The sequence below is a fragment of the Klebsiella sp. 4_1_44FAA genome, assembly GCF_000238715.1.
GTDB lineage: Bacteria > Pseudomonadota > Gammaproteobacteria > Enterobacterales > Enterobacteriaceae > Klebsiella > Klebsiella pneumoniae.
In genome coordinates, this window is the sequence record NZ_JH414801.1 from 223,204 (window position 1) to 280,874 (window position 57,671).

Annotated in this window: 47 protein-coding genes, 1 tRNA gene, 1 other RNA gene and 3 pseudogenes; 18 read left to right on the forward strand and 34 right to left on the reverse strand. The window is 58.1% G+C overall.

What is annotated here, in order from left to right:
* Window positions 1-173: 173 nt before the first annotated feature.
* The 15 genes and pseudogenes from bcsA to HMPREF1024_RS11640 all read right to left on the reverse strand — a co-directional run bounded on the left by bcsA (window position 174) and on the right by HMPREF1024_RS11640 (window position 16,459).
* Window positions 174-2,285, reverse strand: coding sequence for a UDP-forming cellulose synthase catalytic subunit (gene bcsA, locus HMPREF1024_RS11700; protein WP_004186066.1), 2,112 nt, complete (start codon window positions 2,283-2,285; stop codon window positions 174-176).
* 19 nt (window positions 2,286-2,304) lie between these two features.
* Window positions 2,305-3,097 (reverse strand): annotated as a pseudogene (locus tag HMPREF1024_RS11695) (cellulose synthase operon protein YhjQ/BcsQ).
* 1 nt (window position 3,098) lies between these two features.
* Entirely contained in the window at window positions 3,099-3,656 is a 558-nt protein-coding gene (locus tag HMPREF1024_RS11690; RefSeq protein WP_009308765.1) for a cellulose biosynthesis protein BcsO, read from the reverse strand.
* A gap of 316 nt (window positions 3,657-3,972) precedes the next feature.
* Window positions 3,973-4,152 carry a hypothetical protein gene (locus tag HMPREF1024_RS0126630; RefSeq protein ID WP_004145206.1) on the reverse strand — a complete coding sequence of 60 codons (180 nt, stop codon included), beginning with the start codon at window positions 4,150-4,152 and terminating at the stop codon, window positions 3,973-3,975.
* A gap of 18 nt (window positions 4,153-4,170) precedes the next feature.
* Window positions 4,171-5,184: a dipeptide ABC transporter ATP-binding subunit DppF gene (dppF, locus tag HMPREF1024_RS11685; protein ID WP_002921784.1), complete on the reverse strand. Its 1,014-nt coding sequence runs from the start codon at window positions 5,182-5,184 to the stop codon at window positions 4,171-4,173.
* Window positions 5,181-6,164: a dipeptide ABC transporter ATP-binding protein gene (gene dppD, locus HMPREF1024_RS11680; protein ID WP_002921785.1), complete on the reverse strand. Its 984-nt coding sequence runs from the start codon at window positions 6,162-6,164 to the stop codon at window positions 5,181-5,183. The genes dppF and dppD overlap by 4 nt, the downstream gene beginning before the upstream one ends.
* Window positions 6,165-6,174: 10 nt before the next feature.
* Window positions 6,175-7,077, reverse strand: coding sequence for a dipeptide ABC transporter permease DppC (gene dppC / locus HMPREF1024_RS11675; RefSeq protein WP_004145207.1), 903 nt, complete (start codon window positions 7,075-7,077; stop codon window positions 6,175-6,177).
* A gap of 9 nt (window positions 7,078-7,086) precedes the next feature.
* Window positions 7,087-8,106: a dipeptide ABC transporter permease DppB gene (gene dppB, locus HMPREF1024_RS11670; protein ID WP_002921786.1), complete on the reverse strand. Its 1,020-nt coding sequence runs from the start codon at window positions 8,104-8,106 to the stop codon at window positions 7,087-7,089.
* A gap of 134 nt (window positions 8,107-8,240) precedes the next feature.
* Window positions 8,241-9,848, reverse strand: a complete 1,608-nt coding sequence (dppA, locus tag HMPREF1024_RS11665; protein ID WP_002921789.1) for a dipeptide ABC transporter periplasmic-binding protein DppA — start codon at window positions 9,846-9,848, stop codon at window positions 8,241-8,243.
* 717 nt (window positions 9,849-10,565) lie between these two features.
* A non-coding RNA gene (locus HMPREF1024_RS28875) (RtT sRNA) lies at window positions 10,566-10,699 on the reverse strand.
* Between the two features lie 33 nt (window positions 10,700-10,732).
* Window positions 10,733-10,809 (reverse strand) — tRNA-Pro (locus HMPREF1024_RS11660).
* Between the two features lie 119 nt (window positions 10,810-10,928).
* Window positions 10,929-12,323, reverse strand: coding sequence for an ankyrin repeat domain-containing protein (locus HMPREF1024_RS11655; RefSeq protein ID WP_009308766.1), 1,395 nt, complete (start codon window positions 12,321-12,323; stop codon window positions 10,929-10,931).
* A gap of 191 nt (window positions 12,324-12,514) precedes the next feature.
* Window positions 12,515-14,188, reverse strand: a complete 1,674-nt coding sequence (gene eptB / locus HMPREF1024_RS11650) for a kdo(2)-lipid A phosphoethanolamine 7''-transferase (RefSeq protein WP_009308767.1) — start codon at window positions 14,186-14,188, stop codon at window positions 12,515-12,517.
* 242 nt (window positions 14,189-14,430) lie between these two features.
* Complete coding sequence (locus HMPREF1024_RS11645; RefSeq protein WP_002921907.1) at window positions 14,431-15,636, reverse strand: MFS transporter; 1,206 nt, start codon at window positions 15,634-15,636, stop codon at window positions 14,431-14,433.
* 241 nt (window positions 15,637-15,877) lie between these two features.
* Window positions 15,878-16,459, reverse strand: coding sequence for a hypothetical protein (locus HMPREF1024_RS11640; protein WP_020803959.1), 582 nt, complete (start codon window positions 16,457-16,459; stop codon window positions 15,878-15,880).
* Window positions 16,460-16,664: 205 nt separating this feature from the next.
* On the opposite strand from HMPREF1024_RS11640, the gene tag reads away from it, so the two are divergent.
* Together tag and HMPREF1024_RS11630 are read left to right on the forward strand one after the other, a co-directional pair.
* A complete protein-coding gene (gene tag / locus HMPREF1024_RS11635; RefSeq protein ID WP_002921914.1) occupies window positions 16,665-17,246 on the forward strand; it encodes a DNA-3-methyladenine glycosylase I in 582 nt (193 codons plus the stop codon).
* Window positions 17,224-17,664, forward strand: a complete 441-nt coding sequence (locus HMPREF1024_RS11630) for an N-acetyltransferase (RefSeq protein WP_004173935.1) — start codon at window positions 17,224-17,226, stop codon at window positions 17,662-17,664. Before tag ends, HMPREF1024_RS11630 begins: the two co-directional genes overlap by 23 nt.
* On the opposite strand, the gene HMPREF1024_RS11625 is transcribed toward HMPREF1024_RS11630, so the two are convergent.
* A complete protein-coding gene (locus HMPREF1024_RS11625) occupies window positions 17,633-19,963 on the reverse strand; it encodes a molybdopterin guanine dinucleotide-containing S/N-oxide reductase (RefSeq protein ID WP_009308768.1) in 2,331 nt (776 codons plus the stop codon). The two genes, HMPREF1024_RS11630 and HMPREF1024_RS11625, sit on opposite strands and share 32 nt — an antisense overlap.
* Window positions 19,964-20,130: 167 nt before the next feature.
* On the opposite strand from HMPREF1024_RS11625, the gene HMPREF1024_RS11620 reads away from it, so the two are divergent.
* The 6 genes from HMPREF1024_RS11620 (at window position 20,131) to ghrB (ending at window position 26,094) form a co-directional block, all read left to right on the forward strand.
* The gene (locus tag HMPREF1024_RS11620; RefSeq protein WP_002921917.1) at window positions 20,131-20,793 is read left to right on the forward strand and encodes an OmpA family lipoprotein; all 663 of its coding nucleotides are present in this window, start codon (window positions 20,131-20,133) and stop codon (window positions 20,791-20,793) included.
* Window positions 20,794-20,896: 103 nt separating this feature from the next.
* Window positions 20,897-21,913, forward strand: coding sequence for a LacI family DNA-binding transcriptional regulator (locus HMPREF1024_RS11615; protein ID WP_002921918.1), 1,017 nt, complete (start codon window positions 20,897-20,899; stop codon window positions 21,911-21,913).
* 111 nt (window positions 21,914-22,024) lie between these two features.
* Window positions 22,025-22,774: a sugar phosphate isomerase/epimerase gene (locus HMPREF1024_RS11610; RefSeq protein WP_002921919.1), complete on the forward strand. Its 750-nt coding sequence runs from the start codon at window positions 22,025-22,027 to the stop codon at window positions 22,772-22,774.
* 3 nt (window positions 22,775-22,777) lie between these two features.
* Entirely contained in the window at window positions 22,778-23,713 is a 936-nt protein-coding gene (locus HMPREF1024_RS11605; protein WP_002921921.1) for a sugar kinase, read from the forward strand.
* A gap of 104 nt (window positions 23,714-23,817) precedes the next feature.
* A complete protein-coding gene (locus HMPREF1024_RS11600; RefSeq protein WP_002921927.1) occupies window positions 23,818-25,098 on the forward strand; it encodes an MFS transporter in 1,281 nt (426 codons plus the stop codon).
* Between the two features lie 24 nt (window positions 25,099-25,122).
* Window positions 25,123-26,094, forward strand: a complete 972-nt coding sequence (gene ghrB / locus HMPREF1024_RS11595; RefSeq protein ID WP_004145219.1) for a glyoxylate/hydroxypyruvate reductase GhrB — start codon at window positions 25,123-25,125, stop codon at window positions 26,092-26,094.
* Between the two features lie 108 nt (window positions 26,095-26,202).
* On the opposite strand, the gene HMPREF1024_RS11590 is transcribed toward ghrB, so the two are convergent.
* Window positions 26,203-26,913 (reverse strand): DUF3053 domain-containing protein, encoded by a 711-nt coding sequence (locus tag HMPREF1024_RS11590; RefSeq protein ID WP_002921929.1) that lies wholly within the window; start codon window positions 26,911-26,913, stop codon window positions 26,203-26,205.
* A 440-nt stretch (window positions 26,914-27,353) separates the two neighbouring features.
* Between HMPREF1024_RS11590 and HMPREF1024_RS11585 the strand changes: the two genes are divergently transcribed.
* From HMPREF1024_RS11585 to cspA, 3 genes are all read left to right on the forward strand, one after another.
* A complete protein-coding gene (locus HMPREF1024_RS11585) occupies window positions 27,354-28,709 on the forward strand; it encodes an aromatic acid/H+ symport family MFS transporter (protein ID WP_004901270.1) in 1,356 nt (451 codons plus the stop codon).
* Between the two features lie 245 nt (window positions 28,710-28,954).
* Window positions 28,955-29,245: an HTH-type transcriptional regulator gene (locus HMPREF1024_RS11580; RefSeq protein WP_002921931.1), complete on the forward strand. Its 291-nt coding sequence runs from the start codon at window positions 28,955-28,957 to the stop codon at window positions 29,243-29,245.
* Between the two features lie 252 nt (window positions 29,246-29,497).
* Window positions 29,498-29,710, forward strand: coding sequence for an RNA chaperone/antiterminator CspA (gene cspA / locus HMPREF1024_RS11575; protein ID WP_000014594.1), 213 nt, complete (start codon window positions 29,498-29,500; stop codon window positions 29,708-29,710).
* Window positions 29,711-29,808: 98 nt separating this feature from the next.
* Here the strand turns inward: cspA and HMPREF1024_RS11570 are convergent, their stop codons facing one another.
* From HMPREF1024_RS11570 to HMPREF1024_RS11555, 5 genes are all read right to left on the reverse strand, one after another.
* The gene (locus HMPREF1024_RS11570) at window positions 29,809-31,428 is read right to left on the reverse strand and encodes an ATP-binding cassette domain-containing protein (RefSeq protein WP_009308769.1); all 1,620 of its coding nucleotides are present in this window, start codon (window positions 31,426-31,428) and stop codon (window positions 29,809-29,811) included.
* A 300-nt stretch (window positions 31,429-31,728) separates the two neighbouring features.
* Entirely contained in the window at window positions 31,729-31,881 is a 153-nt protein-coding gene (gene hokA, locus HMPREF1024_RS0126645) for a type I toxin-antitoxin system toxin HokA (protein WP_002922102.1), read from the reverse strand.
* A gap of 325 nt (window positions 31,882-32,206) precedes the next feature.
* A complete protein-coding gene (gene glyS, locus HMPREF1024_RS11565; protein ID WP_002922127.1) occupies window positions 32,207-34,276 on the reverse strand; it encodes a glycine--tRNA ligase subunit beta in 2,070 nt (689 codons plus the stop codon).
* Between the two features lie 9 nt (window positions 34,277-34,285).
* Entirely contained in the window at window positions 34,286-35,197 is a 912-nt protein-coding gene (glyQ, locus tag HMPREF1024_RS11560) for a glycine--tRNA ligase subunit alpha (RefSeq protein WP_002922128.1), read from the reverse strand.
* A gap of 127 nt (window positions 35,198-35,324) precedes the next feature.
* Window positions 35,325-35,624: a YsaB family lipoprotein gene (locus HMPREF1024_RS11555; RefSeq protein ID WP_002922129.1), complete on the reverse strand. Its 300-nt coding sequence runs from the start codon at window positions 35,622-35,624 to the stop codon at window positions 35,325-35,327.
* Between the two features lie 179 nt (window positions 35,625-35,803).
* Between HMPREF1024_RS11555 and HMPREF1024_RS11550 the strand changes: the two genes are divergently transcribed.
* Window positions 35,804-36,799 carry an acyltransferase gene (locus tag HMPREF1024_RS11550; protein WP_004145225.1) on the forward strand — a complete coding sequence of 332 codons (996 nt, stop codon included), beginning with the start codon at window positions 35,804-35,806 and terminating at the stop codon, window positions 36,797-36,799.
* Window positions 36,800-36,825: 26 nt separating this feature from the next.
* Here HMPREF1024_RS11550 and yiaA read toward each other — a convergent pair whose 3' ends face one another.
* The 4 genes from yiaA to xylA all read right to left on the reverse strand — a co-directional run bounded on the left by yiaA (window position 36,826) and on the right by xylA (window position 40,713).
* Window positions 36,826-37,272 carry an inner membrane protein YiaA gene (gene yiaA / locus HMPREF1024_RS11545; RefSeq protein ID WP_004188180.1) on the reverse strand — a complete coding sequence of 149 codons (447 nt, stop codon included), beginning with the start codon at window positions 37,270-37,272 and terminating at the stop codon, window positions 36,826-36,828.
* Window positions 37,273-37,303: 31 nt separating this feature from the next.
* Complete coding sequence (gene yiaB / locus HMPREF1024_RS11540; protein ID WP_002922133.1) at window positions 37,304-37,675, reverse strand: inner membrane protein YiaB; 372 nt, start codon at window positions 37,673-37,675, stop codon at window positions 37,304-37,306.
* Between the two features lie 168 nt (window positions 37,676-37,843).
* Window positions 37,844-39,298 carry a xylulokinase gene (gene xylB, locus HMPREF1024_RS11535; protein ID WP_004150156.1) on the reverse strand — a complete coding sequence of 485 codons (1,455 nt, stop codon included), beginning with the start codon at window positions 39,296-39,298 and terminating at the stop codon, window positions 37,844-37,846.
* A gap of 92 nt (window positions 39,299-39,390) precedes the next feature.
* A complete protein-coding gene (gene xylA / locus HMPREF1024_RS11530; RefSeq protein WP_009308770.1) occupies window positions 39,391-40,713 on the reverse strand; it encodes a xylose isomerase in 1,323 nt (440 codons plus the stop codon).
* A gap of 494 nt (window positions 40,714-41,207) precedes the next feature.
* On the opposite strand from xylA, the gene xylF reads away from it, so the two are divergent.
* The 4 genes from xylF (at window position 41,208) to xylR (ending at window position 46,379) form a co-directional block, all read left to right on the forward strand.
* On the forward strand, window positions 41,208-42,203 hold the full coding sequence (gene xylF / locus HMPREF1024_RS11525; protein ID WP_004152040.1) for a D-xylose ABC transporter substrate-binding protein: 996 nt from the start codon (window positions 41,208-41,210) through the stop codon (window positions 42,201-42,203).
* Window positions 42,204-42,267: 64 nt separating this feature from the next.
* A complete protein-coding gene (locus HMPREF1024_RS11520; RefSeq protein WP_002922346.1) occupies window positions 42,268-43,809 on the forward strand; it encodes a xylose ABC transporter ATP-binding protein in 1,542 nt (513 codons plus the stop codon).
* Window positions 43,787-44,968 (forward strand): xylose ABC transporter permease XylH, encoded by a 1,182-nt coding sequence (xylH, locus tag HMPREF1024_RS11515; protein WP_009308771.1) that lies wholly within the window; start codon window positions 43,787-43,789, stop codon window positions 44,966-44,968. The genes HMPREF1024_RS11520 and xylH overlap by 23 nt, the downstream gene beginning before the upstream one ends.
* Before the next feature lie 232 nt (window positions 44,969-45,200).
* Window positions 45,201-46,379: a D-xylose utilization transcriptional activator XylR gene (xylR, locus tag HMPREF1024_RS11510; RefSeq protein ID WP_002922351.1), complete on the forward strand. Its 1,179-nt coding sequence runs from the start codon at window positions 45,201-45,203 to the stop codon at window positions 46,377-46,379.
* Window positions 46,380-46,418: 39 nt separating this feature from the next.
* Here xylR and HMPREF1024_RS11505 read toward each other — a convergent pair whose 3' ends face one another.
* The gene (locus HMPREF1024_RS11505) at window positions 46,419-47,237 is read right to left on the reverse strand and encodes a protein bax (RefSeq protein ID WP_004188166.1); all 819 of its coding nucleotides are present in this window, start codon (window positions 47,235-47,237) and stop codon (window positions 46,419-46,421) included.
* A 315-nt stretch (window positions 47,238-47,552) separates the two neighbouring features.
* Between HMPREF1024_RS11505 and HMPREF1024_RS11500 the strand changes: the two genes are divergently transcribed.
* Both HMPREF1024_RS11500 and avtA read left to right on the forward strand, forming a co-directional pair.
* A complete protein-coding gene (locus tag HMPREF1024_RS11500) occupies window positions 47,553-49,586 on the forward strand; it encodes an alpha-amylase (protein WP_009308772.1) in 2,034 nt (677 codons plus the stop codon).
* Between the two features lie 168 nt (window positions 49,587-49,754).
* On the forward strand, window positions 49,755-51,011 hold the full coding sequence (gene avtA, locus HMPREF1024_RS11495) for a valine--pyruvate transaminase (RefSeq protein WP_002922359.1): 1,257 nt from the start codon (window positions 49,755-49,757) through the stop codon (window positions 51,009-51,011).
* Window positions 51,012-51,053: 42 nt separating this feature from the next.
* Here the strand turns inward: avtA and HMPREF1024_RS11490 are convergent, their stop codons facing one another.
* The 7 genes and pseudogenes from HMPREF1024_RS11490 to HMPREF1024_RS11470 form a co-directional block, all read right to left on the reverse strand.
* Window positions 51,054-51,539 (reverse strand): 4Fe-4S dicluster domain-containing protein, encoded by a 486-nt coding sequence (locus HMPREF1024_RS11490; RefSeq protein WP_002922360.1) that lies wholly within the window; start codon window positions 51,537-51,539, stop codon window positions 51,054-51,056.
* Window positions 51,540-51,648: 109 nt separating this feature from the next.
* A pseudogene (locus HMPREF1024_RS30080) lies at window positions 51,649-51,741 on the reverse strand (IclR family transcriptional regulator); the annotation flags it as partial.
* Window positions 51,742-51,783: 42 nt separating this feature from the next.
* Window positions 51,784-53,625 carry a selenocysteine-specific translation elongation factor gene (selB, locus tag HMPREF1024_RS11485; protein ID WP_009308773.1) on the reverse strand — a complete coding sequence of 614 codons (1,842 nt, stop codon included), beginning with the start codon at window positions 53,623-53,625 and terminating at the stop codon, window positions 51,784-51,786.
* A pseudogene (gene selA, locus HMPREF1024_RS0126650) lies at window positions 53,622-55,011 on the reverse strand (L-seryl-tRNA(Sec) selenium transferase). The gene selB and the pseudogene selA overlap by 4 nt, the downstream one beginning before the upstream one ends.
* Window positions 55,012-55,115: 104 nt before the next feature.
* Entirely contained in the window at window positions 55,116-55,724 is a 609-nt protein-coding gene (locus HMPREF1024_RS11480) for a glutathione S-transferase (protein WP_004152043.1), read from the reverse strand.
* Window positions 55,725-55,830: 106 nt separating this feature from the next.
* Window positions 55,831-56,967 carry an HlyD family secretion protein gene (locus HMPREF1024_RS11475; RefSeq protein WP_002922393.1) on the reverse strand — a complete coding sequence of 379 codons (1,137 nt, stop codon included), beginning with the start codon at window positions 56,965-56,967 and terminating at the stop codon, window positions 55,831-55,833.
* 3 nt (window positions 56,968-56,970) lie between these two features.
* Window positions 56,971-57,339, reverse strand: coding sequence for a DUF3302 domain-containing protein (locus tag HMPREF1024_RS11470; protein ID WP_004152044.1), 369 nt, complete (start codon window positions 57,337-57,339; stop codon window positions 56,971-56,973).
* Window positions 57,340-57,671 lie beyond the last annotated feature (332 nt).

Consider the following 57,671-nt stretch of genomic DNA (forward strand, 5'->3'; position numbering starts at 1 on the left):
AGAGGCGCCCTCCTCCGGCGAGGCAGCCGGAGGTTCGTCGCCTGGCTCGCTGTCCGCCGCGTCGTTGAGCTGCGGGAAGCTCAGCGGGGCAGCGGCGCCGGAGCCCGGTTCTTCACTGTGTAGCGCAGGCGCAGAAAGCATCCCTGCCAGCAGCGCCAGCGTGGTTAATCGCTTCATAACGTCCCATCCTCCTGCGCCGTTTTCGCCACTGTTGCCCGATTGCGCTGGCTGCGACGGGTTTTCCACGTCAGCCAGAACAGTTCGAACACGCAGCGTAAAATGGTGAAGAAGGAGCGGAACGGGTTATCCTGCGGGCGCGGCGGATTAATCCACGCATCCGCGCGGGCCAGCACCACGCGCACCAGTTCACGGCGGCGCGAAAGCGGAATATCTTCATCAAACTTGAGGCGTAGGAAGCGCTCGTCAGAGGTGACCAGCTGGGCCGGAATCGAGATAGCCCCGGACTGCAGGATCAGCTCAATCTCTTCGATGTCATCCTCCAGATGGCGATTATCAGGCGCGACCACGCGGCAGCCGCCCATCGACAGATCCGCGGTATGGCTGCGCGAGACGATGCCGCTGGCGTAATGGATCACCACCGGAATGTCGACATCGATACGAATGGTTTTTCGCACCTGCCGCGTTTCGCGCGCCACGGCAATCGCCGCCAGCAGGAAGATCAGACTGTAGATCCCCCACCCGACGTTGAGGGCGATAACGTTGGGATCCGAGCCAAAGTAGTCATGGCCAATCGCCCGGACGATGCCGACGATCACCCCCAGGGCCAGCAGGCAGGCCACCACCAGGTGCGGGCGCACCACGGTGAAATCGAAGTAGCCGACGTCAAGCAGCCCCCCCTTATCGGTAACGTTAAACTTGCCGCGTTTGGGGAAAATCATCGTCACCAGAGTCGGCAGCACCAGGTGGAAGGCCAGCACAATATCGTAGATCTCCCCCCAGAAGCTGTAGCGATAGCGGCCGTTCATTCGCGAACCAACGTAAATAGCGAGGAACAGGTGCGGCAGGGCATAGGAGACGATCAGGCTCGCCGACGAGTAAATAATATTGAGGTTAAACAGCAGGTAAGCCAGCGGGGCGGTGACAAACACCACCCTGGGCAGCGCGAACTGGTAGTAGAGCATGGCGCTGAGATAGCACAAGCGCTGCTGAAAAGTCAGCCCGCGGCCAAACAGCGGATTATCGACGCGGAAAATCTGCGTCATCCCGCGCGCCCAGCGGGTACGCTGGATGACGTGCACCACCAGGCGTTCAGTAGCGAGGCCTGCGGCCAGTGGGATATCGAGAAAGGCCGACTTCCACCCCAGACGCTGAAACTTCAGCGCCGTATGAGCATCTTCGGTCACCGTTTCGACGGCGAAACCGCCGATCTGCGCCAGCGCCTCGCGACGGATCACCGCGCAGGAGCCGCAGAAAAAGGTGGCGTTCCAGTTGTCGTTCCCCTGCTGAATCGGGCCATAGAACAACATCCCTTCGTTGGGAATGTTGCGTCCGACGGAGAGGTTACGTTCAAACGGGTCCGGGGAATAGAAGTAGTGCGGCGTCTGCACCAGAGCCAGCATCGGGTCTTTCAGGAAGCCGCCGACGGTGGCCTGCAGGAAGACGCGCGTGGCGACGTGGTCGCAGTCGAAAACGCAGATAAGCTCCCCCTGAGTCAGGGTCAGCGCATGGTTAAGGTTCCCCGCTTTGGCGTGCTTGTTGTCATTGCGGGTGATATAGCCCACCCCAACGTCGGCGGCGAAGACGGCAAACTCGCTGCGCTTACCGTCATCCAGAAGATAGATTTTCATTTTATCTTTTGGATAATCAATGCATTGTGCCGCCAGGACGGTATCGCGCACCACCTCCAGCGGTTCGTTATAGCTCGGAATATAGATATCGACCGTCGGCCACTTACTCATATCATCCGGCAGCGGAACAATGCCGCGCTTCAGCGGCCAGACCGTCTGCAGATAGTTAAGCAGTAGCATCACCCAGATATAGACTTCCGCCAGAAAGAGTCCCATGCCGAGAATAGCTTCAATGGACGAGTTGAAGTGCAGGGTCTGCGTGAGGCGAAAATACATGTAACGGGTGGACATCAGCAGCGACGTGACGACCATAATGACCGATACGCTGCGGCGCTTGCTGAAGCCCATCAGAAAGAGAATACCGATACTTAACAGACCAAAAATATACTGCTTTTGGCTGTCCATCGGCGTGATCACCACCAGCACGGCGACGGGTGACAGCACCAGCGCCAGCAACCAAAAAAGAGATTTTTTCATTCAGCAGCCCTGCAAAAAGTTAACGCCCTGACATGCGTGGCTGGCTGTGCACCGTGCCATCGCCAATATGAATACCCAACAGCGAAGATATTTTTTTAGCCATGATTTCAATATCGAAGGCCGCTGCCGAGGAAGCGTTAAAGTCCAGGATCGACTTCTGCGAGGCATTGGCCTCCACCACGCTTTCATCACGATGGATCACGCCAAGCAGTCGCTCGCCCAGTTTCTCTTCCATCAGGCTGGTGACGTCCCGGCTGACCTGGCGACGGTTATCGCTTTGGTTAATGACGAAATAGTGCCCGTGCTTATGATTCAGCGCAGCGCCGGTCAGGCGCTGCTTTTCTACGTGCGCCAGGGTCGACATCGAGGCGGTATCCGCCAGCAGCGGGATAAGATGCAGGTCCGCCAGCCCCGTCAGCGCCTTTAGCGCGGGCGAAGGTCCAGGGGGCATATCGGCGATGGTGATAAGCCCGGGATAATTAAGCAGCGCGGACAGACCGCGCTGGAGGAAATGGTCATTATGGGTCAGTTGCTCATCAAACGCCTGACGCTGCGCCTCGCTCACTTCGCCATATGGCAGGACGAAAATATTACTGCCGGCGCTCAACACGCACTGGCTCCAGTCGTGCAGCTCCAGCGCCTTCGCCACATAGCCCCGCTCATCGTTCAGCGGTACGCCAAAATGCAAACGCAGCGCGTTCTGGACATCAAAATCCAGCGCCAGAACTTTGCTGCCCGTCCGCGCCAGCGAATAGGCTAAATTGGCCGCCAGGGTCGTTTTCCCTACGCCGCCTTTCGGTGAACAGACGCAAATCAACGGCATGTCGCGATCCTTTCCAGAAGTGATTTCAAAGGCTGGTCTTTATTTTTCGCCACCGGCTCCGCGCTTTTCGCGGCGAAAAGGTGGGCATAGTTCTCAGCGGCGGGCGCGGGTCGGGGGGCCATTCTCGGCGGCGGCGCCATGGCCGGTTCCGACGCCATGGCCGGTTCCGACGCCGGAATTGAAGGCGCAGGGGTCGGCGCAGGCTCCTGCCTGACCGGCTCCGGTGCGGCTGCGGCGGTCTCCACGACCGGCTGGGGGGTAGCAGGCGCGGCCGAAGCGGCAGACACAACAGGATCAGAGGTTGGCGCCGCTGCTACGGCCGCCTCTACCTGGCGGAACAGATCCGCAGGCACCGACTGCGGCAACGGCGCGGAGACCGAGCCTCCCAGCGCCAGAGAAGAGGATTTCTCGGCGCCGGGATTTAGCTGATTGAGGATCGCCCAGTCGCCGTGTTCCCGCGTGGCGGCTTGCGAAGAAAGATCCTGAAAGTTGAGGTTTTGCGTCCGCGTTTTTTCTTGAAAGCGCTGCAGATCATCATAATGGTTCATTGATAACCTCATGATTTTAAAAATTTCATATTAAGTTTGTTGTTATTTTCTGGGTATATTAAAAATATCGTGACGCTTCTGGGATGGCAGATAACGCGCCGATGGTGACGTACCAATACACACGATTGACAGGGTTATAATAGTTTAGAATTTGATTTTCGGGATGATTCCACGGCAGAAGTATCGCTACACTAACATTTCCCTTGCAGAAGGGTAGCCCCATTTTTTAGGTATGCGTACATCCTTACTTCCCGCAATCACCACGCTTTCCAGTCGTTTTTATATAAAAGTATTAGGTCATGATGAAATCATAGCGTCAGATCAGCGAAAGAATAAACCTGAACCATTTTAATTTCTCTTTAATTCTATAAAAATGGACTGAAAGGCTTATTTTTTCGGATAATCTACGAAGAATGCTCTGAGAGCGTGACATAAACTGCGGCAATATGCGTAAGCGCCAGGTTTTATCCACGGCGGGAGAGAAGCTCCCGGCCATGGGACCGGGAGCGCGCCATCAGGCGTGGGACTTTTGCGGATTCTCATCCTGGTCGACGGCAAAGCAGGCCACCAGCTGGCCGCCGTAATCCTTCAGCTGCGGCTGGAGCTGAGTGCAGGGGCCAAAGCGACGGCGACAGCGCGCGTTAAAGGCGCAGCCCGGTGGCGGATTTAGCGGGCTCGGCAGTTCGCCGGTCAGCTTGATCCGCTCGCGCCGGTCGTCTGGGTTCAGACGCGGCGTCGCCGACAGCAGCGCCTGGGTGTACGGATGACGCGGATTGTTGAAGATCTGGTCTTTGGTGCCCTTCTCCACGCAGCGGCCGAGATACATCACCATCACTTCATCGGCGATGTGCTCGACGACCGACAGGTCGTGGGAGATAAACACGTAGGACAGCCCTAAATCCTGCTGCAGATCCATCATCAGGTTCAGCACCTGGGCGCGTACCGAAACGTCCAGCGCGGAGACCGGCTCATCGGCAATCACCACATCTGGATCCAGCATCAGCCCGCGAGCAATAGCGATACGCTGACGCTGACCGCCGGAGAACATATGCGGGTAGCGATCGTAATGCTCGGTTTTCAGGCCCACTTTCGCCATCATCGCCAGCGCTTTTTCACGCCGCTGCTCTTTGCTCAGGCTGCTGTTAATCAGCAGCGGCTCCTCCAGAATCTGCCCCACTTTTTTACGCGGGTTCAGCGAACCATACGGGTTCTGGAACACAATCTGGATTTTTTGCCGCCGCAGCTTCTGCGCCTGCGGGTCGTGCTTAAGCAGATCCTGCCCCTGATAATAGAGCTCGCCGCCGGTGGGGATCTCAATCATCGTCAGCAGACGACCGAGGGTCGATTTGCCGCAGCCCGACTCCCCCACTACCGCCAGCGTTTTACCGCGCTCAAGGGTAAAGGAGACGCCGTCCAGCGCCTTCACCAGCCGTTCCGGGGCGAATAACCCCTTCTTCACCGGATAGTGTTTTTTCAGATCAATGGCCTGCAACAGTGGTTGTGGCGTGGCGGCCTTTTGCGTACTCATAATCCAGGCCTCCCGGCATCATCGAGTGGGTAGTGACATTTAGACTGGCGGCCGCCGGTCAGATCCGCGAGCGCCGGCTCTTCGCTACGGCATTTATCCGTGGCATAGGGGCAGCGCGGATTAAGCAGGCAGCCGTTGGGACGGTCATATTTCCCCGGCACCACGCCCGGCAGCGAGGCCAGACGCGCTTTATCCTGGGCGAATTCCGGCAGCGCGCGCAGCAGCGCCTGGGTATAAGGATGGCGCGGCGCGCGGAAGATATCTTTCGCGTCACCGGTCTCCACCACCTGACCCGCGTACATAACGATAATTTTATGCGCGGCTTCCGCCACCAGCGCCAGGTCGTGGGTGATCAGCACCAGCGCCATATTCTCCTGCTGCTGCAGATCCAGCAGTAGCTCAATGATTTGCGCCTGAATGGTCACGTCCAGCGCGGTGGTCGGTTCATCGGCAATCAGTAGTTTTGGCCGACAGGCAATCGCCATCGCGATCATCACGCGCTGGCTCATGCCGCCGGAAAGCTGATGCGGATAGACGTCCAGCCGCGAGGCCGGATCGGGAATGCCCACCAGGTTCAGCAGGTCGATGGCCCGCTGGCGGCGGGTTTGCTTATTACCGCCCTGATGGACCTTAATCGCTTCCATAATCTGGTAGCCGACGGTGAAGCACGGGTTGAGGCTGGTCATTGGATCCTGGAAGATCATCGCCACTTCCGCCCCCACCAGCTGGCGCCGCTCTTTTTCAGAGATGCGCTGCAGATCGCGGCCGTTAAATTCCAGTTTGTCCGCCATCACCCGGCCGGGATAGTCAATCAGCCCCATAATCGCCAGCGAGCTGACGGATTTACCGGAGCCGGACTCCCCGACGATACCGACCACTTCACCCTGCTTCACGCTATAGCTGATGCGGTCTACGGCGCGAAACGGCGCGTTTTCATCGCCGAAATGCACCGATAATTTATCTACATTCAATAACGCCATCTCGAACCTCTTACTGCTTCAGTTTGGGATCGAGCGCGTCACGCAGACCGTCACCCATCAGGTTAAATGCCAGCACCGTCAGCAGGATCGCCACGCCCGGGAAGGTGACTACCCACCAGGCGCTCTGCGCGAACTGCAACACGTCGGAAAGCATGGTGCCCCACTCCGGCGTCGGCGGCTGCGCGCCCATGCCGAGGAACCCCAGCGCTGCCATGTCGAGAATGGCGTTGGAAAAGCCCAGCGACGCCTGAACGATCAGCGGCGCGAGACAGTTAGGCAGAATATTAACGAACATCTGGCGCATCGCGCCGGCGCCCGCTACGCGGGAGGCGGTCACGTAGTCACGGTTGACCTCCACCAGCACCGCGGCGCGCGTGAGACGCACATAGTGCGGGAGCGCCACGAAGGTTAGCGCCAGCGAGGCGTTGACGATGGAGGGCCCGAAGATTGCCACCAGCACCAGCGCCAGCAGCAGACTCGGCAGCGCCAGCATAATATCGACGACGCGCATGATGATTGAGTCCACCACTCCGCCGAAATAGCCCGCCACCAGGCCGAGCACCACGCCGAGGATCAGCGACAGAACCACCACCAGGCAGCCCACCAGCAGCGACAGGCGGGCGCCGTACATCAGGCGCGACAGAATATCGCGGCCCACGTCGTCGGTGCCGAGCAGATGCGCCATGCTGCCGCCGTCCTGCCAGAACGGCGGCGCCAGCAGCGAATCACGGAACTGATCCGCCGGGTTATAGGGGGCGAGGAAGTTGGCGAATACCGCGATGACGATCATCACCACCACGTATACCAGCCCGACGACTGCCCCTTTGTTGCGTTTGAAATAGTGCCAGAACTCCTGCAGCGGAGTCATGGGTACCGGCGCAGCGATAACTTTATTTTCAGTAACTTGTGACATGATGGCCCCTTACTTCTTATGCCGGATACGCGGGTTCACCACGCCATACAGCAGGTCGACCAGCAGGTTGACGAGGATAATCATCGTCGCCACCAGCAGCACCCCGCCCTGCACCACCGGATAATCGCGACGCTGCAGCGCGTCGATCAGCCAGCGACCTAAACCAGGCCATGAGAAAATGGTTTCGGTCAGAATGGCGCCCGCCAGCAGGGTGCCCACCTGCAGACCAATCACCGTGACCACCGGCAGCATCGCGTTACGCAGCGCGTGGATCACGATCACCCGCATACGGGTCAGGCCTTTGGCGCGCGCGGTACGGATATAGTCTTCGCCAAGCACTTCCAGCATCGACGAACGGGTCATACGCACGATCACCGCCAGCGGGATGGTGCCCAGCACGATAGCGGGCAGGATCATATGCATTAAGGCGTCAATAAAGTCGCCCTGCTCGCCCCAGATGGCGGTGTCGATCAGCATAAAGCCGGTCAGCGGCAGGGTATCGTCAAGGAACACCGTATCGCTGATGCGCCCGGAGACCGGCGTCAGGTTTAGCTGCACCGAAACCAGCATAATCAGCATCATGCCCCACCAGAAGATAGGCATTGAGTAGCCGGTCAGCGCCAGGCCCACCGCGGTGTGGTCAAAGATGGAGCCGCGTTTTACCGCAGCCAGCACGCCCACCGGAATGCCGACGGCGACGGCGAAGATCATCGCGCAGACGCCCAGCTCAAGGGTGGCTTTAAAGCGTGGGACAAACTCCTGCCACACGGGAATGCGGCTTTTCAGCGAGATGCCTAAATCGCCGTGCAGCACGCCCCAGATATAGTGGGCATATTGCTGCCACAGCGGCTTATCAAGGCCCATTTCGGCCAGCAGCTGCGCGTGACGTTCGGGGGAAATACCACGTTCGCCCGCCATAATCATCACCGGATCGCCGGGGATCATATGGACGAAGGCAAAGGTGAGAAGGGTGATACCGATAAATGTCGGGATGACTAATCCCAGACGTCGGAGAATAAACTGCAACATAACCCGGATTCTCTCTAGTGACGCCCCGCCTGGCGACAGGGCGTCTGTATTGCTCACAAAAGCATTCCCCGGAATAGCGGGAATACGCCCCCCGCCTCTCCCACGCGGGGAGAGGGGGTCAGGCATCGTGCTTATTATTCGACAGAGACGTTATCGAAGTGGTGTTTGCCCAGCGGGTCCACCACATAGCCTTTGACTTCTTTACGCACCGGCTCATAGACGGTGGAGTGAGCAATGATCAGCGCCGGAGCCTGGTCATGCATCACTACCTGAGCCTGTTTGTACAGTTCAATACGCTTGTTGTGGTCGTCGGTAGCGCGGGCCGGCTGAATAAGATCTTCAAACGGCTTATAGCACCAGCGCGAGTAGTTGGAGCCGTCTTTCGCCGCGGCGCAGCTGAACAGGGTCGCGAAGAAGTTATCCGGATCCCCGTTGTCGCCGGTCCAGCCCATCATCACGCTCTGGTGCTCGCCCGCTTTCGCCCGCTTCAGATACTCGCCCCACTCGTAGGTGACGATCTTGGCCTGGACGCCAATCTTGGCCCAGTCAGCCTGAATCATCTCCGCCATGCGGCGGGCGTTCGGGTTGTACGGACGCTGTACCGGCATCGCCCACAGATCGATGGTGAAGCCTTTTTCCAGGCCCGCTTCTTTCAGCAGCTGCTTCGCCTTCTCCGGATCGTAGGTGTAGTCCTTAACGTCGTCGTTATAGCCCCACATGGTCGGCGGGATCAGGTTCTTCGCCGCCTGGCCTGCGCCCTGGTAAACCGCTTTGATGATCGCTTCTTTGTTGACCGCGTAGGTCAGCGCCTGACGTACTTTGACGTCGTCCAGCGGTTTCTTCTCGGTGTTAAAGGAGAGATAACCAACGTTCAGACCCGGCTGTTCCAGCAGGGTAATGTTCTTATCTTCCTTCATGCGCGCGATGTCCGCCGGGTTCGGGTACGGCATCACCTGGCACTCGTTTTTCTGCAGCTTGGCATAGCGCACGGAAGCGTCCGGGGTGATGGAGAAGACCAGACGATCAATCTTCGGCTTGGTACCCCAGTAGCCCGGGAAGGCTTTATACAGAATGCGGGAATCTTTCTGGTATTGCAGCAGCTGGAATGGGCCGGTACCGATAGGATTGAGATCCACTTTTTCCGGCGTGCCGGCTTTCAGCATGTTGTCAGCATACTCTTTCGAAAGAATGGAGGCGAAGTCCATGGCCAGATCAGCGAGGAACGGCGCTTCCGGACGGGTCAGGACGAACTGGACGGTATTATCGTCCACTTTCTTCACTTCGCTAATCAGGTCCGGTAAGCCCATCCCTTCAAAGTATTCATAGCTGCCGCCAGAAACTTTATGGTACGGGTTATTAGTATTCTTCTGGCGATCGAAGGAGAACACCACGTCATCGGCGTTCAGGTCACGAGTTGGTTTAAAGTCTTTATTATCCTGCCACTTCACACCCTGACGGAGGTGGAAAGTATAGGTTTTGCCATCCGCACTGACTTCCCATTTCTCAGCAAGTCCTGGAATAACTTCCGTCGTACCGGTTTTAAATTCGACCAGGCGGTTATAGATCGGTACGGAGCTGGCATCATAGGTGGTGCCAGAGGTGAAGAGCTGTGGGTTAAATCCTTCCGGCGAGCCTTCAGAACAATAAACCAGGGTTTTCGCTTGCACGCTGGCGGCGACGGTCATGGCGACCAGGCTCAGACCAAGCTTCAGCATCCCTGATTTCTTCAAGGAAATACTCATTATTCTGCTCCAAAATTGTGATGTTGTTTGCATATATCCGCCGGACCTTTATTTATTTTTTACCCGGTCCGGTCGGTGGTGCCCGAAGGCGTAGAGAGAGATGGGGATTCCTTTCGCAAAAACGACTGAGTTGCAGTACGGATTCTCCATGAAATGCCCCTCATGCCCTACAATCTGTCAACAGAATGGGGAAACGTCAATACAGCCAGCCGGGTTTTACATCCAGCGTGAGAAACGGCAGGCAAAGATTAAAAAAACTTCAGGACGCTATTTTCAGCAGAGAAATTTATGCTACTGGCAATTCAGCAGAATAAAGACCTTATTAATTTGCAACACCCAGTGGGAAACAATGCCAGCAAATGAGAAAAATTTCTTGCTGTGTGACCAATATGTGAGCGATTAATAGCGTGAACGTTAAAACGCACAGCGGAAAATGCTGCATTCAGCCATAAGCTTCGCGAAAAAAGATCTGTTCATCGATAAAAAAATGCAATGGAAGATGTCACAAAATAGCGAATAGCCGGCTGAAAACGTGAGTAAAGACGTTTATTGTGATTTTGGTGGTATTTTTGGCCAGTCGTGCACTGATGATGCCCGGCGGCGCTGCGCTTGCGCGGGCCTACGAAACGCGAGTCGAACCTCCTGCCCCCGGAGGTTCTCATCCTCGCAGGCCTCAGATGCAAAAAAAGCCTGCTCATTGAGCAGGCTTTTCGAATTTGGTCGGTGATAGAGGATGACTCACCACTTCGTGGCTCGCCCTGCGGGCCGTTGCTGACGCAACGTTCTCTCGCTTCGCTCGAGTCGAACCTCCTGCCCCCGGAGGTTCTCATCCTCACTGGCCTCAGATGCAAAAAAGCCTGCTCATTGAGCAGGCTTTTCGAATTTGGTCGGTGATAGAGGATTCGAACCTCCGACCCCTTCGTCCCGAACGAAGTGCGCTACCAGGCTGCGCCAATCACCGAATGCGGGGCGCATCTTACTGCTGGGATGCCTACCCGTCAATGCCTTATTTTCAAAAAATCGCTCAACCGGCGAGAAACTCAGCAGCCTGAGCAGCGAATCGCCGGTTGCTCAACGTTTTTAGCGGCAGTTGACCTCAAACGTTTTGCGATACTCGGATACCTTACATGTCACCGGCTCGCCGAGATAGGTCGCGCCCGCCGGGGTGAATGTAAACTCTCCCAGTAGCATCGTCAGCTCCCCCAGCTCCGGGCAGGATTGCTGATGACGCATAATATCCGGGCGGGTATCGTTATTCACCGCCCGGGCGATGTCGCTGTATGCCAGCTTGTCGGCAAAGGCATTAGCACAAAACTGCAGTTCGCTTTGCGCCATATGCGCGGCCTGCCCCTTCAGCTCGGCATGCTGTGCCAGCAGCAGCTGGCGAACCTCGCCGGCCCGGCTGTAGCCAATCGCCGTATAGCCGGCCTTATTGCTGAGGTTGACGCTGGCGCCAGCCGCAAGCAGCGCCTCGACATTGGCTTTATTATTCATTTTGACCGCCAGCATCAGCGGGCTGAGATCGTTGGCGGAAAGCTGGTCCACCTTTGCGCCGCGCTGCACCAGCGCCGCGATCACCGCAGGCGCCCCCTGCCCCGCCGCCACCTGCAGCGCCGTGAGTCCTTCACGGTTCGGCTGATCCACTTCCACCCCGGAGGCCGACAGCGCCAGCACCAGATCGGGATCATCCCCCGCCGCCGCCAGCATCAGCGGTGTGGTGCCGGATTTATCCGCCAGGCTGGTGTCCGCCCCGGCGTTGGCCAACGTCGTGATGGTTTCCGCCGATCGCGCGTGATCGACAGCGAGGAAAAAGGCCGATTCCCCGGACGCGTTGACGGCCTTCACGTCCGCGCCGTGCTTGAGGAGCAGCGCCACTATCTCGTCGACGTTCTTCTTAAACGCGCCGGGCGCCAGTTGTAACGCCATGTCTTCGGTCATCAGCGCGCGATTGCCCGTCGCCAGCGATTTCGCCGCCGTTGCGCCAACTATCTTGTCCAGCGTACTCTCCTCTTCGACAGGCGCATCGGGCTTTTTCATCGCCAGAATATGCTGATAGTCGTTTCTGACGTCCCCGCCGTCGGAGATGGCGGACATCAATGCCGTACTCTTGTCGATGGAGGTCTGATTCACCGACGCTCCCGCCTGGAGAAGATCGCCGATAATCGCGGTATCGCTGCCACGCGCCGCCGCCAGCATCAGCGCCGTGACGCCCTGGCGCGTCTGGAGGTTCGGCTTCGCCCGACGCTTAAGCAGCAATTCAACCACATCGCGTCGATTTTCCGCAGCAGCGACCATCAGGCCGCTTAAGCCGGTTTTATCCTGACCATCCACATCAATGCCGTTATCCAGCATGGCTGCGATCGTCGCTGGCGCATCGTATTTACAGGCCAGCAGGAACTGGCTGGTCTCTTCCTCAGACTGGCAGCCCGCGAGCATCATCAGGCACAGTAGGACCAACCCCTTTATCACCTTCATCCTTTCTCTCCATGAAAAGTTCATGCACAGGGGAAGCGAGGAAGCAGGGGTAATCAAAGAAGAAGAGGTCACCTGCCAGACACGTCCACTGTGCGAAAAAAATCCCTCGCGCGGCGTCAGCCGGCGAGGGATTAGCTTATCCTGGGCTCAGGAAAGGAAAACAGACCCGAGAATCTGAAAACTATCGGGCCTTACTTTTTCCACCGGCACCAGTTGTTGTTCTCATTGATCCCGCCATCCGGCGAGGTATAGCCGAGGCAGCCCATAATGGTGTCGTACAGCTCGACGTGACGGCGCGGCACCTTCATCGCGGCCTGCTGCTGCAGATGGGCAAACGCGGCGGCGTGATCGGGATTTTCCAGGTACTTATCCGACATCCACACCATCATCGGCACGCGGAACTGCTCCGGCGGCGCCATCTTGCGTGGCGTACCGTGCAGGTGTTCACGCTCGTTAATCGACTCCCCGTGGTCGGCGGCATAGAACACAATCGCTTTCTTATCCCGCAGCTGGTCGAGGACGCTGACGATAAAGTGATCGACATAGGTCACGCTATTGTCGTAGGAATTGATCAGTTCCTCTTTCGAGCACTTGTTGTCGACGCCGACGCACTCCGGTTTCCACTGGGCGAAGCTGCGCGGGTAGCGTTGGGTGTAGTTAAAGTGGGAGCCTTTGGTGTGGAGAATGATCAGATGCTTACCGGAGGCGTTGCCCTGCGCCATACCGCGCTTCATCTCATCCACCAGCAGCATATCGTCAACGCTCTTACCGCGGTTGCGCGGCTCGGCGCCAATCTGCTCGCGGTAGGCGATATTGTTGGCCATCGTGTTGCTGTAGAACCACATCTCGCTCTGCATGGCGTACAGATTGCCGCTGAAGCCCAGCTGATGCAGCACGGCAAAGACATTCTGCTCTTTGAGCGTCCGCTGGGGGTTATCTTCCGCCCCGCCCTCGCGCACAAACATGCAGCGTAACGACAGTTTGGTAGCGGTATCGCACGAGTAACCGCGGAAGGCGACGAGATTCTTCTCTTTCTCCAGCTCTGGCGTGGTATTGCGGCTATAGCCGAGGATGCCCATATGGTCCCAGCGGGTCGTTTCGCCAATGATAAACACCACGTAGGTATCATCCAGACCTTCCGGCGCGACGTAGGTGAACTTCTTCGCCGGGTTAATCAGCGATTTGTTGTCTGAGGATTCATCCACCTGCGCCCAGGCGTACAGACCCAGCGCCGACAACCAGTTCGACGGCAGGTAAGAGTTGGCGATCACCCCGCCATAGCTCGGCATATCCACTTCCGAATGGCGCTCCACATCATGCTGGCGCAGCTCTAGCAGGCGGATGGGTCCCCAGACAATCAGTCCGGCCAGCACCACGATCAGCACGTTTTTAACCCGCTGGCCCGGGGTGCGCAGCTGGCGCAGCAGCGTATGGCGGCAGCGGTTGCTCCAGATGAACAGCAACGGCGGCGCGCTCACCGCCACCAGCCAGAGGATCAGGTGCCAGCCGATGACCTCTTTCGACAGGTCGATATCGGTGGTCATCACCGAAGCGATGATCCCGTAGCCAATCACCACATTGAGGAACGTCATGTAGTAACTCGCCGCGGCGGAAAACAGGACAATCAGCGTCGCCAGAATGCGCCAGATACGGCGGCCGAACAGCGACAGAAGACGTAACAGGAAGAAGGTGACAAATACCGTGGCAACCAGTTCAACAACACCGGAAAGCCCTTTCCAGAAAGTGAACTCTTGAGCATAACCATCGAAACGCCGGAAAAAAACGGCGACGTTCATAAACCAGCCGATGTACAGCGCCAGCCAAAAACTAAGCTTCTGCTGCGTCATCGTTCTAATATATTTCATGCAAGCAAACCTGGAAAAAGAAGAATAAAACACCGCCTGACGCTGTGGCACGAGTCAGTAGGCTAATAGGGTGCGTTAGGGTTGGTTATCAGAAACCTCTACAAACCGCGATAAGTAGACCACAGGGAACGAGAAAAGTATCAGGAGGGAATGTGATCCAGCCAAACATTTACAAAACATTTGGCTGGATTGGCACTATTTGCTTAGGGAAATAACCAGGGGCACGTTTCACGCTGCAGGTTTCAGGCGTGCGCCTCGTTATATACCGTGCTTTTCGGCTGACGGATGGTGGTGGATAACGCCAGCGAGAGGATCAGCAGGGCGAAGATCACGCAGAAGGTCACGTAGAAACCGCCGAACAGCGAAGCGATGAGAGAGCCGCAGATGCTGCCGATACCGAAGCCCAGATAAATCACGCCATAGTTTTTCGCCAAATTGTTCAGACCAAAGAACTCACTCACCAGCGACGGGAAGACGGTAATGGTGCCGCCGAAGTTAAAGGCGACGCAGGCGATGGCGGCGAAGAAGGTCAAGGCATTCAGCGGGGCGAACAGCAGCGCGGCCATCCCCACCAGCGACACGACCTGACCGATGGTAATCACGCGAATGCGGGAGATTTTATCAGACAGGATACCTAACACCAAGCGACCGCTGAGGTTCGCAATCGAGATAACCGTTACCGCGTTGGCCGCCGTGGCGACATCCAGGTGGACCATTCCCTGGGCAATATCCTTCGCTACGCCAATTACGTACAGACCGCTCATGCAGGCCGTCAGGAACATCACCGCCAGCATCCAGTACTGCGGTTTACGCATCGATTCGGCGAGGGTGAAGTCGTTTTCCACGACGCCGTTGGCCGCGGTGGCTGCCGGGTGATTTGGCGCATCTTTCATCAGGGTCGCGCCAAAGACGATCATCACCAGCACGATAGCGCCCCAGATAACGAAGGTTTTTTCCAGGCCAACGGTGGCCAGCAGGTGGGAATCAATGAATTTGAACCCCAGGCTGCCGAGACCATAGGAGCCAATGGAGAAGGCGGAGATCAGCCCTTTACGTTCCGGGAACCATTTCACGCAGTTCGACAGGGTCAGCAGGTAACCGGCGCCGTCCGCCAGCCCCACCAGCACACCCGCGCTCAGCCACAGCATCATCAGGCTGCTGGAGTGCGCGGTCAGGAAGAAGCCCAGGCCGAGCAGGATCCCGGAGGCCATGGTGACGCGCTTCACGCCAAAGCGCTCCTGCAGCTTGCCGGCGACCGACGAAGAGAGCGCCAGCCCGAGGCTCAGCAGACCAAAGGAAAAAGCCACCTGACTGACCGGCTCGCCCAGTTTGTCAGACAGCGAACTGTTAAACAGGCTCCAGGTATAAACCGAACCGAGAGCGAATTGGGTGATGATGGTGCCGATCAGTGTCAGCCAGCGGGTCGATTGACGGTTTGCAGCGTTCATAGCAGTTGTCCTGATAAATTAACTGCCGCCACAATAGCGAAGGCCCCTCATCCAGTGGGGGAAAAAGGCATGAACTGCCATCAGCGGGGAATGAAATGCATTAATGTTGGAATGAATGGCATTGCATAACATTCATTCCGTAAATTACAGGCAAAAAGTTAGTGTGCGCTATCTCACAGAAATGCGCCATTGCTGAGATTTAACAATAACCACATCGTTTCAAATGCGTAACAATTCCCGATTAAAAATTGGCGCTGACCCCCATCAAATAGAGCGTATTTTCCCCTGACGGCAGGTTATCCGCCTGCGACAGCGTTGCCCATGCCGCCACGTGGGATCCCAACCGCATATCAGCGCCCAGGGTGACATCGCTCCAGCCTCCCTCCCTGGCACGGGTCATCGGCGCCCAGACATCGCTGGCGAGCGACTGGTTATAGCTCACCTGCGCCCAGGGATGCACGCCCCACAGCGCCTGATAATCCATGCGCCAGCCGAGCGTGTTAACGTAGCCCGCCTCGCCTGCGCTTCTCACCGTCGGCGCGGTGACGTCGCTGCGCAGGCTGGCCACCGGCCCGGAGGTTACGCCGTTTGCCAGCGGATAATTCCAGCCAACGCTCAGGCCGCGGCCGCTGTCCGGCGGCGCCAGCCCCTGGTTTAACGCCAGCCCGCCGGGCGTCTCAGAGGACTTCATCCGCTCGGCGAGAATATCTTCATAACGTGGTTGGTGATCGCTATCCCATGTATAGCGTTCCGACGTATTACTTTTTGTATCGATAGCGATATATTCCTGTTGCCAGGCATTCGCTCCAGAGACACATGACACCCAGACGGATACGCTCGCCGGGATCAAGAACCCCCGGAGGCCATTGCATTTCTTTATTATCATTAATGCGACTCCAGAAAAGAGCCGAATCGGCAATATTGCTGTGTTTTTAGTGGGGATACGATTTCCCTGTATTAACTATTATCTTTATCTTTCAGCCGTCAAGGCGGGCGTCCACTTTTTTAGCGCAGAGGGAGAAACAGCTATGCAGCGTTGCGGATGGGTGAGTCAGGATCCGTTATACATCGAGTATCACGATACCGAATGGGGTGTGGCGCAAAAAGAGGGTCGCCAGCTGTTTGAAATGATCTGCCTTGAGGGCCAGCAGGCCGGTTTATCGTGGATCACGGTGTTAAAAAAACGGCAGAACTACCGCCAGGCTTTTCACCAGTTCGATCCGGTGCGCGTGGCGGCGATGGGTGATGACGATATCGAGCGACTCCTGCAGGATACCGGCATCATTCGCCATCGGGGAAAAATCCAGGCCATTATCGGCAACGCCCGCGCCTATCTGGCGATGGAAGAAAATGGCGAGTCGTTCACTGATTTTGTCTGGTCCTTCGTCGACAATGCGCCACAGGTGACCCGCGCTGCGACGCTGGCGGAAATTCCCACCACGACGCCGGCCTCCGATGCGCTATCGAAGGCATTGAAAAAACGCGGCTTTAAGTTTGTCGGCTCGACAATCTGTTATTCCTTTATGCAGGCCTGTGGGCTGGTCAACGACCATGTCACCGGCTGCTTCTGTCACCCTGGAGGTCAGGATGATCCGCAAGTGGGACACTGAAGATACCGCGCCGCTGCTGGCGCTGTGGCTGGACAGCACGATTCATGCCCATCCTTTTATCAGCGAAAGCTACTGGCGCGACAGCGTCGCGGTAGTACGGGATGTCTATCTTCCCGCCGCCAGCACCTGGGTCTGGGAGCAGGATGGCGAGTTAAAAGGCTTTGTCAGCGTGCTGGACTCCCGTTTCGTCGGCGCGCTGTTTGTCGCGCCGGGCGCCACCCGCCAGGGCATTGGCCGGGCGCTGCTGGATGAAGTCAAACAGCACTACGCCTGGCTGAGCCTTGAGGTTTATCAGAAGAACGAATCGGCGGTGAGTTTCTACCATGCGCAGGGCTTCCGGATTGAAGACTGCGCATGGCAGGACGATACTCAGCACCCGACGTGGATTATGCGTTGGCCGGCGGATCAAATGCCGTAAGCGGCAGCGCCGGGCCGGTATATTTCTCCAGCCACGCCAGGGCGGTGTTCCCGGCACAGCCGTTGCCCAGCCGGGATGTCGGAATATCTTTGGTTAAGACGTTCACCGCCCCGTTTTTGCAGATGCCGACCTGCGGATCCAGGTCGGGCCACGCTCCTTCATGCAGGCAAATCACCCCCGGGCGGATCCCCTCCGTCACCACGGCGCCGGCCAGCACCTGACCGCGGGCGTTCCACACCCGCACCAGATCGCCATCGACAATCCCGCGCGCCTGCGCATCCTGCGGATGAATAGTCACCGGTTCGCGCCCGGCGACGGCATAGCGCTCGCGCAGCGCGGTGTGGTTCAGTTGACTGTGCAGACGGTGGGCCGGATGGGCCGACAGCAGCTGCAGCTGCCCCGCCTCTGCGTTGCCATGCCACTCGTCGGGCTCCAGCCACATCGGATGCGGCGGACAGTCGGCGTAACCAAAAGCGGCGATGGTCGGCGAGTGGATCTCTATTTTACCGCTCGCCGTTTTCAGCGGGTTGGCCTGGGGATCGGCGCGGAAGGCGGCGAAACGCGCAAAACGGGCATTCTCCGGCTCCTCCGGCATCTCAATCAGCTGGTTAGCCTGCCAGAATTCGGCAAATGGCGGCAGCGTCACCTGCTGCTGGGCGCCGCGCCGGGCGGCCATCTGATAGAAAGTCTCCAGCCACTGCAAATCACTCTTCCCTTCGGTGAAGCGTTCGCGGCCACCCGCCTCCCAGCGTTCGCTGAGGTCGGCAAAGACCGCGAAATCGTCGCGCGCTTCATCTCGCGGAGCAACCACCTGCTTCATCGGCACCAGATGCTGGTTACTGTAGTCCCCGGTCATGGTCAGATCGTTGCGCTCAAACGAGGTGGTCGCCGGCAGGACGATATCAGCATGGCGCGCGGCGGCAGTCCAGAAGCATTCGGAAATGACGATAAGCTCCGGTTTCTGCCACGCCTGAATCAGTCGGTTGGTGTCCTGATGATGAGTAAAGTTGGCGCCGCCGGCCCACCAGATAAAGCGAATATCGGGAAAGCGCCGCGCCATGCCGTTGTGCTGATACTCCGCCCCCGGATTCTCCAGCGCCTCGACAATTCGTGCGACCGGGATCTTCTCCACCGCGTCCACGCCTCCGGCCACGCTCCCCTGCATCGAGCCCAGCACCGCCGCGCGGCGGGTCGGGTTGCCGCCGTTGGCAAAATGGTAGGAAAGACCAAATCCGCCACCGGGGGTGCCGATCTGTCCCAGCATGGCGGCCAGAGTGACCAGCATCCAGTGTTTCTGCTCGCCATACTGCTGACGCTGCATGCCCCAGCCGGCCATCAGCATAGTGGTATTTTCGTGGAAAAGTTTCGCCAGTTCGCGGATTTTATCTGCTTTAACGCCGCAGATCGCTGCTGCCCACTCAGCGGTTTTCGCTACGCCGTCGCTTTCGCCGGTCAGATAGCGGGCAAAAATATCGTAGCCGCTGGTGCAGCGGGTAAGAAACGCATCATCCTGCCAGTCATTTTCCACCAGCGTATGGGCGATCCCCAGCATCAGCGCAACGTCGGTGCCCATATGCGGCGCGATCCACTCCATCGAATCGCCAAAGAAATCGACGGTTTCCGATCGCATCGGATCGATGCAGATCAGCCGCTTACCGCTCTGGCGCAGCCGATCAAACCACCGGATCCCTTGCTCGTCGGAGGCATTCCAGGCAATTTTCAGCGTGTTCAGCGGGTTGGCGCTCCACAGCACCACCACTTCGCTGTGCTCGAGCACCAGCGGCCAACTGGTCTGCTGCTGATACACCTCATTGCCGCCAACGACGTAAGGCATGATCGCCTGCGCCGCGCCGGTGGAGTAATCGCCAAGATGGCCGGTATAGCCGCCCGCCAGGCTCATATAGCGCTGCAGCAGCGTCGCCGCCTTATGCAATACGCCGTTAGAGCGCCAGCCGTAGGAGCCGGCAAAAATGGAGGCCGGACCGTAGCTGTCGCGGATCCGCCGATGCTGGGCATCGATCAGATCCAGCGCCTGCTCCCAGCTCACCCGCACGAATTCATCCTGACCGCGGACCCCCTGGGGCTTGTCCGGTGAAGCAAGGAAGCCTTTACGCACCATTGGATAGCGCACGCGGGTTTTGCTGTGCACCTGATCGCGCACTGCCGTTTGCAGCGAGTTGGCAAACGGTGTCGCCAGCGCGCCGCGGGAAGAGAGGACGTTTTCCCCGTCCGTTTCCACCAGCATCGGTCCCCAGTGGGCGGCGGTTAAGATGGTTTTGGTTGCAGATGAGGTTGGCAAGGGCGGCTCCTGGTCAGCGAATGCAGGTGTCATAACGGCGTGATGGGCAACCGTTCAATGTTATTTACAAAAAGAGATGGTATCCGGGGAATTTTCTCCGTAATCGCGCGTCATAATCAACCGTCACGTTCGCTGTGACAAAGAATAAAAAGGATTAAGGACATTAAATGAAAAAACGCGTACTTATGATTGCGGCGCTGGTCAGCGGCACTCTGGCCATTTCTGGCTGCACCACCAACCCCTATACCGGTGAACGTGAAGCAGGCAAATCCGGTATTGGCGCAGGTATTGGCTCCTTAGTGGGCGCTGGCGTCGGCGCGCTCTCCTCTTCCAAACATGACCGCGGCAAAGGCGCGCTGATTGGCGCAGCGGCCGGCGCGGCGCTCGGCGGCGGCATTGGTTACTACATGGACGTGCAGGAAGCGAAGCTGCGCGACAAAATGCAGGGAACCGGGGTCAGCGTGACGCGAAATGGCGACAATATCGTGCTGAACATGCCGAATAACGTCACCTTCGACAGCAATAGCGCCAACCTGAAGCCGGCCGGCGCCAACACCCTGACCGGCGTGGCCATGGTGCTGAAAGAGTATGAGAAAACCGCTGTTAACGTGGTCGGCTACACCGACAGCACCGGCAGCAAGGATCTGAATATGCGTCTGTCGCAACAGCGTGCGGACAGCGTCGCCAGCGCGCTCATCACCCAGGGCGTGGCGGCCAATCGCATTCGCACCACCGGCATGGGCCCGGCAAATCCGATCGCCAGCAACAGCACGGCGGAAGGCAAAGCGCAGAACCGTCGCGTGGAAATCACCCTCAGCCCGCTGCAGTAAGCGCAACCTCATGTCGCCCGGCAGCCGCTCTGCCGGGCAAAATGCTTGATATCGCTATTTTTCGCGCTAAGGTGTTGGCAGATTTTCAGCAAAGGAAGCCACCATGGCGAAAGCGGCGCGTGCAACTATCAGCGATGTGGCGAAAGCCGCAAAGACCGGCAAAACCAGCATTTCACGTTATCTTAACGGCGAGAAGCATCTGCTTTCCGACGACCTGTTATCACGTATTGAAAAAGCCATTGCCGAACTCGACTACCGCCCCAGCCTGATGGCCCGCGGCCTCAAGCACGGCCGAACCCGCCTCATCGGCCTGATCATCGCCGATATCACCAATCCCTACTCGGTCAACGTCATGAGCGGCATTGAAGCAGCCTGCCGGGAAAAGGGCTTCACCCTGCTGGTGTGTAATACCAATAACGAGCTCGATCAGGAGCTGCACTACCTGGACCTGCTGCGCAGCTACCAGGTGGAAGGCATCGTGGTCAACGCAGTCGGTATGCGGGAGGATGGCCTGAACCGCCTGCAGCAGTCGGCCCTGCCGATGGTGCTGATTGACCGTAAAATCCCCGATTTCGCCTGCGATGTGGTCGGGCTTGATAACGCCCAGGCCGCCACCACCGCCACCGAACATCTGGTGGAAAAAGGATTCGAGGCCATCCTGTTTCTCAGCGAACCGCTGGGCTCGGTGAATACCCGTCGCGAGCGCCTGAGCGCCTTTCGCGCCACGCTTGCCCGCCACCACGGCGTGGTGGCCGAAAACGCCGAGGTGCAGCTTAACGACGGCGCGATGCTGGACAACGTCCTGCGTCAGTTCCATGCCCGCCACCGCGGGATGCGCAAAGCGGTCATCTCCGCCAACGGCGCGCTGACGCTGCAGGTAGCCCGCGCCCTGAAGCGCGTCGGCCTGATCTGGGGGAGCGATATCGGCCTGCTGGGCTTCGACGAACTGGAGTGGGCGGAGCTGGCCGGCGTCGGTATTACCACCCTCAAACAGCCGACGTGGCAGATCGGCTACGCGGCGGTCGAACAGGTTATTCGGCGCATTGCCGGCACTAACGACCCCATCCGCGAACGGGTATTTTCCGGCGAGCTTATCGTCCGCGGATCAACCTCCCGTTAACGATCCTTCGTGATGCCGATCATAAATTAAACATCTCGCCCTTTCTTATGGAACCGATACCATCTAGCGTATTAAGGAGATTAAGCAACAAACGCCGGGAGTAAGAGCGCGATGGCCAGAAAAATTATTGTCGTTACCGCTGCGTATGGTAATGACCATGTTAAATCCTTAGGCGGGCAGGCCGCCGTCCTGCCGTTTATCGCCAACGCCGGCGCGGACGGCGTCGAAATCCGCCGCGAGCTGTGCAGCGCGGAAGAGCTCAACGCTCTGCCCTCGCTGGCGGCCACTATTGAGCGCCACGGCCTGCTGGCCTGCTACTCCGCGCCGCAGGCGCTGTTCACCGACAACGGCGAGCTTAACCCGGATCTCCCGACGCTGCTCGCGGAAGCGCAAACCCTGAACGCTCTGTGGCTGAAGCTCTCCCTTGGCCATTTCCTCCACAATCAGCAGTTGGATGAGCTGCGCGATATCCTCAGCGACAGCGGCATGGCGTTGGTGGTAGAGAATGACCAGACCGACTGCGGCCAGCTGGCGCCGATGCAGCGCTTCAAAGCCGCCTGCCGGGTCCATCAGCTGCCGATCACCTTAACGTTTGATATGGGCAACTGGCTGTGGGTTGGCGATTCGCCGGAAGAGGCGGCACGTCATCTTGCGCCGGCGGTCAGCTATATTCATGTTAAAGCGGCGGAGCCTCATCATGAGAAATTCCGCGCTGTACCGCCGGATCAGGCCGCCGAACGCTGGCTGGCCCTGCTCGATAATCTTCCCGCCGACGCGCCGCGTGGAATCGAGTTTCCGCTGACTGGCCATGACCTGACGGCCGTGACCCGCCGCTACGTCAACCTGTTACGCGAGGATTAAGTCGTGGAAAATTTAGATGTCATCACCATCGGCGAAGCTATGGCCATGTTTGTCGCCACCGAAACCGGGGATCTGGCCGAGGTGGAGCATTTCATGAAACGTGTCGCCGGCGCCGAGCTGAACGTCGCCACCGGCCTGGCGCGCCTGGGCCTGAAAGTCGGCTGGGTGAGCCGCGTCGGCAACGACAGCTTTGGCCGCTTCGTACTGCAATCGCTGGCGAAAGAGGGGATCGATAGCCACGCTGTGGCCATCGACAACCGCTTCGCTACCGGTTTCCAAATGAAATCGAAAGTCGAAAATGGAACCGATCCCATTGTGGAGTATTTCCGCAAAGGATCCGCAGCCAGCCATCTTTCGCCGGACGATTTTCGCGCCGACTACTTCACCAGCGCCCGCCATCTGCACCTGAGCGGCGTCGCGGCGGCCCTTTCTGAGAGCTCTTACGCGTTGCTGGAGCATGCGGCGAAGGTAATGAAAGCCGAAGGAAAAACCCTCTCTTTCGACCCCAATCTGCGCCCGGTACTGTGGAAAAGCGAAGCCGAGATGGTGGAGAAACTCAACCGTCTCGCCTTCCAGGCTGACTGGGTTTTGCCAGGCTTGAAAGAGGGCGTGATTCTTACCGGCCAGCAGACCCCGGAAGGGATTGCCGATTTCTATCTCTCCCGCGGCGTCAAGGCGGTAGTCATTAAAACCGGCTGCGACGGCGCCTGGTTCAAGAGCGCCAGCGGCGAACAGGGAACGGTCGATGCCATTAAAGTCGATAACGTCGTCGATACCGTCGGCGCCGGCGACGGCTTTGCCGTCGGGGTGATTAGCGCCCTGCTGGAAGGCAAAACCCTGCTTCAGGCGGTGAACCGCGGCAATAAAATCGGTTCGCTGGCGATTCAGGTCCAGGGCGACAGCGAGGGGCTGCCCACTCGCGACGCGCTGGGCGAGTAACTTTTCTACGCAACGATAACAGCCGTCCTGTACCCTACCTGCAGCGCGGCACAGCAGCGTCCGTTTCGACGGACGTATGTCTCCTCATTGACAGAGGCAAGCCTATGAATAGCTCAACAAATGCAACGAAACGCTGGTGGTACATCATGCCTATCGTGTTTATCACGTATAGCCTGGCGTACCTCGACCGCGCCAACTTCAGCTTCGCCTCCGCGGCAGGCATTACCGAAGACCTGGGCATCACCAAGGGGATCTCCTCCCTGCTGGGGGCGCTGTTCTTCCTCGGCTACTTCTTCTTCCAGATCCCCGGCGCTATCTATGCGGAGCGCCGCAGCGTTCGCAAACTGATCTTTATCTGCCTGATCCTGTGGGGCGGTTGCGCCTCCCTGACCGGTATTGTGCATAATATCCCGGCGCTGGCGGCGATCCGCTTTATCCTCGGCGTCGTCGAAGCCGCGGTGATGCCGGCGATGCTTATCTATATCAGCAACTGGTTCACCAAATCAGAGCGCTCTCGCGCCAACACCTTCCTGATCCTCGGTAACCCGGTGACGGTCCTGTGGATGTCGGTAGTCTCCGGCTACCTGATTCAGGCCTTCGGCTGGCGGGAAATGTTCATCATCGAAGGGGTGCCGGCGGTGATCTGGGCCTTCTGCTGGTGGGTGCTGGTGAAAGATAAGCCGTCGCAGGTGTCCTGGCTGGCGGAGAGTGAAAAAGCGGCGCTGCAGGAACAACTGGATCGTGAACAGCAAGGCATCAAAGCGGTGCGTAACTATGGCGAAGCCTTCCGCTCCCGCAACGTGATCCTGCTCTGCGCGCAGTATTTTGCCTGGAGTATCGGCGTATACGGCTTTGTACTGTGGCTGCCGTCGATTATCCGCAGCGGCGGTGAAAATATGGGGATGGTGGAAGTGGGCTGGCTCTCTTCTGTCCCGTACCTGGCGGCCACCATCGCCATGATCGTCGTCTCCTGGGCCTCGGATAAACTGCAAAACCGTAAGCTGTTCGTCTGGCCGCTGCTGCTGATTGGCGGACTGGCCTTCATCGGTTCCTGGGCGGTCGGCGCCAACCACTTCTGGGTCTCCTACACCCTGCTGGTGGTAGCCGGGGCGGCAATGTATGCGCCTTACGGCCCCTTCTTCGCCATTATTCCGGAAATGCTGCCGCGCAACGTCGCCGGGGGCGCCATGGCGCTGATCAACAGCATGGGCGCCCTGGGCTCCTTCTGCGGCTCGTGGTTTGTCGGCTACCTGAACGGCGCCACCGGCAGCCCCGCAGCGTCCTATATTTTTATGGGGGTAGCGCTTTTCGCCTCAGTATGGCTGACTTTGATTGTTAAGCCTGCTAATAATCAAAACCTTCCACTTGGCGCTCATCACGCCTGAACGACTCATACTACGGAGATTCGCATGAAGCCGTCTGTCATTCTCTATAAAACGCTTCCCGACGACCTGCTACAGCGTCTGGAGGAGCACTTTTCCGTCACTCAGGTGAAAAACCTGCGGCCGGAGACCGTTTCGCAGCACGCTGAGGCCTTCGCCCAGGCTGAAGGCCTGCTGGGCTCCAGCGAAAAGGTTGACGCCGCGCTGCTGGAGAAGATGCCGAAGCTGCGTGCGACCTCCACCGTTTCCGTTGGCTATGACAACTTCGACGTCGAGGCGCTGAACGCCCGCCGGGTGCTGCTGATGCATACCCCGACCGTGCTGACCGAGACCGTCGCCGATACGGTCATGGCGCTGGTGCTGAGTACCGCGCGCCGGGTGGTGGAAGTGGCGGAGCGCGTCAAAGCGGGTGAATGGACGAAGAGCATTGGTCCGGACTGGTTCGGCACGGATGTTCACCATAAAACCTTAGGCATCGTCGGGATGGGCCGCATCGGTATGGCGCTGGCGCAGCGCGCCCACTTCGGGTTCGGCATGCCGATCCTGTATAACGCGCGTCGCCAGCATCCGCAGGCGGAAGAACGCTTCAATGCCCGCTATTGCGATCTCGATACCCTGCTGCAGGAGGCTGACTTTGTCTGCCTGATCCTGCCCCTGAGCGAAGAGACTCACCATCTGTTCGGTCAGGCGCAGTTTGCCAAAATGAAATCTTCCGCCATCTTCATTAACGCCGGGCGTGGCCCGGTAGTGGACGAGCAGGCGCTGATCGCCGCCCTGCAGAACGGTGAGATCCACGCTGCCGGTCTCGATGTGTTCGAACACGAACCGCTGGCCAAGGACTCACCGCTGCTGAGCCTGCCGAACGTCGTCGCGCTGCCGCATATCGGCTCCGCCACCCATGAGACGCGCTACAACATGGCGGCCTGTGCGGTGGACAACCTGATCGACGCCCTGAACGGCAACGTAGAGAAAAACTGCGTCAATCCGCAGGTAAAATAAGCCATAAAAAAACCCGGGTAACGGCGGCAGCCGCCCTCCCCGGGTTCTTTTTGCATCCTGTCCATCATCCTGCCCGTTCGCCGCAGCCAACGTCAGCCAGATGAAGCATTAACGGGTGGCGTTCACCGCCGCCGTCCATGCCTGATTAAACGCCTGATGCTGCGCCGCCAGCGGCCCAATCAGCGCATTGTACTGGCTGGCCTGCTGGGAGGTTGGGAACTGAATGCCGTTGGCGACAAAGCTCACCTGCGTCCCCTGCTGAGCGACAAAATCCCCAACCTGAACCAGCTGCTGGGTAAAGATCTGCGCGGCCGGGATCAGCGGCTGCAGCGCGTCGGCTGGCGCCGTCACCACCTTGGCGTAAACCTGATCGAAGACCGGCTTGAGATCGTCAGCCTGCTTCAGCGCGCCATGCGCGGCATCGGCCTGCATTTTCGCATTCTGCAGCTGCTGGCTGAGCACGCCCAGCGCGCCGTTCGCCTGACGCAGCGGCTCACGCTGGGTCATATAATCCTGCGGGACGCGGATCGCATTGACGCTGTCCACCACCGGGCGCAGACCAGCGTCCATCGCCTGGCTCACCTGCTGCGAGTAACCGTAGATCACCGCGTAGTCAGAGACAAAAGGCCCAAACTGTTTTTTCTGATCGGCGGTCAGCGTCGGCAGACGTTCACCGCTACGCATCGCCGTATTCTGCAGGAAGTCGATAAACGCTTTGCGCTGATCGCCCTCTTTATCAAAACACCCACTCAGGCTAACCACCATCAATAAGGCCGCCATAGCCGCAAACCAGCGAGAGCAGGACTTTCCTGTCGCCATTTTTTTACTCCTTTCAGCCAAAAAAAGCGCACAACGGCACACACGTGCCAGACGCTGACAAGGATAGTCCAGCTCGGCCTCGCAGGATACCCTTTCCTGCTAATCTTACGCGGGAAAAACACCATTTTGCACGCCATCGTCGCGCTGTAGAACGTCTGTTATGCGCATCACAAATATGGTCTTAAGATCAGGTGGGCCAGAACTTCATAAGCCATTGATATTTATATAAATAAAAAGCAACAACCCAGCACTGCGCCTTAAAGCGGACGATAATCGCACGCTTTGGCACGCGTCTGGATTGCCTGCCTCGCACTTCAATGATTTGATGAATGAGCGATTAACGGCGACATGTTCGATTATCGCACAAATCAAACTCAACGACGCGAAGGCGACGATAATAATAAACCTCTGTCCCTCGCCCAGTCTGCCAGGAAAGCCGTATGACTAAGACAACCATCGACATTCAGGCCTTTATCAACGAGCACCCCTTCACCCGCTACCAGTGGATGATCCTTGCGCTCTGCTTTATCACCGTCGCGATGGACGGGTTCGATACCGCAATTATCGGGTTCATCGCCTCCGACCTGGTGCAAGAGTGGGGCGTGGAAAAATCGGCCCTCGGCCCGGTGATGAGCGCCGCGCTGGTGGGCCTGGCGGTCGGCGCCTTAACCGCAGGGCCGCTGGCTGACCGCATCGGCCGCAAAAAAGTGCTGATCATGTCGATCGTGGTGTTCGGCGGATTCAGCCTGCTCACCGCCTTCGCCACCAGCCTTAATCAGCTGACGCTGCTGCGCTTCCTGACCGGCCTGGGCCTTGGCGCGGCGATGCCGAATGCCGCGACGCTAATGAGCGAATATGCGCCGGAGCGCCGTCGGGCGCTGCTGGTGAACCTGATGTTTGTCGGCTTTCCGATGGGATCTTCGCTGGGCGGCTTTTTATCCGCCTGGATGATCCCGCACTATGGCTGGCAGAGCGTGCTGGTGCTGGGCGGCGTGATGCCCCTCCTGCTGGCGGTGGCATTAATATTCCTGCTGCCAGAGTCCGTCCGCTATCTGGTAGTGAAGCAGCACCCGGCGCAGCGCATTGCTGCTATCCTGCGCCATATCGCGCCGCTGCCGAAGGCAGTGGAATTTGTACTACGCGAAGCAGGCCAGGTGAAAGAGAAATCCGCGATCGGCGTCATTTTCTCTCCTCGCTACGCGGTGGGTACCGTGATGCTGTGCCTGACCTACTTTATGGGTCTGCTGATTTTCTATCTGCTGACCAGCTGGCTGCCGCTGCTCATCCGTGAAACCGGCGCCTCGATGAGTCAGGCCTCAATTATCACCGCCCTGTTCCCGCTCGGCGGCGGGATTGGCGTGCTGATCCTCGGCGCCCTGATGGACAAGATCAACCCCAATAAAGTGGTGGCCGTCGGCTGGCTGCTGACCGGCGTTTTTGTCTGCCTGGTGGGGTTCTCCACCAGCAGCCTGGCGCTAATGGGAGTGATGGTCTTTATCGCCGGCAGCATTATGAACGGCGCGCAGTCGTCGATGCCGGCGCTGGCGGCTGGCTTCTATCCGACGCAGGGGCGCGCCACCGGCGTCGCCTGGATGCTGGGTATCGGCCGCTTCGGCGGCATCCTCGGCGCGTTCAGCGGCGCCTTCCTGATGCAGGCTCAGCTCTCCTTTGAGACCATTTTCACCCTGCTGGCCATCCCGGCGTTCCTGTCAGCCTTTGCGCTGCTGATCAAGTACCGGGTCAGTAAATCCGTGCCGGCGACGACAGATGAGGCGAGAAGCCTGCAGAAAGCCTAACCCTATAAGCCGGCGCCCCGCGCCGGCTTTGCCGCTTTTTTCTTATCCGTTTACAAAAATTTTCGAAGCCACCTCATCGCGTTAATAATCATTCTTTTAGGCTACGCTGCCGTTTGGCTGTCGGGGCAGATTCGATAGCCTGTTGGCAAATAATCACCGACGTTACCATCCCTTGCGCCATTTTCTGACTATTCTTAATGAGCTATATAAAAATCTTTTCCGCTGTGTGATAAAAGGAGTTCTCAATGGAATATAAAGATCCCGTGTTTGAACTGCTGAGCAGCCTGGAACACATCGTTTTTAAGGATGATAATCAGAAACTTACCTCAAACCGTAAGTCCACTGTATTTAGTGAATTTGAACAGCTGCGTAAAGGCACTGGACTTAAGATTGACGACTTTGCCAACGTCATGGGCGTGAGCGTCGCCATGGTAAGAGAGTGGGAGTCGAGACGGGTCAGACCGTCTCCCACCGAGCTGAAATTGATGCGCCTGATTCAGGCCAATCCACAGCTTTCACGACAATTACTCGATTAATCTCGCGCGCAGCGGCAAAGGCCAGTAAGGGAGCTTTTGCCGCTGCACCGTAAAAAAAAGTTTGCTATCAGGTGCTGAACGTGCGTTAATGCTCGCAGGTTTGATGTACAGACCACAGAGCAGTCGAATAGAGCAGTCCTTCTAAGGTTATCCAAAGATACCCCCGTAGTGAACTTTCCCTTTATCGCTTTAAATCTGTAGTCCAGACCCCTACGCCGCAAGGCTCACTTATTTTTTTAAAGGTAATTCACTATGTCCGGTAAAATGACTGGTATCGTAAAATGGTTCAACGCTGACAAAGGCTTCGGCTTCATCACTCCTGACGATGGCTCTAAAGACGTGTTCGTACACTTCTCTGCTATCCAGAACGATGGCTACAAATCCCTGGACGAAGGTCAGAAAGTATCCTTCACCATCGAAAGCGGCGCTAAAGGCCCGGCAGCTGGCAACGTAACTTCTCTGTAAGTTCAAGCCGCTAAGAATCGAGAATCCCTGCCTGATGGCGGGGATTTTTTTTATCTGTCGCCAGTAGCCGCCAGCATAAGATGGCGGCTACCGGGCATTCAGAGCAGGGAAAAGTGCCAGCCCGTCTCCCGCCACGCCAGACTATGGGTCAGCTTCAGACCTTGTAAAAACGCCTCATCATGCGACACCACCAGCATCGCGCCGGGAAACGCCGCCAGCGCGCTTTCAATAGCCTGCGTCGATGCTAAATCGAGATGGTTGGTCGGCTCATCCAACAAAAGCAGTTGGGCAGGCTCGCGTCGCCAGAGCACGCACGCCAGCGCCGCTTTCAGGCGCTCGCCGCCGCTGAGCGCCGACAGCGGCAGAGTGACCTTATCCGCGCCCAGCTGGAGCTGCGCCAGGCGGGTGCGCAGGAGGCCCTCATCCAACGGGGTATCTTCCAGGCTCAGGTGCGCCATTACCGACAGGGATAAATCCAGCTGCGTCAGATGTTGATCGAGGTAAGCGGCGCTCACCGAAAGCCGAACATCGCCTGACGCGGCCTGCTCCAGCCCCAACAGCGTTTTCAGCAAAGTGGTTTTGCCACAGCCGTTTGGCCCCTTTAGCGCGATGCGCATCGGGCCATCGATACGCCAGTTCAGCGGCGCAGCCGGCGCGTGGTCGAGCTGCAATGCTTCCACCACCAGAACCTGCTTGCCGGCGGCCACTTCGCTACCCGGCAGGGTGAACATCACCGGATTGTCGTCTTCTATCCGCTCCCGCGCCTGCTGCACGGCGGCATTCAGACTGCTGTTCTGTTCACGATGCTGACGGCGCAGCGCTCCCGGGCGCTCTTTTGCCGCGCCTTTGTACTTCACGCGTTCGAAGGAGGCGATATTTAGCGTATCAACGGTACGCAGCGTCTGAGCCGAGCGCCGCTGGGCGGCGTCATGCTCCTTTTGCATTCGCGCGCGGGTGCGCCGTCGGTCGGTCACGGCATGCTCCAGCGCCGCGCGCGCGGCCTGCTGCTCCGCCATACGCTGGCGCTGATATTCATCATAGTTGCCGCCGTAGCTGCGCAGCGCCGTCGGCGTCAGCTCAATAATCCTCGGCATCCGCGTCAGCAGCTCGCGGTCGTGGCTGGCGATCAGAGCCCCGCCCTGCCAGCTTTCCAGTTGGTGATAGAGCCACTCCCGCCCCTGGCGGTCCAGATGGTTGGTAGGCTCATCCAGCAGCAGATAATCGGCGCCCGAGACGAAGGCGCCGCACAGCAGAGCCTTCATCCGCTCGCCGCCGCTGAGTGAAAATGCGGGGCGATCGGCAGAGAACGGCGGGAGATCGGCTTCACGGAACGCTAAACTCAGGCGATCGGTGAGATCCCAGTGACCATCTAACAGATCGAAATCGTCGGCCAGCCCTTGGCCCTGTTCAAGGCGAGACAAGGCGGCAAAAACCGACGCATAGCCCAGCAGCGTAGCGAGGGTGGTCTCCGGCGTGAGCGTCGGCTGCTGCGCTACCCAGGCAACGGCGGCGGCGCGCTCAATATGGCCGCCGGCAGGAGAATCAAGGCCCGCCAGCAGACGCAGCAGACGAGTCTTGCCGACGCCGTTCCGGCCGACCAGGCCGCAAAGGGACGGTTCCAGCGAGACGCTGAGCGGACCAAACAGGGTCTGTCCCGTCGCAAACTGACAGGTGACCTGATGTAAAACAAAAGCGGGGATGTGGGCGCAATGAGCCATAAGCACTCCTGAATGAAATCAATACTCCCCTACCCGCAACGTCTGCGAGGTAAGGCGTGAAATTCATCAGTCGTGTTTGTTCATTTGTGGGGCGCGCTCCGGTGAGACGAGGGATTCGTCGGGACATAGGATAGCCACACTCCGGTATGCGTTGCAAGCCTGTTTTATTCAACGATCTTGTAAAATAAAAAGGCCTCCTGATATCAGGAGGCAAATGATTTATTTGGTGAACAATGAAAGGGTGCATTGAGAATGCCTGACACCGCAAGCATGGTGGGGATAGATCCCCACCAGATGCTCTTACTGTTTAATATCACAGGCTAAGAATGCCACCAGCTCAATATTTCCCTGCCTGCGCTGTAATTCACATAGCGAATCACGAACCATCCAGGTCAATAATAAAATAGTGAAGCAAATCACTACTAAGCCAAACAACAGATACTTTTGCGGCATTCCTCGCCTCCAGTGTTGATTTTCAACAAGTAAGAGGCTACTCTTATGGTGTTCATGCATAGGGGAGCCTCACTTTGATTACTATCAGGTGGGGCTTTTCTCTGTCTGTCTCCCGCTGAATACCTGAGACACACAGTCTCAAGCACCCGCCGCCATTCTAGCGTAAATACCTCTCGGATTTATGTTTATATATTCCTAAAACATTTCTCATCGATGAATGCAAATAATGAAGATATCAATGGCAGAATTATTAACGGTTCACCTATTTATATTTCACGTATAAAAAAACCTGCCCTGAGGCAGGTCTTTATTATTACCGATACGCTTACTGCAGCAGAGAAATATCCGCCACCTGCAGGAACAGTTCACGCAGTTTGGACAGCAGCGTCAGACGGTTGATGCGAACATCTTTGTCTTCAGCGTTAACCATCACGTTCTCGAAGAACTCATCCACCGGCTCGCGCAGCGCGGCCAGCTCAATCAGCGCATCCTGATAACGGCCTGCGGCGAAATACGGCTGCAGCTTGTCGCGCAGCACCACCAGATTACCCGCCAGCTTAATTTCCGCCGCTTCTTTCAGCACCGAAGCGTGAACGATGTCGTTCAGCGTCTCATCGGATTTCGCGAGGATGTTGGAGACACGTTTGTTTGCCGCCGCCAGCGCGGAGGACTCTTCCAGAGTACGGAAGTGCGATACCGCCTTCATACGCGCATCGAAATCCGCCGGGCGGGTTGGACGACGCGCCAGTACCGCCTGGATCGTGTCGACGCCGTAGCCTTCGTCCTGATACCAGGCACGGAAGCGGCCCAGCATAAAGTCGATCACATCATCAACCACGTTGGCGTTGGTCAGCTTCTCACCGTACAGACGAACCGCTTCTTCGGTCAGCGTCTGCAGATCGAGATCCAGGTTCTTCTCAACGATGATACGCAGCACGCCCAGCGCGGCGCGACGCAGCGCAAACGGGTCTTTATCGCCTTTCGGATGCTGACCGATACCAAAGATACCCGCCAGGGTGTCCATCTTATCGGCAATCGCTACCGCGCAGGCCACCGGATTAGACGGCAGCGCGTCGCCAGCAAATCGCGGCTGATACTGCTCGTTCAGCGCCACGGCCACGTCTTCCGCTTCGCCGTCATGGCGCGCGTAGTGCATCCCCATCACGCCCTGGGTGTCGGTGAACTCGAAGACCATGTTGGTCATCAGGTCGCACTTGGACAGCAGGCCCGCGCGGGTTGCGTGGTTCACGTCAGCGCCAATCTGTTCGGCAATCCAGCCCGCCAGCGCCTGGATGCGATCGGTCTTGTCGCGCAGGGTGCCCAGCTGCTGCTGGAACAGCACGGTTTCCAGACGCGGCAGGTTATCTTCCAGACGTTTTTTACGGTCGGTATTGAAGAAGAACTCGGCATCGGCCAGACGCGGACGGACCACCTTCTCGTTACCGGAGATGATCTGCTGCGGATCTTTGGACTCGATGTTGGCCACGAAGATAAAGTTCGGCAGCAGTTTGCCGGCGTTGTCGTAGACCGGGAAGTACTTCTGGTCGCCCTTCATGGTGTAAACCAGCGCTTCAGACGGCACCGCGAGGAATTTTTCTTCGAACTTCGCCGTCAGCACCACCGGCCATTCCACCAGCGAGGTGACCTCTTCCAGCAGGCTTTCGCTCAGATCGGCTTGACCGCCGATCTTACGCGCCGCCTCTTGCGCATCAGCTTTGATTTTGGCTTTACGCTGTTCGTAATCGGCAATGACTTTACCGCGCTCCAGCAGGATCTGCGGGTACTGGTCGGCATGGTCGATGGTGAACTCCGGCTCGCCCATAAAGCGATGGCCGCGAATCACGCGATCGGACGGAATACCGAGGATAGTGGCCGGGATCACTTTGTCACCCAGCAGCAAAGTCACCGTGTGTACCGGACGCACGAAGTGGACGTCAGACGCGCCCCAGCGCATCAGTTTCGGGATCGGTAGCTTCGCCAGCGAGCTGGCAATCATGTTCGGCAGCAGCGCTTCGGTGCTTTCACCCTTCACATGGGCGCGATACAGCAACCACTCGCCTTTGTCCGTGGTCAGACGTTCGGCCTGATCGACGGTGATACCGCAGCCGCGCGCCCAGCCTTCGGCCGCTTTGCTTGGCTTGCCTTCGGCATCGAACGCCTGGGCAATAGCCGGGCCGCGTTTTTCCACTTCGCGATCGGCTTGCGCCGCCGCCAGGTTGGCCACCTTCAGCGCCAGACGACGCGGGGCGGCAAACCATTCCACTTTACCGTGCGCAAGGCCAGCGTTATCCAGCTCCGCGGTCACATTCGCAGCAAAAGATTCCGCCAGGCTGCGCAGCGCTTTTGGTGGCAGCTCTTCAGTGCCGATTTCCACCAGAAAAGTATTCTCAGACATGGCCGCCTCTTATTTATTCTTGTTGCACATCGGGAAGCCGAGCGCTTCACGGGAAGCGTAGTACGCTTCCGCCACTGCTTTAGTCAGGGTGCGAATGCGCAGGATATAGCGCTGACGCTCGGTGACGGAGATGGCTTTACGCGCATCCAGCAGGTTGAAGCTGTGAGCCGCTTTCAGAATACGCTCGTAGGCCGGCAGCGGCAGCGGGGTCTCCAGCGCCAGCAGCTGCTGGGCCTCTTTCTCATACTGTTCGAAGCAGGTGAACAGGAAGTCGACGTCGGCATATTCGAAGTTATAGGTGGACTGCTCCACTTCGTTCTGGTGGAACACGTCGCCGTAGGTGGTTTTCCCCAGCGGGCCATCGCTCCAGACCAGGTCATAGACGCTGTCCACACCCTGGATGTACATCGCCAGACGCTCCAGACCGTAGGTGATCTCGCCGGTCACCGGCTTACACTCGAGGCCGCCGACCTGCTGGAAGTAGGTGAACTGCGTCACTTCCATGCCGTTGAGCCACACTTCCCAGCCCAGACCCCAGGCGCCCAGCGTCGGGTTTTCCCAGTTGTCTTCGACAAAGCGAATGTCGTGGATAGTCGGGTCCATACCCAGCTCTTTCAGCGACCCGAGGTACAGCTCCTGGATGTTGTCCGGAGAGGGTTTAATCACCACCTGGAACTGATAGTAGTGCTGTAAACGGTTCGGGTTTTCGCCATAGCGGCCATCGGTTGGACGACGGGAAGGCTGCACGTAGGCGGTCGCCATTGGCTCCGGCCCTAACGCGCGCAGGCAGGTCATCGGGTGAGAGGTGCCGGCGCCGACTTCCATGTCCAGTGGTTGAACAATGGTGCAGCCCTGACGAGCCCAGTAATCCTGTAAGGTCAGGATCAGGCCCTGGAAGGTCCTGGTATCAAACTTTTGCATATGATTTCGTGCTGGATACGTGTGGATTTAAAGGAAGGAGTCAGTATACCCGCTGGCTGCGAGATATACAGTACGAAACGGCGTTGTTTCAGGAAAACGGACGAAATTTACGCCAGGCGGGGTCGATTCAGCGCATCGAAAGATGCATAAACTGGCCGTCCGGGTCAAAGGAACAGATGAAACGCTCATTCTTGCCGGTACGGCCAGAAAGCTCATAGCTCGCCTGGAATTGTTCAAAGTGGTTCACGTCAACGAGCTGCGTTTGCGTGTTATAGCGGATAGCCGCCTGATCCTTGCAAAGCTGCGCCATATTGAGCGTGGTTTGCGGCGTAATACGAGCGCGCTGCGCTTTTTGCGTCGGCGGGGAGACGGTCTCGCTGCAGCCCGCGAGGAGCAGCACCAGCATGACGGAAACAACACCTTTCACCACGTTCTCCTCCACCGCCTTGTTAGCAAGTTGTTATCTTAAAGATTCAGTATTACAGGTATTTTGCGAATATCATGAAACTGCGACAAGTCTGTGACCGAAAACTCAGACTAATCTATTGCGACACCGGGAAACCGGGCAGGTCATATGTTATTTCTCCAGCAGACATTGAGGGACTGATGCAAGAAAAGATACACTGGATCACCAACCTGCGCGGCATCGCCTGCATGATGGTGGTGATGATCCACAGCACCAGCTGGTATATCACTCACCCCCATGCGATTACCCTGCTGCAATGGGATATCGCCAATCTGCTCAATTCCGCCTCCCGCGTCAGCGTGCCGCTGTTTTTTATGATCTCGGGCTACCTCTTTTTTGGGGAACGCAGCGCCCAGCCGCGCCATTTCTGGCGGATTGGCCTGTGCATTGCGTTCTATAGCGCACTATCTCTGCTGTATATCACGCTGTTTACCCATATCAACGTCGAGCTGTCGTTAAAGAATTTGCTGCAGAAGCCTGTCTTCTACCACCTGTGGTTTTTCTTTGCTATCGCCGTCATCTACCTGCTCTCGCCGCTGATTCAGGTTAAGTCCACCAGTAGCACAATGCTGCTGGCGCTGATGGCGATCCTCGGCATTCTGGCCAACCCCAATATGGTCAGCGTTAAAGCCGCCGGGATTGAGTGGCTGCCAGTCAACCTTTATATCAACGGCGACACCTTCTACTACGTGCTCTACGGCGTGCTGGGCAGAGCCATTGGCACCCTGGACACCGATAAAAAATGGCTAACACCGCTCTGCGCCGCGCTGTTCATCGCCGCCGTGTGGGTCATTTCCCGCGGCACGCTGCATGAGCTGCGCTGGCGCGGAGACTTCGGCGACACCTGGTATCTCTACTGCGGACCGGCGGTGTTTGTTTGCGCGGTCACCCTGCTGACGCTGGCCAAAAACTGGCTTAACGCGCGTCCCCTGCCCGGTATCGCCTGCATTGCGCGACATTCGCTGGGGATCTACGGCTTTCATGCCCTGATAGTGCATGCGCTGCGCGCCAGCCATCTGGAGCTATCCCGCTGGCCGCTGCTGGATATTGTGTGGATATTTAGCGCCGCCCTGCTCGGCAGCCTGCTGCTGTCAGGCCTGGTGCAGCGGATTGATAGCCGCCGGCTGGTCAGCTAACGGTCCGCCGCCCGGAGGGGCCCGACTTACGTCTCAGGCCCCTCTTCCGTCACGCTGAGAGGTTCCCGTAAGCGCGTCGGGTCCCAGACATCACGCACGTTTTTCTGTACCGCAACAGCGCCAAACAGGCTCAAAAAATACGCCAGCCCATAGAACCCTTTCTCGCTGAGCAGCAGAGTGGCATTCCACAGTCCGATAACCAGCAGACCTACAGCGATAACGAAGACCACCAGACAGGTGGTGTAGTACAGCGCGGTGGTCGGAATGGCTTCATACTTATCGCGCACCGTCTTTTGATAAGATGCCGCGGCAAACAGCCCCAGTACCAGGACGGCAAAATAATAGCCTTTCTCATTCAACTGCATATCGGCATTCCACAGCCCCACCAGATAGGTGACGATGCCGCCGATCAGGGCAATCCAGGAGATCAAATGAAACGCAGGAGAATACGTCGCGTGCTTGTTTTCCATCACTTTTTACCTTTTACGCGCCTCGGGGCGGCGCTTATTCCGTTTTTTGCATCGCGCGGGCGATGCGGGTCCGTTCGGGGGTTGCCGATGCGCCATATAAGCAGACAAACCATGCCGCGATATAGACGGCTTTTTCATGCCAGTCTGCCGGTACATACCAGGCGCCGACCAGCAGCAGGCCGACCGATAGCAGCAGCACCAGCCGGCATAAGGCAATAAAACCGTCGTCCTGTTCCTGCCACTGACTGGCGCGCTGATGGGCGAGAACAGCAAACATCCCCATCACCAGCACGCCGAGAAAATACCCTTTGCCGCTGAACAGCGGGCAGGTCCGCCAGATACCGAGCAGATAAACCAGCGATCCTGTCGCCATCATCCCCCTGGCAATATTGCGTTTTGTGATCATCTCACCTCCCTGGTCGACAGGGGCTGATTATGACCGACTCCCTCGGCGATGCCTCAGATTACGTACGACAAAGCGGAGATTTCGGAATAAATAAATACGCATTTATGGATGGATGTAGCCGGGACATTCAGGAAGGGAATCCGCCCGGCGCTGCCGGACGGACTGAGGCTAAGACATCAGCGGTTTCAGTTGCTGATAAATCTGGCGGAAGGTTTCCCGCTGCGGCGCATAGTGGGCCACACGGCGATCGTCCGGGCGATGGGCTTGTTCAAGCGGCAGCGGCTTCAGCAGCCCGGGGCGGTCTGCCTCGTCGTGAACCGCCAGCTGCGCCAGCCTGGCCGCCCCCAGCGCCGGGCCGACATCGCCCCCGGTACGGTAATCGAGCTGCAGGCCGCTGATATCCGCCAGCATTTGCCGCCAGTAAGCGCTGCGCGCCCCGCCGCCGATAAGCGTGATGCTCTGCGGCTTGATGCCGCAGGCGTGCACCACGTCCATACCATCCGCCAGCGCATAGCCCACCCCTTCCAGCACCGCCCGCGCCAGCTCTGCCGGCCCATGCTGATGCGTCAGGCCAAAAAAGACGCCCTTGGCCTGCGGGTTGTTGTGCGGCGTGCGTTCGCCCGACAGATAGGGCAGGAACCACACCGGACCGGCGCTTTCATCCGCCGTCTGCGCCGCCGCGATCAGCGCCGGCACGCTGGCGAGACCGGTTAATTTTGCCGCCCAGTCCAGACAGGAGGCCGCGCTGAGCATCACCGACATCAAATGCCAGCGGCCCGGCAGGGCATGGCAGAAGCTGTGCACCGCGCTTTCGGGTTTGCTAAGGAACCCTTCACTGACGGCGAAGTAGACGCCTGAGGTGCCCAGCGACAGCATCGCCTGACCGGCATCGGCCATGCCGACCCCGACCGCGCCCGCGGCGTTGTCGCCCCCGCCGCCCACCACCAGCGCCGGCGGCATATTCCACGCCTGCGCCACCTCAGGTCGCAGTTGCCCGGTGACGTCGCTGCCTTCGAACAGCGCTGGCATCGCATCCCGACTGAGATCGCAGGCGGCGAGCATCTCGTCGCTCCAGTCGCGCCGGGCGACGTCCAGCCACATCGTGCCGGCGGCGTCAGACATATCGCTGGCGAGCTCGCCGGTCATGCGCAGGCGCAGATAATCCTTGGGCAGCAGCACTTTATCGACCTGGCTGAACACTGCCGCCTCGTGGCGCTGTACCCATAAGAGCTTCGGCGCCGTAAAGCCCGGCATCATCAGGTTGCCGGTGATCTGCCTGGAAGCGCTGACTTTGTCTTCCAGCAGCTGGCACTCTTCGGCGCAGCGGCCGTCATTCCATAAAATGGCCGGACGCAGCACCTGTAACGATTTATCCAGTAGGGTGGCGCCGTGCATCTGCCCGGCAATGCCCAGCGCCTTCACGTCGCGCAGGCTATGCTGCGCGCCCAGGGCTTTCATCGCCGTGTCCGTCGCCAGCCACCACTGTTCGGGATCTTGCTCCGACCACAGCGGATGCGGACGCGAGACGGTGAGTTTTTCGGTATGCGATGCCACTACCTCACCCTGCTCATTGAGCAGGATGGCTTTGACGCCCGACGTCCCCAGATCGATGCCGATATACATACTCCCTCTCCTTAAACGCGCGCCACGGCTGAGCGTGGCGCGAACAGAGCATCCTGGTTGCGGCGCCGGTCACCCCGGGCGCCGCCGTATGATTACTTGTCAAACAGATAATGGTTGACCAGGTTTTCCAGTTGTTCCTGCTGGCCGCTGCGATGCTGCGGCGCCAGCTGATGCTGAGCGGCATACTGGGCAATATCGCTCAGGGTCATCTGCCCGTTAAGGATCTGCTGCCCCAGCTCACCGTTCCAGCCGGCGTAGCGTCTGGCCACGCGCTTATCCAGTTCGCCGTCCTCGATCATCCGCGCCGCGACCTTCAGCGATAGCGCCATGGTATCCATCGCGCCAATATGACCATAGAACAGATCGTATTTGTCGGTGCTCTGCCGGCGCACTTTCGCATCAAAGTTGAGCCCGCCGGTGGTGAAGCCGCCCGCTTTGAGGATTTCATACATCACCAGCGCGTTCTCTTCGACGCTGTTCGGGAACTGGTCGGTATCCCAGCCCAGCTGCGGATCGCCGCGGTTGGCGTCAACGGAGCCGAACAGCCCCAGCGCGATGGCCGTCGCAATCTCATGATGGAACGAATGGCCAGCGAGCGTCGCGTGGTTAGCTTCAATATTCAGTTTAATCTCTTTTTCCAGACCAAACTGTTTGAGGAAGCCGTAAACGGTAGAGGCATCATAGTCATACTGATGCTTGGTCGGCTCCTGCGGTTTGGGCTCAATCAGCAGTGTGCCTTTAAAGCCGATTTTATGCTTATGCTCCACCACCAGCTGCATAAAGCGGCCAATCTGCTCACGCTCCTGGCGCAGGTCGGTATTCAGCAGGGTTTCATAGCCCTCGCGACCGCCCCACAGCACATAGTTTTCACCGCCCAGTTGATGGGTGGCATTCATGGCGGTGACCACCTGGGTGGCCGCCCAGCTAAAATACTTCCGGATCCGGTTGGTGGCCGCGCCGGCGCCGTAGCGCGGGTTGGTAAAGCAGTTTGCGGTCCCCCACAGAAGCTTCACGCCGCTCTGCTGCTGTTTCTCAGCCAGCACCTCGACCATCCGGGCGAAGTTATTGCTGTACTCCTTGAGCGAAGCGCCTTCCGGCGAGACGTCAACGTCGTGGAAGCAGTAGTAAGGCACGTTGAGTTTATGGAAGAATTCGAACGCCACATCGGCTTTGCGTTTGGCCATCTCCAGGGCGTCGCCAGGCTGCTGCCAGGGACGATCAAAGGAGCCCACGCCAAACATATCGGCGCCATTCCAGCAGAAGGTGTGCCAGTAACAGGCCGCAAAACGCAGATGATCTTCCATCCGTTTGCCCAGCACCAGTTCATCCGGGTTGTAATGACGGAAAGCCAGCGGGTTAGTGGATTTCGGGCCTTCGTAACGAACGCGATCGAGTTGATCGAAATAGGTCTGCATAGAGAACTCCATATTCAGAGATGCGGCGAATAACCAATCAGATACCCTAAATAATTCGAGTTGCAGGAAGGCGGCAGGAGCGCGAGTCCCCGGTAACCGGGGGCGGAGCAACGAATGTCACCAACCCACCTACAACTTGAAGTATGACGGGTTTAAGCCAATATAGAATTTCGCTTTCATTTTCCTCAATTACGTTATTTCACACCGCCATTGAGAGAATCCACAAACGTGCGCCAGCTCGCAAAAATAATATCCAGTCGCCGTTGCGCCGCTCTGTCAGAGACAGTCCAGTGCAATAATAAGAGCGTGCATGAATAAAATACGATCGCCGTCATAATTTGCACATTAAACGAAATTTCATAACGGCAAAATAAGAACCGGTAATTGCCAGCCCTGCTTTCCGCGTTAAGAATCTGTAACGTATCCGCAACCTCATGTATCAAACATTATTTTCCGTTCGTCTTACCTACCCTTACAAAAAAGGTATCGTTATTATGAAGATAAAGAACCTTTGCCTTACGCTTTGCGCCAGCTCCCTCCTGCTCGCCAGCATGGCGGGGATGGCGAAAGAAGTGAAGATTGGCATGGCCATCGACGATCTGCGTCTGGAGCGCTGGCAGAAAGACCGTGATATTTTCGTCAATAAAGCGGAATCCTTAGGCGCCAAAGTTTTTGTCCAGTCCGCTAATGGCAATGAAGAAACGCAGATGTCGCAAATTGAAAACATGATCAACCGCGGCGTCGATGTGTTAGTCATTATTCCTTATAACGGCCAGGTACTCAGTAACGTTATTAAAGAAGCCAAGCAGGAAGGTATTAAAGTCCTGGCCTATGACCGTATGATTAATAATGCCGACATTGATTTCTATATATCTTTCGATAATGAAAAAGTTGGTGAAATGCAGGCGCAAAGTCTGGTCGACAAAGTGCCGCAGGGTAATTATTTCCTGATGGGCGGTTCGCCGGTGGATAATAACGCTAAACTGTTCCGCGCCGGACAGATGAAGGTTCTCAAGCCGTATGTCGATGATGGCAAAATTAAGATTGTCGGCGATCAGTGGGTTGACGGCTGGCTGCCGGAGAACGCGCTGAAAATAATGGAAAACGCGCTAACGGCGAATAATAACAAGATCGATGCCGTGGTCGCCTCCAATGACGCCACCGCCGGCGGCGCCATCCAGGCCTTAACCGCCCAGGGGCTGGCCGGCAAAGTGGCGATCTCCGGTCAGGATGCTGACCTGGCGGGCGTGAAGCGCATTATTTCCGGTACCCAGACGATGACCGTCTATAAACCGATAACCACCCTGGCCACCAACGCCGCTGAAATCGCCGTTGAGCTGGGTAACGATAAGCAGCCGAAGGCCGATACCACGCTGAATAACGGCTTAAAAGACGTCCCTTCGCGCCTGTTAACGCCAATTGAGGTGAATAAAGAGAATATCGACGCCACGGTGATTAAAGACGGTTTCCATAAAAAGAGTGAACTGTAATGGCTGACGCCCCGCTGCGGGGCGTCATTTTCATCCCGCCGGATATCACTGTTGCGGAGTCTTTATGACCTGGCTACTCGAAATGAAGAACATCACCAAAACCTTCGGCGCTGTTAAAGCCGTGGATAACGTCAGCCTGCGCCTGAACGCAGGCGAGGTGGTCTCGTTATGCGGTGAAAATGGGTCGGGGAAATCGACGCTGATGAAGGTGCTGTGCGGTATCTATCCGCACGGAAGCTATGAGGGCGAGATTATTTTTGCCGGCGAAACGCTGCAGGCAAACCATATTCGCGATACCGAACGCAAAGGCATCGCCATTATTCATCAGGAGCTGGCGCTGGTGAAACATCTCACCGTGCTGGAGAATATTTTCCTCGGCGCCGAGATATCCCGCCATGGTCTGCTGGATTATGAAACCATGACGCTGCGCTGTCAGAAACTGTTGGCGCAGGTCAATCTGCCCATTTCGCCCGATACCCGCGTCGGCGACCTCGGCCTTGGTCAGCAGCAGTTGGTGGAGATCGCCAAGGCGTTGAATAAACAGGTTCGCCTGCTGATCCTCGACGAACCGACCGCCTCCTTAACCGAACAAGAAACCGCGACGCTGCTGGCGATCGTTCGCGATCTGCAAAACCACGATATCGCCTGCATCTATATCTCGCATAAGCTCAATGAGGTCAAAGCGATCTCCGATACGATCTGCGTGATCCGCGACGGCCAGCACATCGGCACCCGCGATGCCAGCGGCATGAGCGAAGACGATATCATCACCATGATGGTCGGCCGCGAGCTCACCGCGCTCTATCCCAGCGAGCCGCACGCCCACGGCGAGGAGATCCTGCGGGTTGAACATTTAACCGCCTGGCACCCGGTAAACCGCCATATTAAACGGGTCAATGACGTCTCATTTTCCCTGCGTCGCGGAGAAATCCTCGGCATCGCCGGGCTGGTCGGCGCCGGACGTACCGAGGCGGTACAGTGCCTGTTCGGCGTCTGGCCGGGGCGCTGGCAAGGGGAGATCTTTATTGATGGCCAGCCGGTGAGCATCTCTAACTGCCAGCAGGCCATTGCCCACGGCATCGCCATGGTGCCGGAAGACCGCAAAAAAGACGGCATCGTGCCGGTGATGGCGGTGGGCAAAAACATTACCCTCGCGGCGCTCAACCAGTTCACCGGCGCAATGAGCAGCCTGGACGACGCCGCCGAGCAGCACTGCATCCAGCAGTCCATTCAGCGTTTGAAAATTAAAACCTCCTCGCCGGAGCTGGCGATTGGCCGTCTGAGCGGCGGCAACCAGCAAAAGGCGATTCTGGCGCGCTGTCTGCTGCTCAATCCGCGCATTCTGATCCTCGACGAACCCACCCGTGGCATCGATATCGGGGCGAAGTATGAAATTTATAAACTGATTAACCAGCTGGTGCAGCAGGGCATCGCGGTCATTGTCATTTCATCCGAACTGCCCGAGGTGCTCGGTCTCAGCGATCGGGTGCTGGTCATGCACGAAGGCAGACTAAAAGCCAATTTGGTTAATCAACATCTGACCCAGGAACAGGTGATGGAAGCCGCGCTGAGGAGCGAACGCCATGTCGAAGAACACGTCGTCTGAAATCAAACTCACCCCAACCGCCCCCGCGGCCCTGCCGGCGCTGAAGGGGCTGAATCTCCAGGTCTTCGTGATGATCGCCGCCATCGTCGTCATTATGCTGTTTTTCACCTGGGTTACCGATGGCGCCTACCTGAGCGCACGCAATATCTCCAACCTGCTGCGGCAGACGGCCATCACCGGCATCCTCGCCGTCAGCATGGTGTTTGTGATTATTTCGGCAGAAATCGACCTCTCCGTTGGCTCGATGATGGGGCTGCTGGGCGGCGCTGCGGCGATCTTTGACGTCTGGCTCGGCTGGCCGCTGCCGCTCACCATTCTGGTGACGCTGGTGATGGGCCTGCTGCTCGGCGCGTGGAACGGATGGTGGGTAGCCTATCGCAAGGTGCCCTCGTTTATCGTCACCCTCGCCGGGATGCTGGCGTTTCGCGGCATTCTGATCGGCATCACCAACGGGACCACCGTCTCGCCCACCAGCCCGGCGATGTCGCAGATCGGCCAAAGCTACCTGCCAGACGGCATCGGCTTCGGCATCGGCGTTGTCGGCATGGCGGTGTTTATCGTCTGGCAGTGGCGCGGGCGGATGCGCCGGCAGGCGTTAGGTCTGGCGACCTCGTCCTCCACCGCCGCCGTCGGCCGCCAGGCCATTACCGCGGTGATTGTGCTGGGCGCAATCTGGCTGCTCAATGACTATCGCGGCGTACCGACCCCGGTGCTGATCCTCGCCGCCCTGCTGCTGGCGGGCCTGTTTATGGCCACCCGCACCGCCTTTGGTCGCCGCATCTACGCCATCGGCGGCAACCTGGAGGCGGCCCGTCTGTCCGGGATTAACGTCGAGCGTACCAAGCTGGCGGTGTTTGCCATTAACGGCCTGATGGTCGCCATTGCCGGGCTAATCCTCAGCTCACGGCTCGGCGCGGGGTCGCCTTCGGCGGGCAATATCGCCGAACTGGACGCCATCGCCGCCTGCGTCATCGGCGGCACCAGCCTGGCGGGCGGCATCGGCAGCGTCGCCGGGGCGGTAATGGGGGCGTTTATTATGTCGGCCCTGGATAACGGCATGAGCATGATGGACGTCGCCACCTTCTGGCAATATATCGTTAAAGGCGCCATTTTGCTGCTGGCGGTGTGGATGGACTCTGCCACCAAGCGGCGCGCATAAGCAGAGACTCTCTGAAGAATGTCTGAATTCTTTGCGCTACCGCCAAACTTCGCCATAAGGCGCTTGAAATATCTCGGGCATTAGCCGGTAGTGTATACCCAACATCATTCGGGTTGCAGACGGCGCCCCCGGCCGCGTACCGGCGTACGTGGCCGGGATGAGTGGTAAGTCAGGCCATCGGCAACATCTTGAATGAAGGGGTATGACCGGGGTTAGAGCAGGAACATTATCTATGTTTGAAAAGCGTCACCGTATTACGCTGTTATTTAACGCCAACAAAGCTTATGACCGCCAGGTAGTTGAAGGTGTCGGCGAGTATCTGCAGGCCTCCCAGTTGGAATGGGATATCTTTATTGAAGAGGACTTTCGGGCACGCATCGAAAACATCAAAGAGTGGTTGGGCGATGGCGTTATCGCCGACTATGACGATCCCGAAATCGAAAAGCTGCTGGCCGATGTCCACGTGCCCATCGTCGGCGTCGGCGGATCTTATCATCAGCCAGAGCAGTACCCGCCGGTCCACTATATCGCCACCGACAACGCCGCGCTGGTGGAAAGCGCTTTTCTCCATTTGAAGGAAAAAGGGGTGCACCGCTTCGCGTTTTACGGACTCCCCGCCTCCAGCGGTAAACGCTGGGCGGTAGAGCGCGAGTATGCCTTCTGCCAGCTGGTCGCGAAGGAGAAGTATCGCGGCGTGGTCTACCAGGGGCTGGAGACAGCGCCGGAGAACTGGCAGCACGCGCAAAACCGGCTCGCCGACTGGCTGCAAACCCTGCCGCCGCAAACCGGCATCATCGCCGTCACCGACGCCCGTGCCCGCCACGTCCTGCAGGCCTGCGAGCTACTGCATATCCCGGTGCCAGAGAAACTGTGCGTTATCGGCATCGATAACGAGGAGCTAACCCGCTATCTCTCTCGCGTCGCCCTCTCCTCTGTCGCCCAGGGCACCCGCCAGATGGGTTATCAGGCGGCAAAATTACTCCACCGGCTGTTGAATAACGAGGCCCTCCCGCTGCAGCGCCAGCTGATCCCGCCGATGCGCGTCGTTGAGCGACGATCCACCGACTACCGGTCGTTAAACGATCCCTCCGTGATACAGGCGATGCATTACATTCGCAACAATGCCTGCAAAGGCATCAAGGTGGAACAGGTGCTCGACGCCGTGGGCATCTCTCGCTCTAATCTGGAAAAACGCTTCAAAGAGGAGGTCGGTGAGACCATCCACACGGTGATCCACAGCGAAAAACTGGAAAAGGCGCGTAGCCTGCTGGTGTCCACTAGTCTGTCGATCAATGAGATTTCGCAGATGTGCGGCTATCCGTCGCTGCAATATTTCTATTCGGTGTTTAAGAAGGAGTACGACGTGACGCCGAAGGAGTACCGCGATCGGCACAGCGAGGTGATGCTGTAGGGTAAAAAAAATGCCCGGCGACAAGGCCGGGCATCCGGATTACAGATGGGCGGCGATGAGCCGCTGATTGTCCTGATACATCGCGAAGAGATAGTTGTTGTAGCTCGACCCTTTAGTCGAATACCCCTTCAGCTTATGGATCATGGTGCTGGCGGTTACTTCCTGATCCGCCTTGCGCAGCTGCAGGCGCGACTTGCGGAAAGAAGAATAGGCCGGGTGGGTGTTCAGGTTTGTTACGTAAGCCTGCACCGACTGCTCTACCGACTCAAACTGCGAGTAACCTTTCATCGCGCCGCGGCAGCGACCGGCGCCGCACTTCATGCCGAACAGGTTGTTATTCTCGCGCGCCAGCCTGGAGGTACCCCAGCCACTTTCCGCCGCCGCCATGGTCGCCACCATGCTGTTCGGAATAATGTCGACACGCTCAAGCAGCGCGTTCCAGGGCACATGACGCGTATTGCCTGACCACTTCACCTTATAACGGGAAGCGATATCCTTCAGGCGCGCCTTCTCAGTCGGTGACCAGCGAGCATCGTACTGCTTGGAAATAAGCCAGTTACGATCCGCAGTAATCGCCTGATTCTGCTTGGTAATATAAGGCATGACCGTCCGGAGAAACGCTTTTTTCCTTGGTGTTCCGGAAGGGTATTTTCGCAAGTCAGGAAGTGAACTGCTCTTTACACTATTGCGAGAATACTCTTGTTTACTGCTTACCTTAGTACTACTTATCTTCTTTACCGTTGGGGCTTTATGACTCTTTGTCGCTGTGTGCGTTGTCGCCAACACACTACCTGAAAAGATGCAGGTTAGTAACATAAGTATGGCGGCCCCATATCGTCGTATGGGATTCGATATCATCAGGTCTCCTGGTCGGATATATGCATTCCAACACCTTGTTTTTCACAAAAAAACGATAGCTGAATCGCTAATAGTATCAAAAATACGCACTGAGGGCATCAACAGAAATAGTCCAATTCCGAATTGCTGTCATCTGAAATCGGTTTCTGCGGCGCATCGCCAGCGCGAAAATGCTAGCTTCGTCTCATTTTTAGCCTATTTTTTGAGCGGTGTCACTCACCCCTTTTCATCCTCCTGGTAAAACGCGCGTCAGGAGGAGTTCACCCGCGCGGCGACAAGGCACACTAGGATAAAAACCGCTCACAGGATCTCGCAATGAAACTCGCTGCGCTTGCCACGTTATTCGTGCCTGGGATGGCCTTTGCCGCCTGGACTACCACCGACTTTCCTGCTTTTACCGAAGAAGGGACCGGCCGATTCATCAGCCAGAAAGTGGTTGAGAAGGGTACACGTCCCCTGCAGCTAAATTTTGACCAGCAGTGCTGGCAGCCTTCCGGCGGCATTAAGCTCAACCAGATGCTGTCCATGGAGCCCTGTCGCGGCACACCGCCGCAATGGCGCATCTTCCGCCAGGGTCTGTATACCCTGGAGGTGGATACCCGTTCCGGCACGCCAACGATGATAATTTCGCTGGAGGAAAAAGAGACCAGCGCCGCGGCGCCGCAGATCCGCCAGTGTCCGAAGTGGGACGGAAAACCGCTGACCATCGACGTCAGCAAAACCTTCGCCGAGGGCAGCAAGGTCCGCGATTTCTACAGCGGCAATGTCGCGACCGTCAGCGGCGGCAAAATCACCCTGCAGCCCGCCTTCGGCAGCAATGGCCTGCTGCTACTCGAGCGTGCCGAGACCGCCGCCCCGGCGCCGTTTGACTGGCACAATGCCACCGTCTACTTCGTCCTGACCGATCGCTTCGTAAACGGTAACCCGGCCAACGACAACAGCTATGGTCGCCATAAAGACGGCATGCAGGAGATCGGCACCTTCCACGGCGGCGACCTGCAGGGATTAACCAGCAAGCTGGATTATCTGCAGCAGATGGGAGTTAACGCCCTGTGGATCAGCTCCCCGCTCGAGCAGATCCACGGCTGGGTCGGCGGCGGCACGAAGGGCGATTTCCCTCACTACGCTTATCACGGCTATTACACCCAGGACTGGTCGAAACTGGACGCCAACATGGGGACCGAAGCGGATCTCCGCCGACTGGTGGATGAAGCGCATAAGCGCGGAATACGTATTCTGTTCGACGTGGTGATGAACCATGCCGGCTACGCCACCCTGGCCGACATGCAGGAGTTCCAGTTCGGCTCCCTGTATCTGCAAGGCGATGAGCTGAAAAAAACTCTCGGCGAGCGCTGGACGGACTGGAAGCCGGGCGCGGGACAGACCTGGCACAGCTTTAACGACTATATCAACTTCAGCGACAAAGCCGGGTGGGAGAAATGGTGGGGTAAGAAGTGGATCCGCACCGATATCGGCGATTACGACAATCCGGGCTATGACGATCTCACCATGTCGCTGGCCTTCCTGCCGGACCTGAAAACCGAATCGAAGGAGGTCTCAGGCCTGCCGAACTTCTATAACCATAAACCAGACACCGCAGCGAAAGCGATCCCGGGCTATACGCCGCGCGACTATCTGACACACTGGCTGAGCCAGTGGGTACGTGACTACGGCATCGATGGCTTCCGCGTCGATACCGCCAAACATGTGGAGATGGACGCCTGGCAGCAGTTAAAAACCCAGGCCACCGCCGCGCTGGCGGAGTGGAAGAAAGCCAATCCGGATAAAGCGCTGGATGCGGCGCCGTTCTGGATGACCGGCGAAGCCTGGGGACATGGAGTGATGCAGAGCGATTATTATCGCCACGGTTTTGATGCGATGATCAATTTCGACTACCAGGACCAGGCGGCGAAAGCGGCGACCTGTATGGCCAATATTGACCTCACCTGGCAGCAAATGGCGGACAAGCTGCAGAGCTTTAACGTCCTGAGCTACCTCTCCTCGCACGATACGCGGCTGTTCCGTGAAGGCGGCACCACCGCGGCGGAGCTACTGCTGCTGGCCCCTGGCGCCGTGCAGATTTTCTATGGCGACGAATCATCGCGCCCGTTCGGCCCCACCGGCTCGGACCCGCTGCAGGGTACCCGCTCGGAGATGAACTGGCAGGATGTCAACGGCAAGGCGGCCCGCAGCGTTACCCACTGGCAGAAGATCGGCCAGTTCCGCGCTCGCCATCCGGCAATCGGCATGGGCAAACAGACAACGCTGTCGATGTCGCGTGGTTACGGGTTCGTGCGTGAGAGCGGTGAAGACAAAGTGATGGTCATCTGGGCCGGACAGCAGCAGTAATCCACAGGTGGCTCTCCGCCCTGGCGGGGAGCCATTCAGAACAAAACGCTAACAAAATAGCAATTTACAGGATAAAGATAAAAAGCCGCCTCCTCCCGCCGATTTGCACCACGCCAGCGCTGGCGTTATGGTTAGCCACTTTCCAGAACCACCGATAGACTATTCGCGATGACATTTTCCCTTTTCGGCGACAAATTCACCCGTCATTCAGGCATCACCCGCTTGATGGAAGACCTTAATGACGGTCTGCGCACGCCGGGCGCTATTATGCTGGGCGGCGGCAACCCCGCTCAGATCCCGGAAATGAATGACTACTTCCAGCAGCTGCTGGCCGACATGCTGGATAATGGCAAAGCCCTTGATGCGCTTTGTAATTATGATGGCCCACAGGGCAAAAGCGAGCTGCTGGCTCTGCTGGCGAATATGCTGCGCGACGAGCTGGGCTGGGAGATCGAACCACAGAATATTGCGCTAACAAACGGCAGTCAGAGCGCATTTTTCTACTTATTTAATCTGTTTGCAGGCCGTCGGGCAGATGGCACCACCCGTAAGGTACTGTTCCCACTGACGCCGGAATATATCGGCTACGCCGATGCCGGTCTGGAAGAGGATCTGTTCGTTGCCACCCGGCCGAACATCGAACTGCTGCCGGAAGGCCAGTTTAAGTACCATGTTGATTTTGAGCATCTGCAGGTGACGGAAGAGACCGGGATGATCTGCGTCTCGCGCCCCACCAACCCGACCGGCAACGTCATCACTGATGAAGAGCTGATCAAACTGGATGCGCTGGCGAATCAGCACGGGGTCCCGCTGGTGATTGATAACGCCTACGGCGTACCGTTCCCGGGCATTATCTTTAGCGACGCCCGACCGCTGTGGAATCCGAACATCGTGCTGTGTATGAGCCTGTCCAAGCTGGGCCTGCCGGGCAGCCGCTGCGGGATTATCATCGCCAACGAAAAAATCATCACCGCCATCAGCAACATGAACGGCATTATCAGCCTCGCCCCTGGCGGCATCGGGCCGGCAATGATGTGCGAAATGATTAAACGACAGGATCTGCTGCGCCTGTCAGAGACGGTGATCAAGCCCTTCTATTACCAGCGGGTGCAGGAAACCATCGCCATTATTCGCCGCTATCTGCCGGAGGAGCGCTGCCTTATTCACAAACCGGAGGGGGCAATCTTTCTCTGGCTGTGGTTTAAGGATCTGCCGATCTCCACCGAGCTGCTGTATCAGCGGCTGAAAAAGCGCGGCGTGCTGATGGTGCCGGGGGATTACTTCTTCCCTGGTCTGGATAAACCGTGGCCGCACACCCACCAGTGTATGCGCATGAACTATGTACCGGACCCGCAAAAAATCGAAGCCGGAGTGAAAATCCTCGCCGAAGAGGTTGAATTTGCCTGGCGCGAACAGGAAGCATAGTCTCGGACGCCGCGGGCGGGTAACGTTCGTCAGCGACCCCATTCACGCCAGCGCCAGCCGCTGGCGTTTTTGCGCGCATAGCGCTTCCAGCTCCGCGGGAACCATCACCCGCAGCGCCTGCGTCGGGCAGGCGGCCACGCAGGCCGGTCCTTCGGCGCGGTGATGGCATAGATCGCATTTCAACGCCTGCGCCTGCTGGTTCATTACCGTAACGGTCATCGCGCCGTACGGGCAGGCCACCATGCAGCTTTTGCAGCCGATGCAGCGCCGCTGGTCGACCCACCAGACGTCATTGTCGCGCTGAATCGCCCCCTGTGGGCAAACGCTGGCGCAGGGCGCATCCTCGCACTGCCGACAGGCCATCGCCGTCGATATGTCACCGCTTTTCACCACCCGGATACGCGGCGCGAAATGGTTCGTCGACAGGGCGGCGACATCCTGCGCCTGCTGGTGCGCCACCGCGCAGGCCACTTCGCAGGTACGACAGCCGATGCACCGCTGGGCATTGGCAATAAGAAACTGGTTCATCCTCTGCTCCCTGGGGATAAAACCGCAGGGTGCCAGAATATCCCCTGCCCGCGCTTTGATCCTGAATGGAATCAGCGCTGTTTTTTGTCAGATGGCTGGCAGGATGTGGTCATTTGCCTGACGCTTCACGCACCGTGAAACCCAGCTCACGCGAAATTGCTTCGGCGGTCTCACGTAGTGGTTTTAACAAGTTCTTTTCGCCAGCTCCCCGGCACGAAGTCCGCCGGGGAGCCGACGTTAATGATTACCGGAACAATGCCTTATCGCGCAGGATATGATCGTTGCCGCGACGGCGGGTGAAGCCAATCCGATCGAAATACTCCAGGATCTGGATCGCCAGCTTCCGCCCGACGTTTAAGGTATCGCGGAAATCCGCCGCGCAGGTTGAACCGCGCAGCCGATCCAGCTCGCGCACCCGCTGGGCGAACTGCACAATGCGATCGTTGCGGTAGTAACGATCCTTGACGATCGCGGTAATCATCCCCTGCTGCGCCGCCTGGCGCAGCACCGCGCGCATCAGGGACTCTTCAACATGGACTTCGCGCGCAAGATCGCGCACCCACCACGGATCGTCGCCGAACAGAGTCTCCACCTTATGCCAGACCGCCTGCTGCTCGTCGGTAAACCCGGCTTTATGCTCCGGCAAATGCAGCCAGCCGTGATGGCTGTGGACTAAGCCGCTCTCGCGCATCTGCTCAATCAGCAGCAGCACCAGCGCTTCATCTTCCATCGGCAGCGCGATGCGGCGCAGGCGCTCCCGGCCAGGGCCCGGCTCGTCTCGATGCTGCTCATGGTAGCGCGCAAGGGCATCCAGCAATTTTCGCTGCCAGCGGGCGGCAAGCGGCGCGCTAAGCAGGCGCTGTCCGGCCTGCAGATAGTCCGGTCGCTGGATCAGGGCCGCCATTCCGGCTTCGCTGAGCTGCCGCGCCCAGGCGAAGTGCTCAAGCCGGACGGCATCCCGCTGCAGATGCAGCTCCAGCGCCTGCGCATCGTCAGCGCCGACCGCTGCCAGGGCGTGCAGCCACTGCAGATATTCCGGTTTACGTTTGCCGCGGCGCGGAGGATCCAGCGTCACCACCCGTGCGCCCGCCAGCGTCAAGCGAGCGGAGATATCGCGGAGCACCAGCCGGTCGTTATCCGCCAGCCACAGCGGAGTATCCAGCACCAGCTCCGCCAGGTTGTCCTCAAGGAGCGACACCCGGCCGGTAATGTGGCTGGCAGCATGGTGAATATGCAGCGGCTGCCACTGGCTGAGCGGCGTATGGCACTGCAACTCGACAATCACCCGTTCTGCTGGCTCCGGCGGTGGTGAGGAGAGCAGCCAGTCGCCGCGGTGCACTGCCTCTTTTTGCGCATCGCCGACAATGTTCAGCGCAATGCGCTGTCCGGCGTGCGCCTGCTCAACCGCTTGATTCTGGGCATGCAGGCCGCGGACGCGCATCGGCGTGTTGACGCCGGTAAGCCATAGGGTATCCCCGACCCGTACTTCGCCGGAGAGCGCCGTCCCGGTGACCACCAGCCCCGCGCCTTTGACGGTAAAAGCGCGATCCAGCGCCAGGCGAAACCGCTGCTGCTGCGGGCGGGGGCGCTCTGCAAGCTGCAGCAGATGGCTGCGCAGTTCCGCAATACCGATGTTTTCCGCCGCCGCGGTGGGAAAGAAAGCGACGGCGTCAAAGCCCAGCTCGCCCAGGGTCTGCTCGACCTCTGCCTGAACCTCCGCCACCCTGGCGGCCGCCACGCGGTCCGTTTTGGTCAGCGCCACGGTCAGCGTCGGCTTTCCGGTCAGCTGCAGGATCGCCAGGTGTTCGCGGGTTTGCGCCATCACCCCGTCATCGCAGGCCACCACCAGCAGCGCATGGTCAATACCGCCCACCCCCGCCAGCATGTTGGACAAAAACTTTTCGTGCCCGGGAACGTCAATAAATCCCAGCACCCGCCCGTCCGGCTGCGGCCAGTAGGCATAGCCGAGATCGATCGTCATTCCCCGCGCTTTCTCTTCCGGCAGACGATCGGCATTCACGCCGGTTATCGCCTGCAGCAGCGTCGTTTTGCCGTGGTCAACATGTCCAGCGGTGGCAATAATCATCGTAACAACATCTCCATAAAGCGGGTTTCATCTTCCAGACAGCGCAGGTCCAGCCAGAGCCGACCGTCATAAATGCGGCCAATCACCGGACACGGCAGCGCGCGCCAGCGGGCCGCCAGCGCCTCCAGCCGGCTACCGCGGCCGTCATGCGGGGTAAAGGTCAACGCCGCGCTGGGCAGGCGGTCGACGGGTAACGAGCCGCTGCCAATCTGCGACTGGCAGGCTGCCACGCTGACGGCAAAATCAGCATAGTGTGCCGCCAGGTCAGGCTGCAGGCGTTCAGCCAGCCGGCGGATCTCCTCCGCCGGACGGGTGAGCAGGCGCAGCGTCGGCAATTTCTCCCTCAGCGCCTCCGGGTGCTGATAGAGGCGCAGCGTAGCCTCCAGCGCCGCGAGGGTCATTTTATCGGCGCGCAGGGCCCGCTTCAGCGGGTGGCTTTGCAGCCGGGCAATCAGCGCGCGTTTGCCGACGATAATCCCGGCCTGCGGGCCACCGAGCAGCTTGTCGCCGGAGAAACTGACCAGGCTCACCCCGGCGGCGATCATCTCCTGCGGCATCGGCTCCTTTGGCAGGCCATACTGACTGAGATCCACCAGCGACCCGCTGCCCAGGTCGGCTACCACCGGAACATCCAGTTCGCGGCCAATGGCCGCCAGCTCCGCTTCGTCGACGGCTTTGGTAAAGCCCTCAATACTGTAGTTGCTGGTGTGGACCTTCATCAGCAGCGCGGTATTGTCATTCACCGCCTGGCGATAATCTTTGGCATGGGGTGCGGTTGGTGGTACCCACTTCGTGCAGCTGGCAACCCGCCTGGCGCATCACGTCGGGGATGCGAAATGCCCCGCCGATCTCCACCAGTTCGCCGCGAGAGACCACCACTTCGCGACCGCTGGCGGTGGCCGCCAGCATCAGCAGAACGGCCGCCGCGTTGTTGTTCACGATACAGGCGTCTTCCGCGCCGGTGATCTGGCACAGCAGATCGGCAATGGCGCGATCGCGATGGCCGCGCCCGGCGTCGTCGAGATCATATTCGAGCGTCACCGGCGCGCGCATCGCGCTGGCGACCGCCTCCACGGCCGACTCCGCCTGAATGGCGNGCCCCAGATTGGTATGCAATACCGTACCGGTGAGATTAAACACCGGACGCAGGGCGCTCCGCTGGCCGGCGGTGAGCCGCTGCTCACAGGCGTGCTGCCAGTCATGGCTCCAGTCAGGGAGCGTCTGCCGTTGGCTAATCTGTTCCCGCGCCTCATCCAGCATCTGGCGCAGCTGCGTCACCACCTGCGAATGGCCGTGCTGCGCCAGCAGGGAGGAAAAAGCGGGGTCGCGGAGTAAGCGGTCAATGGCCGGAAGCCGGGTATAAAGCGCACGAATTTCGGTAGTCATGAATGGGCCTGGCGGTAAGTTATTTTCCCCCTCCCGACGGGAGAGGGAGTCAACAATCAGCGGCGATTGTAACGCCTCCTTGCGCAAACTGTTACCTGCCTGGGTCAAGTCCGCGGCGGTTCGGTGCGCGCAAAGCTGGCGCGCTGGAACAGCGCATCCACCAACTTCACCAACTGCGGCCGGGTGGCGCACCAGCCCGGCGCCACCCGGCGAAAGTTCAGGTAGGCAATGGCGCAGGCCGTAGAGATGGTCGCCAGATTGACCTCGTCACCGCGTAGCGTTCCGTCCGCCGCGCAGGCTTCCAGCCTGTCGAGGCCGCGCGCCACTTTCTCCCGCTGGCGGAGCAGCTCTTGCTCTGACTGTTGGGCCGCAGGGCGAGCTTTTTCGCGCACCAGCGCCTGGGCGGCCTCCATCACCCCATCTGCCAGCGCCTCAAGCTGGCGCATCCTGAGAGCGGCTCTGGGATCGGCGGGAATCATCGGCGGCGCCACGCCCAGCAGCTCGAGATACTGCGCGATAACCGGAGAATCAAACCAGCATTCGCCGTCATCTGTCACCAGCGCCGGCACTTTGCCCAGCGGGTTATAGCGCGCCACACCGTTGCTTTCGCTGTAGGGGGATTCGTTGACAAACTCAAAAGGGATGCGCTTTTCCAGCAGGATCACGGAGATTTTGCGCACAAAGGGACTGGTGTAGCTGCCGATCAGTTTCATAACCTGCTCCTTATCGCCAACAAATTATCGCCAACAAAGATATGAGTATGGCTCAGGGCAGGACAAAAGGCAGGTGAGCGTCCCGCTCAACCTGCCGCCGATCGCATTAATGATCGAGATAGAGGTAGTGCATCCAGCTGGTCATGCGCAGCAGCACTTTACGCATCACCGAAACGTGGGCGAAATGGTCGGAGTAGACCGCCACCTGCGCATAGATGCCATCGGGTAGTGCATCGATTTCGGCATTCGGATCGAGCTCAATGGTCGCCAGCACGCCATCGCTGCCCGGCGTCACGGTCAGCGACTGCAACGCCCCCTGCGCCTGATAGGTTCCCCCCGGCACCACCGGTAAAATGCTCACCAGTTTGCCGTGGAATACCTGTCCGGGCAGGGCATTAAACACCGCTTCCGCGTCGTCGCCCTTCTCCAGCCTTAACAGCGAATTTTGCCTGAACTGGGCGACGATCAGCCGTTTTTGCTCGGGGATAAACACCATCACCGGACGCAGCGGCAGCGAGGCGGCATAGGTCCCCGGACGGATCAGCACCTGGGTGATATACCCATCGCTTGGCGCCCGCACGGTGGTCTGATCGAGATTATATTTCGCCTCCGCCAGCTGGGCGCGCAGGCTGGCCACTTGCGACTGCTCGCCGTTGATCATGCTGTCCAGCTGGCTCTGGATCTGCGCCTGCTCCGCCACCGACGCCTTGACCAGCGCGTCCTGGGCAAGGTAATTCTGCCTGGCGTTATCGATGTCGCTTTCCGAGAACGGGTTCACCCGCGCCTGGCTCCCTTTCAGGTAGCGCTGATAGTCCTTGTATAAGCGATCGCGTTCCGCCGACACGCGGGTGGTGTTGGCCTGGGCTTCAGAGAGCTGCGCTTTGAGGGTGTTAATACTGTGCAGCGCCGTCACCAGGTCGGCCTGCAGACGGTCGACCCGCGCCTGATAGCGCGCCGGGTCAATAGTAAAAAGCACCTCACCCTTTTTGACGCGCTGATTCGCTTTGTCGGTGACGCTGTTAACCACTCCGGTAACCTGCGGCGTAATAGGAATAGATATCACCGCCTTTTGCGCCAGAAAGGTGTAAGGGTGGTTATAGTTCATTAATAAAATAAGCGCGCTAACAATAAATACGCCCCCCAGCGCCGCGGTAGGTACCGTCCATTTATTTACCGGTATTTTGAAGATTTTAAATATCGACCAGGCGATGGCCACGTAGGTCAAAATTATCAACAGATCCATAGATTATTTCTCCGCCGCAGAGGTGGACTGCGGCCGCTGGATGGCCGCCACCTGGTGTTCAAGGTCGCTCAGTCGTTGGCGAAGCTGTTGTATATCGGTCTCTTTTTCAGGTTCGTCAGGGGCCGTATTCGCCTTATGCTGCATGCCCCAGCCGCGCTCAGGCTGGTACAACGTGGCCCAAATCCATAAAAACGGCCATATGACGTGGAGAGTAAAAAGACTGACCCATCCGGCGACATGAATAGCATCGGAATGAGGGTGGTTGCGTTTTTTGGCGATCAAATAAGGAATATCGTGAATAATGATAATCCCATAAAAAATGACCAGAAAAACGAAGATCAGAACGCCCAGCGCAAAATAATTGAGAAACATAATTCCCTCGGCTTTACGCTAATAATTTATATGAATTTTATTCACGACCCACTGACATTCGGGCCGCTATTTTGAGCATAATTCACGCCTTTCATTTTTGCCATCCGGCGTAAAAAAGTTATTCGGCAGTTAAGGTTGCTTAGTTACAGAGCCATCTCGCCCTGGCCGCAAAACCGGGCCGAGATCACAGCGGCAAAAATCCACCGTGAAATTCTTTGTGATCAAAATCACAAACAAACAACAAAACCACGAAACAAAATTGTGACAAATATCACACAAAAAGGCAGATCAGCGGCTAAAAAGGCGCTGTGTTGTTTTTTTACACAGGAATT

Excerpts from the sequence above, each read along its gene's own strand:
- bcsA (WP_004186066.1), bottom strand. The coding sequence starts at position 2,285 with ATGAAAAAATCTCTTTTTTGGTTGCTGGCGCTGGTGCTGTCACCCGTC.
- HMPREF1024_RS11690 (WP_009308765.1), bottom strand. The coding sequence starts at position 3,656 with ATGAACCATTATGATGATCTGCAGCGCTTTCAAGAAAAAACGCGGACG.
- HMPREF1024_RS0126630 (WP_004145206.1), bottom strand. The coding sequence starts at position 4,152 with ATGGCCGGGAGCTTCTCTCCCGCCGTGGATAAAACCTGGCGCTTACGC.
- dppF (WP_002921784.1), bottom strand. The coding sequence starts at position 5,184 with ATGAGTACGCAAAAGGCCGCCACGCCACAACCACTGTTGCAGGCCATT.
- dppD (WP_002921785.1), bottom strand. The coding sequence starts at position 6,164 with ATGGCGTTATTGAATGTAGATAAATTATCGGTGCATTTCGGCGATGAA.
- dppC (WP_004145207.1), bottom strand. The coding sequence starts at position 7,077 with ATGTCACAAGTTACTGAAAATAAAGTTATCGCTGCGCCGGTACCCATG.
- dppB (WP_002921786.1), bottom strand. The coding sequence starts at position 8,106 with ATGTTGCAGTTTATTCTCCGACGTCTGGGATTAGTCATCCCGACATTT.
- dppA (WP_002921789.1), bottom strand. The coding sequence starts at position 9,848 with ATGAGTATTTCCTTGAAGAAATCAGGGATGCTGAAGCTTGGTCTGAGC.
- HMPREF1024_RS11655 (WP_009308766.1), bottom strand. The coding sequence starts at position 12,323 with ATGAAGGTGATAAAGGGGTTGGTCCTACTGTGCCTGATGATGCTCGCG.
- eptB (WP_009308767.1), bottom strand. The coding sequence starts at position 14,188 with ATGAAATATATTAGAACGATGACGCAGCAGAAGCTTAGTTTTTGGCTG.
- HMPREF1024_RS11645 (WP_002921907.1), bottom strand. The coding sequence starts at position 15,636 with ATGAACGCTGCAAACCGTCAATCGACCCGCTGGCTGACACTGATCGGC.
- tag (WP_002921914.1), top strand. The coding sequence starts at position 16,665 with ATGCAGCGTTGCGGATGGGTGAGTCAGGATCCGTTATACATCGAGTAT.
- HMPREF1024_RS11630 (WP_004173935.1), top strand. The coding sequence starts at position 17,224 with ATGATCCGCAAGTGGGACACTGAAGATACCGCGCCGCTGCTGGCGCTG.
- HMPREF1024_RS11620 (WP_002921917.1), top strand. The coding sequence starts at position 20,131 with ATGAAAAAACGCGTACTTATGATTGCGGCGCTGGTCAGCGGCACTCTG.
- HMPREF1024_RS11615 (WP_002921918.1), top strand. The coding sequence starts at position 20,897 with ATGGCGAAAGCGGCGCGTGCAACTATCAGCGATGTGGCGAAAGCCGCA.
- HMPREF1024_RS11610 (WP_002921919.1), top strand. The coding sequence starts at position 22,025 with ATGGCCAGAAAAATTATTGTCGTTACCGCTGCGTATGGTAATGACCAT.
- HMPREF1024_RS11600 (WP_002921927.1), top strand. The coding sequence starts at position 23,818 with ATGAATAGCTCAACAAATGCAACGAAACGCTGGTGGTACATCATGCCT.
- ghrB (WP_004145219.1), top strand. The coding sequence starts at position 25,123 with ATGAAGCCGTCTGTCATTCTCTATAAAACGCTTCCCGACGACCTGCTA.
- HMPREF1024_RS11590 (WP_002921929.1), bottom strand. The coding sequence starts at position 26,913 with ATGGCGACAGGAAAGTCCTGCTCTCGCTGGTTTGCGGCTATGGCGGCC.
- HMPREF1024_RS11585 (WP_004901270.1), top strand. The coding sequence starts at position 27,354 with ATGACTAAGACAACCATCGACATTCAGGCCTTTATCAACGAGCACCCC.
- HMPREF1024_RS11580 (WP_002921931.1), top strand. The coding sequence starts at position 28,955 with ATGGAATATAAAGATCCCGTGTTTGAACTGCTGAGCAGCCTGGAACAC.
- cspA (WP_000014594.1), top strand. The coding sequence starts at position 29,498 with ATGTCCGGTAAAATGACTGGTATCGTAAAATGGTTCAACGCTGACAAA.
- HMPREF1024_RS11570 (WP_009308769.1), bottom strand. The coding sequence starts at position 31,428 with ATGGCTCATTGCGCCCACATCCCCGCTTTTGTTTTACATCAGGTCACC.
- hokA (WP_002922102.1), bottom strand. The coding sequence starts at position 31,881 with ATGCCGCAAAAGTATCTGTTGTTTGGCTTAGTAGTGATTTGCTTCACT.
- glyS (WP_002922127.1), bottom strand. The coding sequence starts at position 34,276 with ATGTCTGAGAATACTTTTCTGGTGGAAATCGGCACTGAAGAGCTGCCA.
- glyQ (WP_002922128.1), bottom strand. The coding sequence starts at position 35,197 with ATGCAAAAGTTTGATACCAGGACCTTCCAGGGCCTGATCCTGACCTTA.
- HMPREF1024_RS11550 (WP_004145225.1), top strand. The coding sequence starts at position 35,804 with ATGCAAGAAAAGATACACTGGATCACCAACCTGCGCGGCATCGCCTGC.
- yiaB (WP_002922133.1), bottom strand. The coding sequence starts at position 37,675 with ATGATCACAAAACGCAATATTGCCAGGGGGATGATGGCGACAGGATCG.
- xylB (WP_004150156.1), bottom strand. The coding sequence starts at position 39,298 with ATGTATATCGGCATCGATCTGGGGACGTCGGGCGTCAAAGCCATCCTG.
- xylA (WP_009308770.1), bottom strand. The coding sequence starts at position 40,713 with ATGCAGACCTATTTCGATCAACTCGATCGCGTTCGTTACGAAGGCCCG.
- xylF (WP_004152040.1), top strand. The coding sequence starts at position 41,208 with ATGAAGATAAAGAACCTTTGCCTTACGCTTTGCGCCAGCTCCCTCCTG.
- HMPREF1024_RS11520 (WP_002922346.1), top strand. The coding sequence starts at position 42,268 with ATGACCTGGCTACTCGAAATGAAGAACATCACCAAAACCTTCGGCGCT.
- xylH (WP_009308771.1), top strand. The coding sequence starts at position 43,787 with ATGTCGAAGAACACGTCGTCTGAAATCAAACTCACCCCAACCGCCCCC.
- xylR (WP_002922351.1), top strand. The coding sequence starts at position 45,201 with ATGTTTGAAAAGCGTCACCGTATTACGCTGTTATTTAACGCCAACAAA.
- HMPREF1024_RS11505 (WP_004188166.1), bottom strand. The coding sequence starts at position 47,237 with ATGATATCGAATCCCATACGACGATATGGGGCCGCCATACTTATGTTA.
- HMPREF1024_RS11500 (WP_009308772.1), top strand. The coding sequence starts at position 47,553 with ATGAAACTCGCTGCGCTTGCCACGTTATTCGTGCCTGGGATGGCCTTT.
- avtA (WP_002922359.1), top strand. The coding sequence starts at position 49,755 with ATGACATTTTCCCTTTTCGGCGACAAATTCACCCGTCATTCAGGCATC.
- HMPREF1024_RS11490 (WP_002922360.1), bottom strand. The coding sequence starts at position 51,539 with ATGAACCAGTTTCTTATTGCCAATGCCCAGCGGTGCATCGGCTGTCGT.
- selB (WP_009308773.1), bottom strand. The coding sequence starts at position 53,625 with ATGATTATTGCCACCGCTGGACATGTTGACCACGGCAAAACGACGCTG.
- HMPREF1024_RS11480 (WP_004152043.1), bottom strand. The coding sequence starts at position 55,724 with ATGAAACTGATCGGCAGCTACACCAGTCCCTTTGTGCGCAAAATCTCC.
- HMPREF1024_RS11475 (WP_002922393.1), bottom strand. The coding sequence starts at position 56,967 with ATGGATCTGTTGATAATTTTGACCTACGTGGCCATCGCCTGGTCGATA.
- HMPREF1024_RS11470 (WP_004152044.1), bottom strand. The coding sequence starts at position 57,339 with ATGTTTCTCAATTATTTTGCGCTGGGCGTTCTGATCTTCGTTTTTCTG.